The 57,671-nt window shown below is 36.2% G+C and carries 52 protein-coding genes (2 of these 52 cut by a window edge); 24 read left to right on the forward strand and 28 right to left on the reverse strand.

Features of this window, described 5'->3' with window-relative positions:
- The 4 genes from UABHE_RS11980 to UABHE_RS11995 form a co-directional block, all read right to left on the reverse strand.
- On the reverse strand, positions 1–155 hold the start of the coding sequence (locus UABHE_RS11980) for a protein kinase (RefSeq protein ID WP_372370530.1). 1,012 nt of this gene lie to the left of the window's left edge; the window shows 155 of its 1,167 coding nt (coding positions 1–155); the start codon lies at positions 153–155; its stop codon lies off the left edge, out of view.
- A gap of 31 nt (positions 156–186) precedes the next feature.
- On the reverse strand, positions 187–501 hold the full coding sequence (locus UABHE_RS11985) for an ATP-dependent Clp protease adaptor ClpS (protein ID WP_372370531.1): 315 nt from the start codon (positions 499–501) through the stop codon (positions 187–189).
- Between the two features lie 241 nt (positions 502–742).
- Positions 743–1,342, reverse strand: a complete 600-nt coding sequence (locus UABHE_RS11990) for a type II secretion system protein GspG (RefSeq protein WP_372370532.1) — start codon at positions 1,340–1,342, stop codon at positions 743–745.
- 9 nt (positions 1,343–1,351) lie between these two features.
- The gene (locus UABHE_RS11995; RefSeq protein WP_372370533.1) at positions 1,352–1,891 is read right to left on the reverse strand and encodes an RNA polymerase sigma factor; all 540 of its coding nucleotides are present in this window, start codon (positions 1,889–1,891) and stop codon (positions 1,352–1,354) included.
- 489 nt (positions 1,892–2,380) lie between these two features.
- Between UABHE_RS11995 and ftcD the strand changes: the two genes are divergently transcribed.
- The gene (ftcD, locus tag UABHE_RS12000) at positions 2,381–3,856 is read left to right on the forward strand and encodes a glutamate formimidoyltransferase (RefSeq protein ID WP_372370534.1); all 1,476 of its coding nucleotides are present in this window, start codon (positions 2,381–2,383) and stop codon (positions 3,854–3,856) included.
- Between the two features lie 426 nt (positions 3,857–4,282).
- Here ftcD and UABHE_RS12005 read toward each other — a convergent pair whose 3' ends face one another.
- The 3 genes from UABHE_RS12005 to UABHE_RS12015 are packed head-to-tail and all read right to left on the reverse strand — an operon-like array spanning position 4,283 to position 8,076.
- The gene (locus UABHE_RS12005) at positions 4,283–4,849 is read right to left on the reverse strand and encodes a hypothetical protein (RefSeq protein ID WP_372370535.1); all 567 of its coding nucleotides are present in this window, start codon (positions 4,847–4,849) and stop codon (positions 4,283–4,285) included.
- 16 nt (positions 4,850–4,865) lie between these two features.
- Entirely contained in the window at positions 4,866–6,209 is a 1,344-nt protein-coding gene (locus UABHE_RS12010; protein ID WP_372370536.1) for a hypothetical protein, read from the reverse strand.
- A gap of 1 nt (position 6,210) precedes the next feature.
- The gene (locus tag UABHE_RS12015) at positions 6,211–8,076 is read right to left on the reverse strand and encodes a protein kinase (protein WP_372370537.1); all 1,866 of its coding nucleotides are present in this window, start codon (positions 8,074–8,076) and stop codon (positions 6,211–6,213) included.
- A 601-nt stretch (positions 8,077–8,677) separates the two neighbouring features.
- Between UABHE_RS12015 and UABHE_RS12020 the strand changes: the two genes are divergently transcribed.
- Positions 8,678–9,217, forward strand: coding sequence for an HD domain-containing protein (locus UABHE_RS12020; RefSeq protein WP_372370538.1), 540 nt, complete (start codon positions 8,678–8,680; stop codon positions 9,215–9,217).
- Positions 9,218–9,227: 10 nt separating this feature from the next.
- On the opposite strand, the gene UABHE_RS12025 is transcribed toward UABHE_RS12020, so the two are convergent.
- Positions 9,228–10,598, reverse strand: a complete 1,371-nt coding sequence (locus tag UABHE_RS12025; protein ID WP_372370539.1) for a serine/threonine protein kinase — start codon at positions 10,596–10,598, stop codon at positions 9,228–9,230.
- Positions 10,599–11,004: 406 nt separating this feature from the next.
- Between UABHE_RS12025 and UABHE_RS12030 the strand changes: the two genes are divergently transcribed.
- The 9 genes from UABHE_RS12030 to UABHE_RS12070 all read left to right on the forward strand — a co-directional run bounded on the left by UABHE_RS12030 (position 11,005) and on the right by UABHE_RS12070 (position 18,714).
- Entirely contained in the window at positions 11,005–12,690 is a 1,686-nt protein-coding gene (locus UABHE_RS12030; RefSeq protein ID WP_372370540.1) for a hypothetical protein, read from the forward strand.
- A complete protein-coding gene (locus UABHE_RS12035) occupies positions 12,687–13,433 on the forward strand; it encodes a YqjF family protein (RefSeq protein WP_372370541.1) in 747 nt (248 codons plus the stop codon). The genes UABHE_RS12030 and UABHE_RS12035 overlap by 4 nt, the downstream gene beginning before the upstream one ends.
- Complete coding sequence (locus UABHE_RS12040) at positions 13,430–14,173, forward strand: hypothetical protein (RefSeq protein WP_372370542.1); 744 nt, start codon at positions 13,430–13,432, stop codon at positions 14,171–14,173. Before UABHE_RS12035 ends, UABHE_RS12040 begins: the two co-directional genes overlap by 4 nt.
- On the forward strand, positions 14,170–15,159 hold the full coding sequence (locus tag UABHE_RS12045; protein ID WP_372370543.1) for a sucrase ferredoxin: 990 nt from the start codon (positions 14,170–14,172) through the stop codon (positions 15,157–15,159). Before UABHE_RS12040 ends, UABHE_RS12045 begins: the two co-directional genes overlap by 4 nt.
- A gap of 2 nt (positions 15,160–15,161) precedes the next feature.
- A complete protein-coding gene (locus UABHE_RS12050; RefSeq protein ID WP_372370544.1) occupies positions 15,162–15,911 on the forward strand; it encodes a hypothetical protein in 750 nt (249 codons plus the stop codon).
- Positions 15,908–16,342 carry an NIF family HAD-type phosphatase gene (locus tag UABHE_RS12055; protein WP_372370546.1) on the forward strand — a complete coding sequence of 145 codons (435 nt, stop codon included), beginning with the start codon at positions 15,908–15,910 and terminating at the stop codon, positions 16,340–16,342. The genes UABHE_RS12050 and UABHE_RS12055 overlap by 4 nt, the downstream gene beginning before the upstream one ends.
- Before the next feature lie 19 nt (positions 16,343–16,361).
- Positions 16,362–17,027, forward strand: coding sequence for a hypothetical protein (locus UABHE_RS12060; RefSeq protein WP_372370548.1), 666 nt, complete (start codon positions 16,362–16,364; stop codon positions 17,025–17,027).
- A gap of 322 nt (positions 17,028–17,349) precedes the next feature.
- A complete protein-coding gene (locus UABHE_RS12065; RefSeq protein WP_372370549.1) occupies positions 17,350–17,883 on the forward strand; it encodes a hypothetical protein in 534 nt (177 codons plus the stop codon).
- 150 nt (positions 17,884–18,033) lie between these two features.
- Complete coding sequence (locus UABHE_RS12070; RefSeq protein WP_372370550.1) at positions 18,034–18,714, forward strand: lipopolysaccharide kinase InaA family protein; 681 nt, start codon at positions 18,034–18,036, stop codon at positions 18,712–18,714.
- 10 nt (positions 18,715–18,724) lie between these two features.
- On the opposite strand, the gene UABHE_RS12075 is transcribed toward UABHE_RS12070, so the two are convergent.
- The 14 genes from UABHE_RS12075 to hspQ form a co-directional block, all read right to left on the reverse strand.
- Complete coding sequence (locus UABHE_RS12075; RefSeq protein ID WP_372370551.1) at positions 18,725–19,192, reverse strand: dual specificity protein phosphatase family protein; 468 nt, start codon at positions 19,190–19,192, stop codon at positions 18,725–18,727.
- A 3-nt stretch (positions 19,193–19,195) separates the two neighbouring features.
- A complete protein-coding gene (locus UABHE_RS12080; RefSeq protein ID WP_372370553.1) occupies positions 19,196–19,882 on the reverse strand; it encodes an ATP-binding cassette domain-containing protein in 687 nt (228 codons plus the stop codon).
- A gap of 8 nt (positions 19,883–19,890) precedes the next feature.
- On the reverse strand, positions 19,891–21,396 hold the full coding sequence (locus tag UABHE_RS12085) for a serine/threonine-protein kinase (protein ID WP_372370555.1): 1,506 nt from the start codon (positions 21,394–21,396) through the stop codon (positions 19,891–19,893).
- 121 nt (positions 21,397–21,517) lie between these two features.
- The gene (locus tag UABHE_RS12090; RefSeq protein WP_372370557.1) at positions 21,518–21,913 is read right to left on the reverse strand and encodes a hypothetical protein; all 396 of its coding nucleotides are present in this window, start codon (positions 21,911–21,913) and stop codon (positions 21,518–21,520) included.
- Positions 21,914–22,218: 305 nt separating this feature from the next.
- Positions 22,219–23,616, reverse strand: coding sequence for a sigma 54-interacting transcriptional regulator (locus UABHE_RS12095; protein ID WP_372370559.1), 1,398 nt, complete (start codon positions 23,614–23,616; stop codon positions 22,219–22,221).
- A gap of 143 nt (positions 23,617–23,759) precedes the next feature.
- Positions 23,760–24,431, reverse strand: coding sequence for a hypothetical protein (locus UABHE_RS12100; protein WP_372370560.1), 672 nt, complete (start codon positions 24,429–24,431; stop codon positions 23,760–23,762).
- Positions 24,431–25,918 (reverse strand): tripartite tricarboxylate transporter permease, encoded by a 1,488-nt coding sequence (locus UABHE_RS12105; protein ID WP_372370561.1) that lies wholly within the window; start codon positions 25,916–25,918, stop codon positions 24,431–24,433. Before UABHE_RS12105 ends, UABHE_RS12100 begins: the two co-directional genes overlap by 1 nt.
- Positions 25,919–25,921: 3 nt before the next feature.
- On the reverse strand, positions 25,922–26,365 hold the full coding sequence (locus UABHE_RS12110; RefSeq protein WP_372370562.1) for a tripartite tricarboxylate transporter TctB family protein: 444 nt from the start codon (positions 26,363–26,365) through the stop codon (positions 25,922–25,924).
- Positions 26,366–27,863: 1,498 nt separating this feature from the next.
- Entirely contained in the window at positions 27,864–28,835 is a 972-nt protein-coding gene (locus tag UABHE_RS12115; RefSeq protein WP_372370563.1) for a tripartite tricarboxylate transporter substrate binding protein, read from the reverse strand.
- A 42-nt stretch (positions 28,836–28,877) separates the two neighbouring features.
- Positions 28,878–29,588, reverse strand: a complete 711-nt coding sequence (locus tag UABHE_RS12120) for a GDSL-type esterase/lipase family protein (RefSeq protein WP_372370564.1) — start codon at positions 29,586–29,588, stop codon at positions 28,878–28,880.
- 29 nt (positions 29,589–29,617) lie between these two features.
- Positions 29,618–30,304: a sulfotransferase family 2 domain-containing protein gene (locus tag UABHE_RS12125; protein ID WP_372370565.1), complete on the reverse strand. Its 687-nt coding sequence runs from the start codon at positions 30,302–30,304 to the stop codon at positions 29,618–29,620.
- Positions 30,294–31,811 (reverse strand): hypothetical protein, encoded by a 1,518-nt coding sequence (locus UABHE_RS12130; protein ID WP_372370566.1) that lies wholly within the window; start codon positions 31,809–31,811, stop codon positions 30,294–30,296. The genes UABHE_RS12125 and UABHE_RS12130 overlap by 11 nt, the downstream gene beginning before the upstream one ends.
- 158 nt (positions 31,812–31,969) lie before the next feature.
- Complete coding sequence (locus UABHE_RS12135) at positions 31,970–34,018, reverse strand: S9 family peptidase (protein WP_372370567.1); 2,049 nt, start codon at positions 34,016–34,018, stop codon at positions 31,970–31,972.
- A gap of 43 nt (positions 34,019–34,061) precedes the next feature.
- Complete coding sequence (gene hspQ, locus UABHE_RS12140) at positions 34,062–35,231, reverse strand: heat shock protein HspQ (RefSeq protein ID WP_372370568.1); 1,170 nt, start codon at positions 35,229–35,231, stop codon at positions 34,062–34,064.
- 73 nt (positions 35,232–35,304) lie between these two features.
- On the opposite strand from hspQ, the gene UABHE_RS12145 reads away from it, so the two are divergent.
- From UABHE_RS12145 to yghU, 4 genes are all read left to right on the forward strand, one after another.
- Positions 35,305–35,979, forward strand: coding sequence for a DUF3800 domain-containing protein (locus tag UABHE_RS12145; RefSeq protein WP_372370569.1), 675 nt, complete (start codon positions 35,305–35,307; stop codon positions 35,977–35,979).
- 68 nt (positions 35,980–36,047) lie between these two features.
- Positions 36,048–37,742 carry a CoA-transferase gene (locus UABHE_RS12150; protein WP_372370570.1) on the forward strand — a complete coding sequence of 565 codons (1,695 nt, stop codon included), beginning with the start codon at positions 36,048–36,050 and terminating at the stop codon, positions 37,740–37,742.
- A 2,720-nt stretch (positions 37,743–40,462) separates the two neighbouring features.
- Positions 40,463–41,731, forward strand: a complete 1,269-nt coding sequence (locus UABHE_RS12155; RefSeq protein ID WP_372370572.1) for a tetratricopeptide repeat protein — start codon at positions 40,463–40,465, stop codon at positions 41,729–41,731.
- A gap of 48 nt (positions 41,732–41,779) precedes the next feature.
- Positions 41,780–42,628, forward strand: coding sequence for a glutathione-dependent disulfide-bond oxidoreductase (gene yghU, locus UABHE_RS12160; protein WP_372370573.1), 849 nt, complete (start codon positions 41,780–41,782; stop codon positions 42,626–42,628).
- Positions 42,629–42,682: 54 nt separating this feature from the next.
- Here yghU and UABHE_RS12165 read toward each other — a convergent pair whose 3' ends face one another.
- The 4 genes from UABHE_RS12165 to UABHE_RS12180 all read right to left on the reverse strand — a co-directional run bounded on the left by UABHE_RS12165 (position 42,683) and on the right by UABHE_RS12180 (position 47,528).
- Complete coding sequence (locus UABHE_RS12165) at positions 42,683–44,173, reverse strand: NupC/NupG family nucleoside CNT transporter (protein ID WP_372370575.1); 1,491 nt, start codon at positions 44,171–44,173, stop codon at positions 42,683–42,685.
- An 83-nt stretch (positions 44,174–44,256) separates the two neighbouring features.
- A complete protein-coding gene (locus UABHE_RS12170; protein ID WP_372370576.1) occupies positions 44,257–44,916 on the reverse strand; it encodes a hypothetical protein in 660 nt (219 codons plus the stop codon).
- Between the two features lie 34 nt (positions 44,917–44,950).
- Complete coding sequence (locus tag UABHE_RS12175; RefSeq protein WP_372370578.1) at positions 44,951–45,943, reverse strand: NAD(P)H-dependent glycerol-3-phosphate dehydrogenase; 993 nt, start codon at positions 45,941–45,943, stop codon at positions 44,951–44,953.
- Positions 45,936–47,528, reverse strand: a complete 1,593-nt coding sequence (locus UABHE_RS12180; protein WP_372370579.1) for a 1-acyl-sn-glycerol-3-phosphate acyltransferase — start codon at positions 47,526–47,528, stop codon at positions 45,936–45,938. Before UABHE_RS12180 ends, UABHE_RS12175 begins: the two co-directional genes overlap by 8 nt.
- Before the next feature lie 362 nt (positions 47,529–47,890).
- Between UABHE_RS12180 and UABHE_RS12185 the strand changes: the two genes are divergently transcribed.
- From UABHE_RS12185 to UABHE_RS12200, 4 genes are all read left to right on the forward strand, one after another.
- A complete protein-coding gene (locus UABHE_RS12185; RefSeq protein ID WP_372370580.1) occupies positions 47,891–48,286 on the forward strand; it encodes a DUF6567 family protein in 396 nt (131 codons plus the stop codon).
- A gap of 32 nt (positions 48,287–48,318) precedes the next feature.
- On the forward strand, positions 48,319–48,678 hold the full coding sequence (locus UABHE_RS12190; protein ID WP_372370581.1) for a DUF6567 family protein: 360 nt from the start codon (positions 48,319–48,321) through the stop codon (positions 48,676–48,678).
- Positions 48,679–49,154: 476 nt separating this feature from the next.
- On the forward strand, positions 49,155–50,471 hold the full coding sequence (locus tag UABHE_RS12195) for a leucine-rich repeat domain-containing protein (RefSeq protein ID WP_372370582.1): 1,317 nt from the start codon (positions 49,155–49,157) through the stop codon (positions 50,469–50,471).
- A 94-nt stretch (positions 50,472–50,565) separates the two neighbouring features.
- Positions 50,566–50,727: a hypothetical protein gene (locus UABHE_RS12200; RefSeq protein ID WP_372370583.1), complete on the forward strand. Its 162-nt coding sequence runs from the start codon at positions 50,566–50,568 to the stop codon at positions 50,725–50,727.
- A 42-nt stretch (positions 50,728–50,769) separates the two neighbouring features.
- Here the strand turns inward: UABHE_RS12200 and UABHE_RS12205 are convergent, their stop codons facing one another.
- The gene (locus UABHE_RS12205; RefSeq protein WP_372370584.1) at positions 50,770–51,897 is read right to left on the reverse strand and encodes a hypothetical protein; all 1,128 of its coding nucleotides are present in this window, start codon (positions 51,895–51,897) and stop codon (positions 50,770–50,772) included.
- Between the two features lie 103 nt (positions 51,898–52,000).
- Between UABHE_RS12205 and UABHE_RS12210 the strand changes: the two genes are divergently transcribed.
- On the forward strand, positions 52,001–53,554 hold the full coding sequence (locus UABHE_RS12210) for a glycosyltransferase family 39 protein (RefSeq protein WP_372370585.1): 1,554 nt from the start codon (positions 52,001–52,003) through the stop codon (positions 53,552–53,554).
- 247 nt (positions 53,555–53,801) lie between these two features.
- Here UABHE_RS12210 and UABHE_RS12215 read toward each other — a convergent pair whose 3' ends face one another.
- Positions 53,802–54,557 (reverse strand): class I SAM-dependent methyltransferase, encoded by a 756-nt coding sequence (locus UABHE_RS12215; RefSeq protein ID WP_372370586.1) that lies wholly within the window; start codon positions 54,555–54,557, stop codon positions 53,802–53,804.
- A gap of 177 nt (positions 54,558–54,734) precedes the next feature.
- Here UABHE_RS12215 and typA point away from each other — a divergent pair, with 177 nt between their 5' ends.
- The 4 genes from typA to UABHE_RS12235 form a co-directional block, all read left to right on the forward strand.
- Positions 54,735–56,546: a translational GTPase TypA gene (typA, locus tag UABHE_RS12220; RefSeq protein ID WP_372370587.1), complete on the forward strand. Its 1,812-nt coding sequence runs from the start codon at positions 54,735–54,737 to the stop codon at positions 56,544–56,546.
- Positions 56,547–56,632: 86 nt separating this feature from the next.
- Positions 56,633–57,004, forward strand: a complete 372-nt coding sequence (locus UABHE_RS12225) for a hypothetical protein (RefSeq protein ID WP_372370588.1) — start codon at positions 56,633–56,635, stop codon at positions 57,002–57,004.
- Positions 57,005–57,049: 45 nt separating this feature from the next.
- The gene (locus UABHE_RS12230; RefSeq protein WP_372370589.1) at positions 57,050–57,202 is read left to right on the forward strand and encodes a hypothetical protein; all 153 of its coding nucleotides are present in this window, start codon (positions 57,050–57,052) and stop codon (positions 57,200–57,202) included.
- Between the two features lie 48 nt (positions 57,203–57,250).
- Positions 57,251–57,671 carry the 5' end (the start) of a M4 family metallopeptidase gene (locus UABHE_RS12235; RefSeq protein ID WP_372370590.1) on the forward strand. The gene runs 1,118 nt beyond the window's last position, so the window shows 421 of its 1,539 coding nt (coding positions 1–421); the start codon lies at positions 57,251–57,253; the stop codon falls past the right edge of the window.

Genomic DNA, 57,671 nt, shown 5'->3' on the forward strand with positions numbered 1-57,671 from the left:
TTGATATTAACAATGATTAACCGTGGTCTTTGTAGCAAAATGTTTTTTATAGCTCCCATCATATTAGAAACTACATAAAAACGATAGTTTTCAAAAAGTTCTTTCGGATAGTAATCTTGCCTATCATCTACGATCAAGATAGTTTTTTTGGTCATTTTAATATCTCTTTAATGAAGATCTAAAGATCTAAATATCTATTTCTTCCATCGTGCACAGCAGTGGATAACCTAGCTTTTCAGAATACAGTTCTACTTTCTGAATACCACCGTTTGCAATTTCGTAAGTATAGATGCCAATAACAGAGATTCCCTTCATATGAGCTGCTAGCATTATTTTACGTGCCTCTTCATATGATTTAAAAAATACTTGCTGTAAGACAAATTCTACGAATTCTTGCAGCGTATAATCGTCGTTATGTAGGTATACTCTGTACATGTTGGGGCGCTGTAATTTTTCTTTTTTCTGAGTAATTACAGAGTCATCAAGTTCGTGTTTGTCCATAACCTTTCCTCCTATCACTAGAGTATATTGGTACACCTAGATAAATGGATATCAATTTTTTGTGACTTGGGCCTGTCATCATTCAAAATATTTTTTCGAGTCCGAACCCATTTCCAAGTCCGATCCCGATTTTAAAGCTTTTAATCAAACAAAAAAGCATTTGTTACAACTCGCAAAAATTCCGTTTGTCTACCACTTTAGAAAGTTTTCGGAAACGGGCTCGATGCCTCACATGATGCCTTTATTTCCAATTTCGGATATCATCTTCATAACCCAAATTGTCCTCTTTGTTTTTTCCACTTGAATATAGATCAAAGAAATTTTTATTGTACTTTCCTGGATTTTTGTAGTTATAGGGAATCTCCCATATATCTAGTATTTCCTTATTTTTATCATGTTTAAATATTTTTTGAGGAAATAATTCGCGAGGTATATCTCTTAACTGCTTTGGGAATTTTTTATTTTGAGAATAGAAACGCCATATAACCTTTTCAAGATTAGCAATATGATGTTGTGGGTATTCTTTTTTGTAATCGAACAAAAAAAACAGAAAAAACAGCACAAATAGTAACAACACTACCATAATAAATATTGTTGATATTGACCATTGAACAATTCGTTTTCCACGGCGATGGCGATGTATAATACGATCTGCATACGAGACAGAAGGAGAAACAGTTGGCAAATCTTGTAATTTTTGCCATGAGCGTACACAAACTTCGTGATATTTTTTACACTCTTTGCAATTATGGATATGCTTTTTGACTTTTGTATTTTGCTCATCTTCTAATGCCCCAAGTATATATGCGTCTAAAATATCTTTTATTGTATTGCATTCCATAATATTATCCTACTCTTCTTGATGCGAAGATAAGACACCTTTTAGTTTTTGTAAGGTGTAGCAAATTCTCGATTTGACAGTACCAATCGGGCATTTCAATGTTTCAGCAATTTCTTCATATGTAAATTGTTGGTAAAAACGTAGTATAAAAATCGCTCTTTGCTTTTCTGGTAATGTTTTCAATGCTTTTTGTACAGCTACAGCGCGTTCTTGCTCAATGATCTTTTCCGATGGATCGAGTTGTATATCACTAGCCGTGCTTAGTACTTCATTATTATAAATAGGTGAATGTTTACGCAAATGATTTGAGGCATGATTTGTCGCTATTGCATATAGCCATGCCCGAAAAGAACTTTGTAATTTAAATGTACTTATCTTTTGAAAAACAACAAGAAAAGTATCTTGCACAATCTCTTCTGCAACTTCGTATTTCCCTGTAAAACGATATAAATAATTCAACAAAGGAGTCTGGTATTTTTCCACTAATGTACGAAAAGCTTCATGATCACCATCAACGAAGTTACGTATTAAATCTTGCTCAGACTGCACAGAATTTTCCTCATTTATTTACCATTTTCTTTAGAACGTGTTCTTTGGTGCGTCCTTACTTGTTTTGTATCTAAACAAAGCACATCGACATTTATTCTATTTATAACTTAGCTCTTTAAAAATTTACCTTCGCTTTAAATTAGCAAAGTACAAACTATGTCTTTTTAAAGTGCTTCACTACTCTCTAATAATAACTCACACCATATAAAAACCTAAATATTGACATACCTACAAAATAGCAATTATAATTTTTTTATTGTTATTTTGTCAAAAATTGTTTCATTATTTTATACCATCTTTTAATAGGGCGTGTCGACATTTATCTTCCTTATAATTTGGCTAAGGTGTATTATCCATTAGAAAAAAAATGCAGCTTCGTTTGCATTATATATGATATAAGCTTTAGCAATGATCGCCACAAGTGTTAGAGTAAGGATTTCCAGTAACAATGTTTTCATTCACATAAAAATTTTTCCAAAGTAGCTGATTATGAAATTAATAGAATGTGTTCCAAATTTTAGCGAAGGACGCAATAAAGAAATAATAGAGCAAATTTTATCGTGCATCGCAAGTGTTGACGGCGTGTACGTTTTACATTACGATATGGATTCAGACCATAATCGTACAGTGGTGACATTTTTAGGGACTCCTGAAAATATTGCAGAAGCGGCATTCAAAGGTATTGCAAAAGCCAAAGACTTAATCAATCTGAACCACCATTGTGGAGAGCATCCACGTTTAGGAGTAACTGACGTATGCCCATTCATTCCTTATTGCAACGTCAGTATGGATGAATGTATTGCAGTAGCACACACATTAGCAAAAAAAGTACACCAAGAGCTAGATATACCAATCTTTCTTTACGAAGAAGCCGCAATTACAGCGCAACATAAAAATTTAGCTGATATTCGTTTGCAAAAACAGATTTTAACCCCAGATTTTGGAAAAAAGCCACATCCTACTGCTGGATATACATGTATTTCTGCGCGTTTTTTCTTAATTGCTTACAACATTAACCTCAAAACACAAGACATAGGAATTGCTAAAAAAATTGCAAAGACAATTCGCGAAAAAAACGATGGCTTAAAAGCAGTAAAAGCTTTAGCTTTTTTCCTACAAGAGCGCAACTGTGTTCAAGTATCGATGAATCTTGTTGATTATCGTGAAACATCGTTAATCAAAATATTCAAAGAAGTGCAACGACAAGCCAAAGAATCTGAAATTAATATTATTGATAGCGAAGTAGTTGGATTAATCCCTCAAGATGCACTACGCCGTAGTATTGTCGAAGAATTAAAACTAGATTCTTTTGTAAATGATAAAATCATCGAGCATAAATTACAGTCTCTAGAAAGTTATCACCTCAACGTTTTTCTCGATAAATTATCCGAAGCAACCCCTACTCCTGGAGGTGGAAGTTGTGCAGCATTAACAGGGGCCACTGCAGCAGCACTTGCGGTAATGATTATTGGAATTAGCATGCGTAAAAAGAAGAATCGTACTCATCTAGAATCTTTGTTTAATACAAGAGCAGAACTCAAAAAAATACAGAGCCACTTAGCAAAGCTTATAGAAGAAGACGGGGCGGCGTACAAAGGGTATCTTGGCATAAAAAAAATGCCTCGCGAAACGGATTACCAAGAAAAAAAATACCAAGAAGCATTAGATTCTGCACTAATAAAATGCGTATTAGTACCTTTAGACATTGCAATCACTAGCTTAAAAGTACTAAAACTACTTCCCACAAATAGATTGTCAAAAACAACAATGTCGGACGCAGGGATTATCAGCGTCCAAATTTCAGCAGCCATACAAGGAAGCATTTTGACAATACGCGGAAATTTAGCTTTTTTAAACGACGAAACATTTTTACAACAAGTGCGCAAGGAAATGAGTGATATACACACACAACAACAAAATTTATCGCAAAATATTATGGCTGAAGTCGAAAAATACATTTGTTAAGTGAGGCGCAAAAAGTTTTTGAGCACGTTTCAAGTCAGCGTAGAACTTGAGTGTCAGAGCAAAGACAGCCTGAGAGGCACATAACTGTAACCGCTCAACGCCGCTATGATACTCAAAGGCAAGCTGCGTGCTCTTAAAAACTTTTTGCGACTTGCTTAAAGAGATTTTTGTTATGGTTATGTATTTATAAAAGCATATTTCTAGTGGAAGACATTTCGAAATAGAATAAGACATTTTAAGTGTTATTAGAGATAAATCTACGTAAAAAACAATATCCGTCACTATTTAATTTACCATAAATATGAAAAAGTATAATTCAAAAGAAATAAGAACTAGGAGAGTGAAAGTCGACGACTATTAACTTAAGAAAATCCTAGTTTAATAGGAGCGTCGTATTCCAAAATATTTTTGCTGTCCACTTAACAGTTACTTATCGATATAAGGATTTATTATGTCAATGTTTTGTAATGACAGTTGTAGACAAGCATCGTAAATAGCATCACAGGTATAAATTTTTTTTTCTAGAGAAAGAATACTTGGTAATTGTTCGAGTTTGTTAGTAATCAACTGTTGTTGCTTTGTAATTACGCACTCTTGAGTACTTTCTTGCCATTGATTACGTAAATCTGCGATTACAGCAGCACTATACAAAAACTTTTCCCTTAAATCAATTACGTCTTTCCATACTTCCGTTATTTGCTGCTGCTTATCATCATCCAATTTTATATTGGTAAAATCTTTGTTCCGTATTATTTCGAGATTGTTTGTATCTTCTTGCTTAACACCTACAATGCTCAATATGATTTGTTGTGCTTGTGGGTATTTTTTATCTTTTACAAGTTGGGTAGTTCGTTCGACATAGTATAACCAGTTCTTATTACTTTTGTAAAAATGTGACGGAGTTGTCGTAGGCTTTTGTTTTGGCTTACAGGTATTTGAACAGCCTCCACAAAATAATATATATAACAATAAAACAAAAAATATTTTTACCATAATTGAATTTCTAAAATTAGCGAATATATGTTTTTTTATTACGTACGGTCTTTTCATATGTAAAAATAGGCATCACCGTACCTTTATCCATATGAATTGCTGGATCTGGTGAGCAACGGCACAAAAGGGTTTGAAATTTTTGATTTAGAACAAAAGCAGAGAAACAGAAATAGCGCTTTTCTTTTGAAACCTTGCCTTTTATGAGATTCGGTTGAAAAACAAAAGGCAAATCAACATACTTTTGAACAATCCAATCGCTACGCCCATGATAATTATTTACCATTCCTTCCCAACGAGGCTGCTCCATCGCAATACCCATTTGCACCATATGAGTACTATCTCCATTTGCAGGCTTTAAAACTAAACCTTCGCGATACTCTTTTGTAAACTCTTTTAATTCAATAGCATTTTTACCATAAAAAGTTTGTTGTTCCGAGAAACGTCTTGTCCAAGGGATGTATTTTTGAATGAATTGTTTTTGTTGTTTATCGTATATATCTGAAAAATCATCGTTTGTCATCAAGGAAAACAAAGATTTATCGCTGCCGTAAGCTCCAAACAGTGAATTTATAGCGACAAATGATTTATTGTTGTAGGCTTCGATAAAATTTGATATTTGATCAGCGTTTTGAATCAGATTTTTTGTACTACAACCGCGAATCACAATATCAACACAAGCATCATTAACATATGCCTTGCCATTTTTAAATTGAAAATCGCGAGGATCTGCTATAAATGCTTTTATTCCATTGTGAGTGAGAAACCGACTTGCTATTTGTAAATCTGTAATAGAAGACGACTCACGAAAATCAACAAGAGCTACAGTAGGTGCCGTATTTATTTTTTGCAGTTCAGATATAAGTGACTCAAGTAAATACAGTTTGTTTTCTAATTCTGGAAATTCAATGAATTTTTTATAGTAAGAGTGATTAGCAAAAGAAATGCGAACATAATCAGTCCACGATTGCCCTCGCGGCGCATCGCACTCAACCCCGATAACCTTATAGTCATTTCCATTGTACACAATGTCAATTCTCTGCAACAAGGAGCCTTCACGGCGTTGAACCCACTGTTCAGGTAATATCTCAGTGGACAAGTAATCTTTCATTCGCGGCGAAGCAAAGCAGGCTTCCACAGTTTTGTTAACCAATTTGCCTGTTTCTTGCGCAATACTCGCAATATTATTTTTTTCTTGTTGCGTCAATAGAACTGGCATCATTGATATAGGAATTGCCTTATTGTTAATAATACAATTCTTTTCTTGTAAACTTTGGGAAATCTCTTTCTTCATTTCCCAAGTTCTTCTATGGTTATAACAAAAATAACGTAGAGTCGATAAGTATTTAGCTTTGATTTTCAATTTACTCTCCCTTTGATTCTTGTTGAATTTGTTTTACGGATAACTTGCAAAATTCAAACAAGTAATTTTCTTCTGAATTTAGCTCTGTACTGCGCCTTAGTAATTTTAAAGCCTCATCAAAATCGCCATGAGCAGCAGAATAATTTTTCAGTAACAGTAAGAGGTATCCCCTATTACTGTAGTAGTATGCACTGTCGTTTTTGTTTGTAATATTTTTAATCAAATCATTATAAAACCCCACCCATTTTTTTATAACAGTAACATTATCAAATTCAATATGGTGAAGTGCCCACAAATGTAGTAGTAACATTTTTCTTGGTTCATTTTCAATAACTGATTTAATTTGCCTGTAGGTATACAATTCTGAAAAAGCTAGATATAATTGCTTGAAAAACACAGGGTTTGTCCGTAATGATTTTTCTACTGTTTGTAATTCATAAAGAGAAGAGACTAAAAGTTTTTGTTTACGGTGAATCAGATATACATATCCCACAACACTTACAACAAGAAAACCAAAAATAAGGGCAGAGATAAAAAGACCTACACGGTGCCTTTTTGTATACTTAGAAAGCTTTTGCCAAATTGAAATGGGCCTTGCATTTACAGATTTATGCTCTATGAAATTCTTGAGATCTTTAGCAAAATTTCGTGCATTATCATAGCGATTTTGCGGTTTTTTCTGCAAAGCTTTTAAACAAATTGCCTGCAAATCTTTAGGAATATCAGGTTGTAATTCGCGAGGTGGAATTGGATCTTCATGGAATACTTTGTTTAGAATATCGTAATAAGACTCCCCTTCAAAGACTTGTTTACCAGTTAGCATTTCGTATAAGGTGGCTCCTAAAGAGTAAATATCGCTTCTCTGTTCGGTGTCATTTCCATTAGCTTGTTCTGGAGACATATACGCTGGCGTACCTAGAGCTTCTCCTGACTTTGACAAATTGTCATCAACGTCAATCATTTTAGATAAACCAAAATCCATAAGTTTTGGTTCTTTATTTGCTGTAAACATAATATTTGAAGGTTTAATGTCGCGGTGGATTATCCCATTTTTGTGAGCATAGTACAAGGCTTCGGCAATTTTCTGAACAATGATAGTTGCTTGCACTGGTTTAAGAGATCTTGTTTCAATTAAAGGTGACAGGGTACCACCTTCGAGACATTCCATTGTAAAATAATTTTGAGGATTTTCGCCTGCTTCTAAAACGCGTACTATATTTGGATGATTCAATTGCGCTGTGGCCTTGATTTCTTGGAGGAAACGTTTTTTTCTTTTTTCTTTTATGTTATGTTCGGTAGCAATGACCTTAAGAGCCACTATCCGTTGCAATTTTGTATCGTAAACTCTGTAAACGGACCCCATTCCACCGTGTCCAATTTCTTTTTCAATGCGATAATAACCAAACATCTCATTTTTTTGGATTTTTTGAGAGTACAGAGTATTTGTTTTTGTTATTTGGTTACCTGGCTCAATATGTTGCAAATTAGATTTTTGGTAACGTCTTGTCTCTGAAATTTTGCTTTCGACATGTATCTTGTTAAGTTTTCTGGTGTTAGTTAATCCTTCTAAATATTGATTCGCGCGAGTTTTTTGTGAAATAGGGTTTGGAGGAGTAACAGTTCGAGAGGAAGAGTTTTGCAGTGTCGAATTATTTTGATATTCCCATTTTATTTCTTCTGCTTGTTGAGCTGTTATTATTTTCTTAGCTAACAAATAATTTACTAAAAAAATTTGCTGGCCCTTTTCAGCAAATTGTTTTTGATAAAGAAGAGCATGGTTTGCCTCATCTTTACTCATATATCCTTTATTAATAGCTATTCTTAAGAATAATATTTCAGGAGGCGTTGCCATATAAACCTTTTGCATAAAATCTACAAAGTGATAAGAAATTTTGGGTTTATTATAGTCGTTTGTAGAAACTAATGTCTAATAAAAAATCCCCAAAAACCAAATGTTTGGTTCTTGGGGATTTTTTTTATTGCGATTTTCATAATTAAAACAATCTTTTAAATATAGAGTAAATTATTAAGCCCTTACTATTCTTCTTCTTTTTTACTATGTAGTGGTTGTTCTTGCGGCTTAATATCTCCACGCATTGCAATAACTGCTTCGCGAATCGCATCGGCTAAAAGGTCTTGGTATATCATAGTTTGTCTCCTTGGTTGTATTTTAAGGTTTATACAAAATCTTATTAACTCATTATTATTATACAATAACAAATGTCACAGTCGTGTCATCACTTGGTAATTTTTGTGTCATTTTTGTGTAAAGGTTTTGTTAACACTTGTGCTCTTGTACATATACATTATACAATACAAAATGTCACAGTTGTGTCACAACTTAGTAATTTTTGCGTCATATCCAATTACCAAATAATATTAATACCATACAGTATTTTTATCTTAGAATAGCTCAAGAGGCGTCAAACTGCACGAATTGCATGAATCTTTTATTAAGAATAAAGCTTATGAACCCAAATAACATTATAGAGAAGTACTACACTCCGGGAAGTGAAGTGTATAACGTTCTGTTTACTCATAGTAAAATGGTCATGAAAAAAGCCGTTGCTGTTGCTTCAAAGTTTCCGGAGATAGATCGAGACTTTATTCGCGAAGCAGCTTTGCTACATGATATTGGAATCATTTTTACTAAAGCTTCTGGGATCTACTGCTATGGTAAACACAATTATCTATGCCATGGGTATTTGGGGCGAGAAATATTAGATAGAGAGGGATTGACAGCACACGCCCTTGTTTGCGAAAGACATACTGGAGTAGGTTTGACAAAAAAAGAAATTGTCGAACAAAACCTTCCGCTACCACATCGAGATATGCGCCCTATTTCGCTCGAGGAACAAATAATTTGTTACTCAGATAACTTTTATTCAAAAAATATCAATTTTTTAGAACAAGAAAAATCTATAGAGCAAATAACAAAACAACTTGAAAAGTTCGGAAAAGATAAAGTTTCTACTTTTTTAAAATGGCATGAACAATTCAAATGTTAAACTGGAACACCTATAACTCTTCAAAATCTTCTATATCTTCGATGTCTTCTTCATAACTCACTGTTTTTTTCTTTAAAATTTGTAAGTCAATTTCGCGCGTAGGTCTTTGGGCTAAAGAAAACAACGCTTTTTTTTGATAAAGATAATCTTCTTCGCTAAGATATTTTTTTTGGGTTTCGAGTTTGGCGATTTCCTTAGTGGCTTGATCAGCGATCCATGGCAAGATATAAGTTAGAAGTTTTTTCCCTACAGTGTTTGTCGTAAGAAAAAATTGATATACTTCTTCAGCGACATCGTATTTACGTATGGTAAGTAGAGCAAATATTTTACGCAAAGCTAAAAACTGTAAATGAACCAGTTTCCACCAATTTTTAGAATTATATTTGTAAAAATCGCGAGATGCATCGTGTAAATACATTTGAGTATCACGATGGTTTGCTTGAGAACCTAAATAATAAGAACACTCGGAATAGCTTAGATCCGCTAACAATCTTTCATAGCTTTGGTATCTTTTTTCACGTTTTGGATGTAAATTTTTTTCAATAATTGCGATAAGAGAATTGGGTACTTTCTTTAAAGTTTTACGCAACGCCAACCTTGCTTTTAAAGGCACTCCTTTAGCCCCAGTTTCTTTTTTACCTATAATAACCATAAGCTCAGACTCATCAAAAGGCGAAGCGTAAGTCAAAAGCTCGTAGCCACTAACCGCAAGAGAATACATATCTGTGCGAAAATCTATTTTTATACCGCGATCACATGCCTGGACAGCTTCATAAGAAATATAGTGTACTGTGCCGCGAAAAGAAGATTTTGTAGGGTCAGTAATGTCCATATTCTTATCGTCATTCTGTTCTGCGAATTTACCAATCCCAAAATCAATAAGAACTGCGCGTTGCGTTTCTTTATTAAAAATCATATTTGCTGGTTTTATATCGCGATGAATAATCCCTTTTGTATAAGCATGGTGTAAAGCACTTGTTATTTGTTTTAGTATGCGAAATACAAAAGGAATAGACGGTGAGGTTTTAGTGTGTCTTTTTTCTTTGATGACTTCGTGAAGTGTAGGCCCTTCAATATACTCAGACAAAAATGCAAATGACGCATCTTCCTCAATCACTATAGCGTGCAAACTTTGAATATTGGGATGTTGACCTAGTTCTTTGAGTATACCCATTTCTCTCATGAATAGTTTTTCATTTTGTTCCCTTTTTTTGGGATCTTCATGAGGTAAAACAGATTTCTTCACATAAAGAGAATTATCATCGCGTTTACGTACAAGCACAACTTCGCCCATACCTCCAGCAAAATATTCTGAAGATTCTTCATATGCTGCTACAAAAGTAGGATAGGGAAGTGTGAGAATTGTATTTTGTTGATGCATATTTGTACTTTGCGATTGAATTTTTTTTGAGGGATATTTTATTTTAGTCACAGGTTTTAGTAGAAAATACGATCATTTGAATATACTTCCACAATAACAAAATAGCGAAAATAAGTCAACATCTTGATTAACAGTGTGGACATTTAAAATTTGTTTAATGCGTAAGCCGTTGTAAAACGTAGCTAAGCGTATCAAACGTGACACGACCAAGTCCTGTAAGTTTGAGAGAATGACACTAGGTATTACAACGGTTATGTAACGAAAAAGCGAAATGCCCACACACCTTAGGTAAAATGAAAACGCTTTTCAAACTAGCAATTAAAGCAAAATTTGTTATATTTGCGTTAGGAGTTTCAAAACCTCTCAACAGATATTGCACGATAACTTCAATCGAAAGGAGTTGGTAATGAAAGTATTTATATTTTTTGCCATTTGTTGTTCTAGCATCATATGTGAACAACCCCGCTACGCAGTTACTCTTATTTCCTTAATGCCAAAAAGCCAAACTAAATCTGATTACGAAATACTACAACAAGATCGACGTTCAGCCTACAGTATTGTAATGAAACACCTCAAACCACATTGCCGTTTTTTCGATGAAGATTTATATCGCAAACGCATTGATGATATGTACCGAAAAAATCCAGACCTAGACCCTACAGATTTACAAAATAAACTTGCTGCTTTGAGTTTACCAACGAAACTTATCGTTGTAATAAAAACTGAGGTAAGTACAATTCAAGACGCTCCCTTCGAACGCGTATATCGCCACCAAGCGGAAACAACAATAAAGGTTGTCGATCAATCAGGATGGAGCGAAATATATGCACAAGTAAAAGGAAAAACATCAAAGCTCATTCTAGTACCACCGCTTGATGGAAAAACACCGCAACATTGGCAAACAAATCGCTCATCGCGCCATCGCGCTATCGAAGAGAGTGTAAGTCCTCTTATACCCGAATTAGTGAATCAACTTGATGTAAATAAGGAAATTCTAAATGCTTTTGACTTTCTTGCCGTACGCTTGTTTGCAGAGAAAAAAAATGCAATGTGGCAATTGTTAGACGCTCTTGACGCTACAGAGAATATCAAAGTTCGCGATAAGAGATACACTACCGACCAAGGAATTGCCTCTAAAATCATATGTGAAAACGGAATCACCGCATTTGTTAGCGAGTTACAAAAACGATTTTTGCAATACCCCGCCTTAGAAAATATGGTTTGCGATTTCGATGGACTCAATGTAAAAGTCTACCCTAAAGAAGTAGATGAATCTCCATTGACACCACAACAAAAATTTACCGGTACGGTTGTTTTAGCTTCCGATATTAAACACATAAAAGAGAAAAAATTAACACAGTTACTCAACTACGAAACAAATCAACAAATACTTAAGGATGCTGTGTGGGAACAAATGCAAAGCAATTATCGAATGTTTGATGCCAGTGATTTATGGAAAAAACTCAAAGATGAAAGTATGCGCATGCAAGTATTTGCTGCATCAAATCCCACAGACTATATAGCCAAAAAAAATCACTTAGCAACACACACTATGTATTATTGGGCAACCACAGAGTTCAAAGTTCAACAGCAAAAATATTGTTTCGCCAAAATAGGAATTCGCATTGTGCGTATGGTAACAGCAGAAACCGTAGCCTATTACCAGCTCAATTCTGCTGACGAATTTCAACGTGGAGTTATGGTCACAAGAGACGAAGAACATGCGAGGCGCAAAGCGATCACCGCACTCGCTAAAAGAGCTGTACACAAAGTAACTACCCTCTTGGCACAAGAAAAGAATTTTGCTGTTTATCAACCGCGAATAGCCATTGCTGCTGATAATTTTTCTAACGAACAAATAGAAAAACTAAAGAGTATTTTTACAGACATAGAACAGGAAGGCTTTATTGAAATAGCGAACAATTTTGCTAGTGGAGAAGCTTTTTTACGTTGCGAAATAACCCCAAAAGAAACAACAACTCAACCACGGCTAAGGCAAATTTTGCTTGAATACGCCGAAGATGCAGGGATATTAATTAAAATGCAAACAGAAATAGGAAAAATTTATATAACTCCGGCAGATCGAGAATGAGAGTCCCACAACTTGAAGAGCGTTTAAATCTACGTGAACGCCCAAAACGCAGTAACATTATGTACCAGCGTTGGGAAAACTTGCTGTTTCTGCACTGGCAATACGACCCACAAAAAATACAGAAAACTTTGCCCAAAGGGCTATACGTTGACACCTTTGAAGGCAAAGCATTTCTCGGTGTAGTTCCTTTTTACATGAGAAATATTCGTCCGCGATTATTGCCTGCTATTCCAGGAATTTCAAACTTTTTGGAAATGAATTTACGCACGTATGTTCATGATGGAAATGGAAATGCCGGAGTTTGGTTTTACTCATTAGATGCCAATCAGTGGTTAGCAGTAAAACTTGCAAGAGGTTTATTTCATTTACCATATTTTCGCGCGCAAATAACCGCCAAAAAAGTCAAACAACAAATTCATTACCAATGGCAACGCGATAAAAATAACAGCTCTTTTGTTTATGAGATACAACAACCTCTTACATTTGCAGAGCCAGGAACACTTGATTTTTTTTTAGTCGAGCGTTATATTTTATTTTGCTTACGAAACAATTATTTATATACAGGGCATGTCCATCATACGCCTTACCCTATATGCCAGCCAAAAGTCAGTGAATGGAATAGCGAATTCTTAGATATTAATGGCTTTTCTTGTCACGAGCCACCTTGTCATCAATTGATGTCTCCAAGAGTAGATGTTGAAGTATTCTATTTACAGCGTAGTAAACATGGAGTTCAATCATGAAAATTGCTATTTTCGGACTCGGCTATGTTGGCAAACGTTTAGTCACGGCTTTAAAGAGTCACTTTAAAGTAACAAGTTATTCTACTAAAACCCAAATAGACAATTCGTTTATTTTTGACGCAACAAAGAAAAGTGAAGTGCAAAAAATTTCAGCCTCTAAATATGATTTGACCATCACCACTTTTCCCATCAACAATGCCTGTATAGAATATATAGACTTTTTATTTGCTACTTGCTCAAAAAACATACTTCTTGGATCAACGGGTATATATAAACGCAGTTCTCTAGGAGAAATTGTTACTGAGAAAACGCCACTATTAACGGAACATAAACGCTATCAAAGTGAAATAAATTTTATAAAACGCGGCGGTGTGATTTTACGTCTTGCAGGAATATATGGTAAAAAACGTGTACCACTAAACTGGCTAAAATCTCCAAGAGTAGGGTATTGCGACAAGCAGCTCAATCTTATTCATGTCAATGACATAGTTGAGGCTTTACAACTCATGATCACCCAATATCCAGTAGATCACGTTTACAACTTAAGCGATGGAGAAAAACACACCTGGAAAACAATAATCGACTTTGCCTATCATAAAAAAATACTAGATCACAAAATAGATTCTGTAGAGATAAATGAAAATTCATTTGTCGCTAACGATAAATTTGCACAAGAGTATCCACAATTAAAATTTAATAACCTCTTCGAATTTCTACAAAATAAAGGTAACAACGCATGACTTGCTCACAAATAGCACGAGAAGTAAACGAACCTCTTATTGGTACAGCACCTAATTATGAGCACTATATTTGCATAGAAGACAAACAATCTCTGTGGAAACGAGGTATTGGAAAGTCAGCATCACAACAACATTACTATGAACGCTACGAACACTTAGATATATTTTTTTCAATACTAAATGGACTACAAACAAAGTTTGTACGCCCCCTTCTCATAGACCAAGACCGTGAACAAGACAACCATTGTATTTTTATATATAGCCTACAAGATAATCACTACACCTGTCACAAATATACTATAGATTCTCTTAATTCGATTTTAGCGTTGTTTTCTCATCACCTACTACAAAATGCAAATAATATTCCCGATGTTATTCGCCAAGTACTAAAACCCGCAGCCAAAAAAATAGACGCCGCGCAATTTCCTTGTAATAAAGACAATAATCCGCGAATGTTTGTGTGTAATCACAATTACTATGATAGATGCTGTAGCCGTGGAAAAGCAATTCACGAAGCGATCATTGCCCGTGGAATCGATAGTTGGCGCTGTAGTCATATCGGTGGACATCGTTTTGCTGCAACAATGATGTCAATGCCCGATGCACGCTATTACGGAAAAATAGAAAACGAAGACATAGACGCTCTTGTCGAATGTATGCATGCACATAAACCATTCCTCTCTGACAACAAGTATCGCGGTTTAGCCACCGTCCCCCAAGAACTCCAAGTGGCAGAGTATCTAGCTTGGACTCACCAAAAGAAGTCGCAATGTGTAATAGACAAAGTGTGGGTTAAAAACGACTCCGTAAGAATCTATGTTAAACGCATGTATTCCTCAGGCGAGATAGAATACTGCACTTTGACACTCAAAGAGCAAACTTCTACACAAGTGCGCTTTTCTTCTTGTAGCGATGCAGACAACAACAAGAAACAAAAACCGTGGAAGTATCTAACTATTCAAACTTTCCAAAAAATTACGAGCTAAAAATGTATAACTTCATCCACTGCGAACAACAACTTAAGCAATTTTGCCAGCAAATATTGCCACCTTTGGAAAAAGACGAAGTAATAGTCTTATTTCTCAAAGCGAGAAAAAAATATGCCTCTGAACTTTCGAGTGACAAACTATTACAGCGTAGAGTTATCAAAAACTACAAGTTATTCATGCCTAAATTAAAGCAATTTAACTGCCAAATAGGTAGTTACCAAGATAATGACGAAAAAAATATACCGCAAAATGCCTGCGTTATATACTGTACAGTAAACCCTTGTAGTACATTAACTGCCACAAAGAACTTAATATCACTGTATAGTGAATATCTCTTCAACTTGGTCAAAAAACCCGACCAGTGGAGCAACATTTTACGTATATACAGTACCACTGCTAACAAAATACAAAGCTCTCGCGCACGCAAATATTATATAGATATCGATTTTGATGTTGTAGATAAAACACTTGGCAAAAAATACGTGCAACGTTTTTTAGATGTAATAAGTGAAGTTCATCATCATATTATAGAAACGCGCGGTGGATACCATATTTTGTTACTAAGGAGTTCCCTAACTCCAGAGATCGGACGTAAAATGCACCAAAAAACCCACATTTTAGATAGCGAAGGAAAAAAAGAATTGGGAGATAAATTCGAGGTGATCATCAATCCTGAAACAACCATTCCCGTTCCTGGCACTAAACAAGGGGGATTTGCTGTTCGTATTATTGATAGTTTAGATAAATGAAAAAAAGAATTGCTTTTGATCTCGATGAAACATTAGGCACAGCGATTAGTGATGGTTACAATATTGTTGGTTTTAATATCCGCCAAGGATGTTTAGAACTCCTCAATTTTATATCATCGCAACATGAGCTCGTATTGTGGACAGTGAGTAATCGCAGTTATTTAAACAAAGTTCTTAATTACCACAATCTAGCTAATTATTTTAGCGAGACATATGCTTGGGAAGATGTAAAAGAAAAATGGAAAGACGTACGCAGATTTCACTTAGATCTACTGATAGACGACAGCAACTATCATAAACAACAAGCCAAACAATATGCCATAGAACATCGTTATATTATTATTCCTGAATATGGTAGTCCACAAGATAATAGTGACTCGTTATTGTGGACAAAATTAGTGCGACAAGCTATCAAACACATCTCAAAATAAAGACACAACGAGGAAAGTAATGGAAAATTCAGAATCGCAGGCATTTTTATGGTACCAAATAGGCAAATATTTAGACGAAGCGAAAGCGCAAAACGCCATTATTGATAACGAAAAAAAATGCTTTACCAAAACAAATGAATTGGGAGAAATAGTATATCGCTTATCTCCTCCTGTACTATATAACATTCGCGATGAACATAGTATCGAAGAGTATCGTCGCAATATTCAAGTAAATGAAGAACTAACCTTCGCTGTTTTTTTAATCCAAGCAGGCGCTGCATCTTTAGGCGTTTGGGTAGATGGCGAATGCATTCATCACAAAGTGATCACTGCGTATATGGTGCGAAAAAAACAAGGAAAAAGCCAACTGACACATCTAAACCAAAAAGGCAAGTCGCGACAAGGCTCGCGCATTCGTTTAAACAATAGCATACGTTTCTTCGAAAATATAAATGTAAAACTAGAAGAATGGTTAGATGACATAGAGAACTGTGATCATTTATTTTTTAGCTGCACACCTCGTTTGTGGGGAGAGCTATTTCGCAGTAAAGTTTCTTGCCCTATTGATAAAGAAGATATAAGGTGGCGTAGAATCCCTATGGATATTAAAGTTCCTAATTTTAAAGAACTACAACGCGTCGCACGTCGAATTATGCACGGTCGTGTTACTTGTAAATCTAGTTAGAATCTGTCATCAATTTAAACATTATACTAAAAATTCGCGACTGTGACCCTAGTCTTAATCATGGTTGTAGCCATAATCATAAACGAACAACTGCGATTTCTTTTTCAAGAAATACTAAAAATATTCGGTGACAGTCACAGCCAGGGCCACGACTACCGCTACGATTACGATAGTTATTAATATCTAATTGATAACGCTCCCTTCATCATCCGAAATTCAAAAGAACTTTATTTTTATATAAAATTTCGCTATTATATGACAAATTAAAAAGTTATAGGAAATATTTGTCAACTATTCTTGTGTTTTTTTAGATGGGAATGATATGTATTCAATTGCATTATCTCTTTCTGACAACCTTATGAACGTCATGAGTTTATCTGGTTCTATTGTCGCAGCAATACTTAGTATGTTTATCTTTTTTCGCACATCTAACAAAGAGCGACCACGCGTTCTTATTCGCCAAACTTCGAAAGTAGTACCTGCACAGGATGTTTGGAAAACTGGAGATGTTTTTCGTAATTATTTTGAAACATCGTTTATTATTGCCAATCAAAGTTCTTTACCAAACGCACTCTTAGGCGTTAAATCTTTTTTTCATATTGATGGAAAATGGGTAGAAGATGATATCATGACATCAGAAAAAACATCTCTACCGCAAAACATTCAACCACTATGCACTATTCCTTTTGAAATAAGCGCTGTAAAGTGGATAAAGGGAGAGCCTGGCAAAGATAATGCTGAACGCGCACAAGCTCATCCATCATTACCAGATACCGTAAAAATCAAATTACAATTTGAAATGCTTTCTGGTAAACCTGTAGATATTATGATGGAATATAAGCGCAAAAAAGATTAATTTGCGTTCGTTAGCAGAACTTCCCTGTAGAAATCTACAGGGAAGCATGATCTAAATTCAACTCAAGGAGATACGAGGTTTAAACAGGGTATTGTATATCTAGGTCTATGCCTTATTGCAAAATATCCCTTATAAATGCCTCGTTACAGCATGGCAGACCTACCAAATAATTATAAAAAATTTCAAAATAGTAAAATAAAAGCTGTAATGCATAAAGATCTTCTATCTCAAAATAATTGGTTAGAAGAAGTAGAACAGTTATTTAATAGTGGAATTTTTTTGAAAAAAGGAAATACCGCACAAGTTGTTAAAGCACAAAACAACAACCATAATATTCTTATCAAAAAATACAAATACAAAAATACCTTACACTCACTACGGCAAGCGCCGCGAAAAAAACGCGCAGAGAGATGTTGGTCTGCTGGTTTAAAATTACAAGAAATAGGTATTTGTACACCTACCCCTCTTGGTTATATCAGTAAGTACCGTTATGGTTTGTTTGCGGGAGCGTATTTACTTACCGAATTTGTAGAGAATGAGTATTTACATAAATATTTTGAAAATAGCACCAGAACAAAAGAACAATTGCAACAAACAGCAAAACTAGTGACTGATATATTTACCATTCTTGAACAAAATTATATTGTTCATGGAGACTTAAAATGCTCAAATATTTTAATCCACAACCATAAACCAGTGATTATTGATCTAGATTCCATTAAGTTATACAACAAATTAAGTTACCAACGCCGAAAGACAAAAGACCGCAATCGCTTTCACCGCGAACTACAAAAATTTCCTCACCTTCAAATTTTTTTCGCAGTATCGTAGCTAAGCTATATTAACACAATGATTTACTTTTATGGTAAAGTTCGTATTCGACTAAGAAATCTTCTTGTTCTAATGTTTGAATATAACCTCTGTTGCGAATACGAATGTAATCAAGAGCTTCTATAGCAGTTTTTCCTTTCGAAATCAAGCAACAAGCCAATACCGTTCCTGTTCTTCCAAGACCGGCCTTACAGTGGAGTAGTGCTATTTCACCTTCAGCAATAGCATTTAAAATTCTCTGACATAAAAAAAAAGTTTCTTCGAGTTTAGGTGTCGACATATCGCGTATTGGAAAATGCTCTTCTCGGAATCCATACTCGTCAGGAGAAGGTGAAACTCTCCTTTCAGTTAAATTCACGATAAAAGAAATACCTAAATTCTTATAATAATTGTAATCATCCATAATGTCGTGTGTAAGCCCTGGCCTACCAGCACCAGCTAGTTTTTTTTCCAAAATCCAACAAAATCCAATTGGCATGTTCTAACTCCCGTATATCAAATATTGTTTAGTTCTTGCATGCTGAGGATGAGAAAAAAAGTCATTTTTCATTCCACTTTCAATAAGTTCACCATAAACGAATAACATCACATAATCTGCTACTTTACGACTAAAGAGTAGATTGTGTGATGCTATTATAATTGTTTTTTCATTCTTAAACTCTAATATTTTGCTAATAAGCCACTCGCGTTCGTTTGATTCCAAGTAACGCTCTGGTTCGTCGAGTATTACATAAGAATACTTGTTAGCAAATGCAATAGATAGATAAGCGATTTTTGCCGTAGCTACTGGTAATTCACAAAGAGGTACACTTAAGGAGTTTATTAAATTTGTCGCTAGCGTTGGAAAAGAAGAGTACATTGAATTTAAAAATGTTACGGCGGTAGTACTTGGATAATGCTCATTCAAAAGTAATTGTAAAGATTTTTGTGTTTGAAATTCTTTGTTTTGTGGGCAAAAAAATGGGGTAAGTTTTGGAAAATTTAAATCACCTGTGTACCATAAGTTATCTTTGTTGGGTGCACCAACAAGAATTTTGAGAATTGTTGTTTTCCCGCTCGCTCCTGGCCCCATAATTACCGTTGTTTTATCCAAGGGAATCTTAAATGATATTTTTTCCAATACTTTTTTTTCAGCGTAGCCAATACTCACATTTTCTGCTAAAACCATTCTCTTTCCTATACAGGTATTTTGTTTTCTATGTTTTTATAAATCCCAAAAATATTGGTGTGGCACAAAGACATTTTACTGATATTACTAAAAACATCTGCGTAAATAAAAGCAACAGATTGCGAATTACTCCATAATAGTGCTTGGTAATAATTGTCATTAAATGTTTCATGCATAAAAATATCTTTACTGAAAATAGCTTCTAAACTTTTGCCTAATTCATGCGCATTTTGTAATATTTTACGAATGCATTTTACTTCACTATCGCCTTCTAAAATTTGATAAATAGAAGGACTCTCCATATTAAATGCAATTAAAATACCTGTAGTTGATGGCTTTAGTAATGTAGATTTAACGTCTTGGTAAAAATCTAATATATAGCTAGAGAATTCTTGCGAGCTTACACCATTTTGTTGTTCGGTTTTTATTTTTAAAGTAGAATTTTTCGCTTCTGAAGATATTTCTATTTTTTCCGATTCAGTTCCTTCTTTTTTAGCGTTTTTTGGTTTTTCTTTCATCGAAAGAATAATACGCGATGTGATAGTTCCTTTGATAATACGCGATGTTGTTGATGAATCAATTTCTGATTGTTTTGAGGACATTAACCAGGTTTTTAATCGTTCCGTTGTTGTTTTTTTCTTTTCGGGGTTATAAGCATAGATAGATAATATTTTTGTCTCTTTTGCTATAATAAGAGGTTTATTCTGAAGTAGTGCTTCAACATCAATAATAATATCTTCATATCTTTGATAACGGTCTTCAGGTAACTTTGCAAGCATCTTGCCAAGAATACGGCTTGTGGCCATTTTCAAATGAGTAGCGTATTCTTGCGGAGGAATTACAGGTTCGCTTTTATGTTTGAGTAGTACATCAACAAAATGTTTGCCTGCAAAAACTTTGCGGTTTGTCAATAAATGATAGATAGTTGCACCCAAAGAATATATATCTGAACGGAAATCAATATCATTATGTGTTGCTTGCTCTGGGCTCATGTACTCAGGCGTTCCGAGAACAGTCCCTTCTGAAGTAATGCCGTTGCCATCGGCAATTATTTTTGATAAACCAAAGTCTGTAAGCTTTACATGACCATTAATGTTAAAAAGTAGGTTTGCTGGCTTTATATCTCGATGGATAATATTTTTATTCGCAGCAACTAACAACGCAGAACAAACAGGTAAAACAATTTCTCTCCACACTTCTGCTTCAGGTAATGCACCATCTTTGAGTATCTGCTGCATATCCTGTCCTTCAACATATTCCATTGCAATATAAAAAAAATCATTCTCTTCACCAATATTATAAATGTTTACAATATGCGGGTGTTGTAAAGCAGCGGCAATTTTAGCTTCGCGTTTAAATCTCTGGATAAAATCAATTTGCATTGTTTTATATATAATCTTTAGCGCTACTAAACGCTCTAGATCATTTTGTTTCGCAAGATAAACCTCACCCATTCCTCCACGACCAAGAAGTCGAATGATATTGTAATTATGGATAATTTTTTCTTCCAACATACTTAAAACCTTTACTCTTAAGTTATAATTTTTGTTATGTTTTTTTGTAGTTGTGCTGGAATATAAGAGATATTTTTAAAATTGAGTCTTAAATAGGGCGCACGTTAACACGCCCTAGTATTTAAAGTGTTTCGCTTGAAACTATCGCTCTCGCTCTCGACATAACCATTCCAATATTTGCATCCACACGACATACTATAACGATTGCAACACGCGCATTTGATTTTAAACGACCAAAGTAGTGAAGTAAGTTAGCAGAGGTAATTAACATTTCTTGAAAGTAACGCTCATCACTTTCTACTCCTCGCATTTTTTTAAATGTATTTTCTATAGCTGTAACATTATCCCCTTCGAAAAGATCTTTAGTTGCTGCAGCTACAAGATCTAAAACTTCGGAAGGATGACTATCAACAGTTTTTACATTAAGTAACATACCCATATCAAGATCAATGACACCAGCAGCTAGCGCCTTTGGTACATCAGTCATACATTTTGTAATAATTGATTCGACACTCATGTTAATTCCTTTCATTTGATATTAAGATGTGCGGTTGTTTTAAAAGAAAATAACCGCACACACTAATAAAATAATTTTCAATTTGTTTTCTCATCTGTATACAAGAAATATGCCAATGATAAATTATGTCTCTAAATGAAAAGAAAATGTTGCCTTGCAATAAAGCCATCCTAAGTAAGATAGTTACTTGATTAAAAATATTATTTTTTTAAAAAAAATCAAAAAGCAAATACGATATGTTTTTTTTCTCTTATTCCACACGGATTAAACTATATTTTTTTTGTATAAAGTGCGCTTTCCGCACATTATGAATTTTGACTACATTCTTTTTTTACTTGTTTCCAAGTGTAACCAATCGCCTTCAGTCTTCGGCGAAAAGCTTCACGAGAAAGAGAAAAAGATTGGGCAATATCGTCCATCGAAAATCGATTATTTTTTACCGTAAAAATAGCTATTCTTTTACAAATGATATTTAACGTATATTGATCAATCGCTATGTCTAACGGTACTAAATCGGTGTGAATGTTTTTTGTTAATGTCAAATAGTCAGGTATTCTTTTTAAAGAACACTGTCGCAAACAATTACTCAACTGCCTTATGTTGCCAGGCCAATGATACAAAAGCATCAGTTGCTTTATTTCAGGTGTGATATTTCTAGCTCGGTGCATAGAAAGCTTATTACAGAAATATTCAATTAGAAGAGGAATATCTTGTTTTCGTTTTATTAAGGAAGGAATATTGATGCGTATCGTGTCCAATCTTTCTGCAAGTTCTGGCATAAAATTGTTTTTATCTATTTTTTTTATGTCGCGACTGCTTGCTGAAATAATACGTACATCTACTTTAATGTTTCTACTACCACATACGCGCCGAAAAGTAGCACCTTCAGCGACTCGCAATAATGCCGCTTGCATCGGTAAAGAAAGCTCTGAAACTTCATCTAAAAACAAAAAGCCTCCGTGAGCCAACTCAAAAAGTCCTAAACGACCTTTTGTTGGGGCACCAGAAATACCAGAATTTGGTGCAATTCCAAAAAATTCTGTTTCGCACAATGTTTCAACTAATGCTCCGCAGTTAATTTCTATAAATGGCTGATTACACCGCGTACTATACTTGTGTATATTACTAGCAAGAATAGATTTACCTGTACCAGTTTGTCCATGTATATAAATCAAATCTTGGACATCTGTGTACTCTATTACTTGATCAACATAGTTTAGCATTTGCATCACTACGTCGCTTTCACCAATAATATTAGAATAAGGATACTTTAAAAAAGAACGCTTGCTATTTATTTGTTGTTTTGGTGTCGAAGACAGATTAGTTACAAAAGTAAAAATACTATTATAGGTATTTTTAAATTTTTTGGGAAATTCTAAATCGTCTGTTTGGCATACAAGCAAAGTACTATCGAAAAAAATCCAATACCAATTTTCTTTTCTTTGCCAAGTACAGTCAAAGTGGATATATTCATGAATTGGTACAAGCTCTTTTGCACTATACTTATACCAATTTTCGTTTTTAACAATATGCTGATTACCGTTGTAGGTAATACCCAATAAAATAGTATTTTGCGATGCGTTCGTGTGATACATTCCTAAAAATGCACATTCAAACTCTTTTGCAAGTGATTCGATAACTGTAGAGTAGATTGCGTTACTGTATTTTGTAGATTGCTGAAAAATCGATGGGGAATCATTCATACTACGTCCTCCGTATAATACAAAAACCTTTTATAAAGGTTATACGGTAAAAAAAATTAAACCGGCAAACTTTTGTTTAAAAAAATTAAATTTTTTAAACAAAATATTTTTTGCGATTCGTATCCAGCAATTATCCATTTCTATTATTTTATCACTACACCTGTACCAGCATAGTAACTCCATCTATCTTGTTCTTTTGTGAAAATATACTGAAACCATCCATTGTTTTTATCTACAGCTAGCATCGCGAGATTTTTTTTATTGTTAAACACAAGACTATCCAAATCGATAAGGAAGTAACTACTAGTACTATTTTGTAGCTTATACCAATCGCCTTGGACAAAAATATAAAGCTCTTTCTTTCTAATGATCAGACTTTTAGTAGCGTAAGCTCTTCTCTTAAAACTATGTTCCACAATAGAATGTACGAAACTCTTTTCTTGCGACGAAAGAATAGAGGGATAGCCTTTTATTTCTCCGTGAAAGTCCTCAGGTGAATATCCCTTTATATACAATCTTTTTGTTAGAGCTACAGGCATCTCATTTTTAGACAATTCGGGATATTTTTGTTGTAAATTCTTGGGCAGATCGCGATATATTTGCGGAAAACAACCAAGAACTTGCAAAATACCAGAGATTTGTCTTTTTGATAGATTACTATTTAATTTGGAAATTAGTATACTTTTGCAGCACTCACTTTGTTCGATGCAAATTTTCGGTATTTTCTCGGCTCTTTTCGGTAAAAAATGTTCTAATTTATACTCAGAGCAGCATCCATAGATAAGGAACCACGAACAGAAAACAACCGTTCGCATCAATTGTTTCCTTTACGCAAACGCAAAATAGGAGTTACAACAACCGCTATTGTCAGTAAAAAAATAGTCAATGTAATCGGACGTTCCCATAAAAAGCTTACAGATCCTTCGTTGGCGAGAAGCGCGCGATACAAATTGTCTTCTATTGGTTTTCCTAATATAAAACCCAAAAGCATAGGAGCAATAGGGAAATCAAGTAGTCGTAGAATGAGCGCAAATAAGGCGATAAATACCATAATATATAAATCGATATTGTTAAAAGAAACTAAGTACACACCAATGAGTGAGAAAAATAAAATTAAGGGAATCAGAATAGGACGCGGAACGGTAAGTAGCTTAGCGATATAGGGAATTAAAGGCAGATTCATAATCAGTAGCACCATGTTACCAATATACATAGATATAATTACTGACCAAAATACTTGCGGATGATCAACAAATAAGCGAGGTCCTGGCTGTACGCCGTAAGAAATGAGAGCACCAAGCATAATTGCCGTCGTTCCCGACCCTGGAATCCCCAATGTTAAGAGAGGGACAAATGATCCAGAGCAAGCAGCATTATTTGCTGATTCTGGAGCGGCTAAACCACGTAAACTACCTTTACCAAATTTTTCCTTCTCTTCATCACTTGCTAAATTGCGCTCGACACCATACGATAAAAACGAAGCAATCGTAGCACCTGCTCCAGGTAATATTCCAACAAAAAAACCCAAAAGAGAAGAGCGGCCAATAGTAGGAGCCACTTCCTTAAATTCCTCCTTAGTGATTTTCAAATCGCAAACAGTGGTCGAGGAGTCATTTGTTTCTTTTACAGGAATGAGAATGTTATGTAGCGCCTCCGCTAGAGCAAAAGAAGCCATTGCCAGTAGAAGAAAACTAATTCCATCAAGTAAGTCAATACTGCCAAAAGTATAGCGCTCAACGCCTGTCGAAAGGTCTGTTCCTACAGTAGATAACATTAAACCAAAAATAGTCATCATTGCCGCTTTCAAATAATTTCCTTTACCTGAAAATGCCGCAATTGTTGTGAGGCCTAACACCATTAACATGAAGTAATCACTAGATTGAAAACTCAGTGAAACCTTTGCCAGAATAGGAGCAAAAAGTAACAACAGAAAAGTAGCCACTGTTCCGCCAATAAAAGACGCATATGCCGCAAGTGCAAGCGCTTTTCCCGCATAACCAGATTTAGCCAAAGGATAGCCATCGAAAGAAGAGGCCACTGTTCCCGCAACACCTGGTGCATTAATAAGTATAGAAGATGTCGAACCTCCAAAAATAGCCCCATAGTAGACACCTGCCATTAATATCATTCCCGTTGCAGGATCTAATCCATAGGTGATGGGAATCATCAGCGCAATAGCTGAAATGGGCCCCAACCCTGGTAATAACCCAATAAAAGTCCCAGCAAAACATCCCAAAAATACCGCCAGTAAATTAATAGGCGAAAATGCCGTACTAATCCCAATAATAATTCCATCCCACATAATTTATCCCATCCACCAACTTCCAGGAGAAAGATATATATCAAGCATTTGTGTTAATAGTAACCAAAAAACACAAGTCAACGAAAACGAAGTATAAAACATATGCCGCCACTTTTTTTCCCCCATAATAACAAAGGCGGTATTGAGAAATAAAATAGTGGCGATAATAAAGCCAAGACGCGGCAATAAAAACGCGTATAGTAACATCGCAACGCTAACAGAAAAAACCGCCGTCCATTTTAATTTCAACAAAAACGAAATAGACTTCTTGGATGGCGATGGCATGATCAGTAAAAAAGATATAACAGTTCCACAGATACCCAAGATATATGGAAAAGTGCGCGCGCTAAAAACGCTGTTCTCTGAAACATTGATATCTTTAGCAAAAAATAAGTAAGCGATACTAAAAATAGCAAAGATAACACCACCAGCTTGTTGTTGGTTCATGAGTTTTCCTTATTAAACAGTAGTCAACTTATAAGATACACGTATATAAAGCGCGGTGTAGGGGCGGTCTCGTGCCGCCCGGCCTTCGCAAACAATCGTAAAAACTTATCGAAAGTCATATTGACAAGCGCAAAAAATCGCAAACATTATGCATCATAATTTTACAAAAATAAAAACCACCACTCTAAATCTGGCGATTCATCAACTTATAAGATACACGTATATAAAGCGCGGTGTAGGGGCGGTCTCGTGCCGCCCGGCCTTCGCAAACAATTGTAAAAACTTATCGAAAATCGTATTGACAAGCGCAAAAAATCGCAAACGTTATTCATTTGTATTTGCAAAAATAAAAACCACCACTCTAAATCTGGCGATTCATCAACTTATAAGATACACGTATATAAAGCGTGGTATAGGGGCGGTCTCGTGCCGCCCGGCCTTCGCAAACAATTGTAAAAACTTATCGAAAATCGTATTGACAAGCGCAAAAAATCGCAAACGTTATTCATTTGTATTTGCAAAATAAAAACCACCACTCTAAATTTAACGATTCATCAACTTATAATATACACGTATATGAAGCGCGGTGTAGGGGCGGTCTCGTGCCGCCCGGCCTTCGCAAACAATTGTAAAAACTTATCGAAAATCGTATTGACAAGCGCAAAAAATCGCAAACGTTATTCATTTGTATTTGCAAAATAAAAACCACCACTCTAAATTTAACGATTCATCAACTTATAATATACACGTATATAAAGCGCGGTGTAGGGGCGGTCTCGTGCCGCCCGGCCTTCGCAAACAATTGTAAAAACTTATCGAAAATCGTATTGACAAGCGCAAAAAATCGCAAACGTTATTCATTTGTATTTGCAAAATAAAAACCACCACTCTAAATCTGGCGATTCATCAACTTATAAGATACACGTATATAAAGCGCGGTGTAGGGGCGGTCTCGTGCCGCCCGGCCTTCGCAAACAATTGTAAAAACTTATCGAAAATCGTATTGACAAGCGCAAAAAATCGCAAACGTTATTCATTTGTATTTGCAAAAATAAAAACCACCACTCTAAATCTGGCGATTCATCAACTTATAAGATACACGTATATAAAGCGCGGTGTAGGGGCGGTCTCGTGCCGCCCGGCCTTCGCAAACAATTGTAAAAACTTATCGAAAATCGTATTGACAAGCGCAAAAAATCGCAAACATTATGCATCATAATTTTACAAAAATAAAAACCACCACTCTAAATCTGGCGATTCATCAACTTATAAGATACACGTATATGAAGCGCGGTGTAGGGGCGGTCTCGTGCCGCCCGGCCTTCGCAAACAATTGTAAAAACTTATCAAAAATCGTATTGACAAGCGCAAAAAATCGCAAACGTTATTCATTTGTATTTGCAATACGGGCGGCACAAGACCGCCCCTACATCGCACTGTTATAAAGAAAATTCTAACTCTTTAAATTACCAAAACTAACACCTAACAGTAATACCCCCTACTTAACAAAACCCAATTTCAGCATCAAACCGGCAAGTTTTTCTTCTTGGTCTTGCAAAAAAGTCGTAAAATCATTATTAGCGTGGTAGATTTCCGTCCATCCGTTTTTCACACAAGTGTCTTTCCACGAAGTCTCACCGTGCATTTTTCTAAACAACTCATCGTACAACTCACCGTGCCTCGCGACCAACCCAGGCGGCGCAAAAAAACCACGCCAGTTGGCAAAAACTACGTCATAGCCCAATTCGCGAAACGTCGGAACCTTGGGAATCGCTTCTATTCTTTTCGGAGCTGTCACTACCACAATGTGTAATTTACCAGCCTTCGCAAGCTCCATAGCTTCGCCCAAACCAGTGGATAAAAACTGGGTTTCGCCTGAAAGAAGACCAGCAAGCGCTTTCCCACCAGCGTCGTAAGGAATATACACTAAGTCTTTGAGATTTATACCGCATGCTTCACAGATCATCGCCGCCACAAGATGGTCCATTCCACCTTTGACAGAGCCACCGGCAATAGTGATCGCAAAACGTTTCTTTTTGTACGCCGTTACTACTTGTTCCCAGTCCTTGTATTTACTCTCTGCTGTTACTGCTAAACACGAATAGTCACCTATAATACTCGCAACGGGCGTTAGGTCGCGAAATGATTGTGGGAAAACTTTTTGTAGGGAGCGGATGACGATGGGAGTTGAGTTTACCATGAGTGTTTGTTGTTGGTGCTTTGCGGTTTCGATTAGATGAGCGATGGCTTTGCCGCCTCCGCCGCCTGACATATTTTCGTAGGACACTTCTTCTACTAACTTGGTTTTGCGCAAAACCTCCCCTACTGATCTTGCGGTTGCGTCCCAACCACCTCCTACTCCTCCGGGGACGAGAAAATGTATTTGGGTGATTTTATTGGTGGTGTTTTGCGGTGATTTGCGTATGGAGATTGAGAAACATAGTACTACAAGTATTGCCAAGAACGGCATGGCAAAATAGTCATAGGTTTTCATATAAAGCTCTTTCGTTAGTTATTTCTCCCACACTTTTGTAATTTGTGGTTTAATAATAGATGTCCATAACTTGTAGCCTTTTTGATTGATATGAATGCGGTCCCAGGTAAAGAGGTCGGTGTTTACGCTACCTGTGTCATTTAACATCACCGATGTAATATCAATAAAAGACACTTGTGGATGCTTTTCTGCAAATGTTTTGATTTTTTGGTTTGTTTCATTGAATTTATCACGCCACATCGAGCGCAGTACTGGTGGCTTTATCGATACATAGAAAATTTTTGCTTGTTGTAGTTCGGCGTGGATTATTTTCACTAGTGTTTCAAATTCTTGGAGTACTTCGTTAGGAGAAAATGAATCGGCGATATCATTTTCTCCGCAGTAAACCACCACTATTTTTGGTTTATAAGGCAAGATGATACGCGTAGCATAGTAAGTTAGATGATGCATATAAGAACCACCGAAACCGCGATTTATTACTGGAAGTGGGTGCATGTCCTCTTTAAGAGTATTCCAGTAATTAAAGCTCGAACTCCCTACAAAAACAATTTTTTGTAACGGTGGTGGTGAAAGTTTATCTTGTTTTTCGAAAGCAGTGATCGAGGATTCCCAAAAAGAGGCTCTTCTCATTAAAGATTTTGCCATAATGTAACCTCCTACTGCGATAATGATTGTGATGATAATGCTCCACAGTACTCTTTTTTTCCATTTAGATTTTTTTTCGGTCATTATTTTCTCCTGTGCTTACCATCTATCTTTCAATAGTGGTAATCAAATAAGCGAATGTCATCCTCGTATAGTAATTGTACAATTTTAATATTGCCATCATTTTTGTAATAACTACGATAGTCTTTACAACGAGGTGAAGCGTTCATATGCGGTAAAGGGTTTGTTATTTTTAGATGATCACACAGCTTCTTATAGTCCTGCTGTATATTCTCAAATTTACCGATAAAATCTACTTTTATATTGCCGTTTTTATCGCAAACCCAATGTGTTTGAGGGAGAAAATGTACCATATCACGGGGATGACTTTGTACGAAGAGTAAAAAATCGCTAAATGAATGCAGATGACGTCCATTGGCTTGCAACCAAATTTGATCCAATCCTCCCCAACCACCTTTGCGCAGAAAATTGTAAGTTGAAACCATACGATCCCAAGGATTGCGAACAAAGGCAAATGTGTAGAATTTGTCTAAATCGAGTTGCTTCGCTACTTGCCGATAACTAAAATGATTAGTATCTTTACCAAAAACAGCTGTAGCGAGACTTTTTCCGGCTGCTTTTGGTATATGAAAAAACACTATTTTTTTTTGTTCGAATTCTACAGGTAAAATAACTTTACCTCTTCTTTTTATTACATGCCCTAATTTACGTCTTATCCGCCAATAATACAAAAGAACCATTGCTTGGTATCTCTGGATGTATTCATTATTAACGAACATTTCTTAAACGCACTGCAAAGATTTTATTACTTGCTGTTGTTTTACCAAAATTTTGTTTTAGGGCGTGAATGCCGCCGTATATATAACCGATGGTTATTGAGTCTTGTGCTTTTTTCTGCAAAATTTCTAGATCTAATACTTCGTGGCAAGATCCATAAAGAGCTTGTTTTCCTTCTTTGCTCAACACAAATTTTGAATTGGTGCCAAAAAATCCTTTTTGACCGAATGTTTGTGCCCTGTTGTTTTTTTCAATCACTGTTTCTTTACACTGCCAAGAACTTGGTGACTTGCTACCACTTATCGTCTCGATAGAAATATTGTTCACATACGGAAGCATGCGATCGCGTACAGTTTCTCGAGCAACTTCATCGTAGGCAAAGGCACTGATTCCACCAAAGAGCACTGTTCTCATTTTTCGTTTTACTGGATCAAAAATAAGCATATGTGCACAAGTGTATAAACTCATCGTTTGCTCAAAACCCATATCAATCATAGCATTACAACCAGAGAATTGCTTTTGTGGTGAAAAGAAAATAGGATTTTGATGCATAGTAAAGAGTGGAAAAAGAAATTTAAAACCACCACCGTACAATACAAAACCATGTGTGCCGTCTGGAAAAACAGCCTCGGTGACATTGAGATCACGACGACGCAAGTGACTTTCGCCATCTCCGCCTTCTGCAATGTAACTATCAAGAGATTTGCCATGCGCTTTTATTGTGCGCAAAATTTGAGACCGAAGAACTTTGTTTAAGTCATGAGTGTAACGTTTGGGATTCGCGAGCGTGGTAACGGTTTTACTTTCTCGGATATGTAAACTCTCTTCGCCAATAGCTTGGTAAGAAGTGATCTTTTTTTGCTCAACATCTACTTCAAAGCGACGAATTTGCAATGTGTAGTGCTGCTTTTCATCTTCCATATATTTACCTGAGAACTTTTGCCCTGCGACAAGAAAAAACTCTCCATCAATATACTTTAATTCTCCGCCAGTAACACATAAGCGTTCATCAAATAATTGCCATAAATGCTTTTCTACAGGCTCATTATTTTTTATCGCGGTAATGGTTTTTGGAACATCAATCCAGGTCATAACGCCCATTGTATCATGGCGATTTTTCCGATTTATTCCGTAACCACCGACAATACACAAAGTATTATCGTCAATTTTATAGTACTGTGGATTGGCGACATTGAGGGTGGCAGCTAGATTTTTGGGAATAGCCTGCGACCAGACTTCACCTGTTTGCGGAGAGATTACCCACATACGTTCATTGAAATTTTTTTGTGGAAATTGGCCTGTGGCAAAGATTTGTTTACCATCACCGTGAGTTCCATCACTTAGCCCACCGATAATCAGCCAGTTGTTATCGTGCTCTGCAAGAGAAAAAGATTGCAGTGCTGGAATTTGCGATGCGAAATTAAGTTCTTCAACCTCTATGGAAAAAGGAAGAGAATTTTCGCATAACATGCTAATGATGAATATAAAAACAAGAATTATTTTTTGCACTTTTTTCTCCTGGGTAAATCGTATAGTTATTAAATTAAAATTGAATTTAGAGCTAGGAGACGAAACTTCTATATTGACTTAAGAAAACTCAAATGTCATTAAAAGTATTGTTTCTTTCTCTCCTTGTCATTCCTGCTTTCGCAGGAATCTACAAGCTATTATTCTTTAATATCTAACAAATGAAACATAAATGAGTATTCTAAGGCTGTCAATTTATGGCGCTTGAAACGTCCAGAAGCCCCACCATGCCCGGAATCCATATCTGTCTTTAACAACAACAAATTGTCATCGGTCTTAAACTCGCGCAATTTTGCTACCCATTTGGCTGGTTCCCAGTACTGGACTTGTGAGTCATGCAAACCGGTAGTGACAAGCAAATTGGGATAATCTTTTGCTATGACATTGTCGTAAGGAGAATATGAGAGCATATAGTCATAGTATTCTTTGACATTGGCATTTCCCCATTCGTCGTACTCTCCAGTTGTCAGTGGAATCGAATCGTCTAACATTGTCGTGACAACGTCAACAAAAGGTACAGCTGCAATCACACCGCGAAACAAATCACTTGACATATTAATCACTGCACCCATCAAAAGCCCACCAGCACTCCCACCTTCGGCAAATAGTAGATCTTTTTTGGTGTAACCTTCAGAAATAACATGTTTTGCGCAGCTAATAAAATCGGTGAACGTGTTTTTCTTTTTAAATAGCTTACCATCTTCATACCACTGTCGACCCATTTCTTGCCCACCGCGAATATGAGCAATCGCAAAAACAAAACCGCGGTCAAGGAGACTCAGACGTGCAGAGCTAAAGCTCGGATCAATGCTGTATCCGTAGGAACCGTAAGCATAGAGTAGAAAAGGATTACCATCGCTATTTTTTTTATCTTTGCGATACACCAATGAAATGGGAACTTTTACACCATCTTCAGCGATAGCTTCTATTCTCTCACTTTGGTAGTTCTCTATTTTAAAATCACCTAGTACTGGTTGCTGCTTGAGAAGTTTCTTTTCTTTGCTTTCCATATTGTAATCAAAAGTACTATTTGGCGTAGTCAAAGAACTATAACCATAGCGCAACTGCGAAGTATCAAACTCTCTATTAATGGAAATATAAGCTGTGTATGCTGGTTCGCCAAAATCCAAATAATGTTCACTTTGATCAGACCACTTAATAATACGTAACTGCGGCAGGCCACCTTTTCTTTCTTCCACGACCAAGTAATCTTTGAAAATTTCAATAGACTCTAACAAGGTATCTTGGCGATGAGCTATAACATCTTTCCAGTTTTCACTCGTGGTGTTGTTCACAGATGTTTCTACCAATTTAAAGTTTTTTGCTTTGCCGTCGTTCGTGACAATGTAGAATTTATCACCATAATGATCAACGGAGTATTCCAAGTCGCGCTTTCGCGGTTCGATAATGCGAAAATCTTGCTCGCAGTTATCTGCTTCAACAAATCTGTATTCAGTAGACACAGTACTAAACGAGCCTATCATTATGTATTTTTTAGATTTTGTCTTATACACAAAAGTGATAAAAGTATTGTCATCCTCAGTATAAATCAGTTGTTTTTCTTTGGTTTTAAGCGAGTAACGAATGATGCGATTAGGGCGCAAACTTTCAGGGTCTTTTTCGGCAAAGAAAAACACTTCATTGTTATTTGTCCACGCAACGCTACCAACGGTATTATCTATCTCACAATCAAAGATTTCACCGTTTAGCAAATTCTTTACATATAACTTGTATTGTCGGCGTCCGTTTGTGTCTACTCCGAAAGCTACTAATGTATTGTCACTACTAACATTGAGCCCTTTTACTTGGTAATAATTATGTCCTTCTGCCATTTCATTGACATTGAGAATTATTTGTTCTTCACCATCTAAACTGTGGTGTTTACGACAATAAACAGGGTACTCTTTACCTTCAAAAAACTTTACGTAATAGTAATATTCATTTGAGTAGTAAGGTACAGATTCGTCTTGTTGTTTGATGCGAGCAATAATTTCATCATATAATTTTTGCTGTAAGTCTTCCGTGTGCTTTAAATGAGTATCAGCGTAGGTGTTTTCTTTGGTCAAATATTCAATAACTTCAGGGTTTTCTCGATCATTAAGCCAGTAGTAATCATCAATTCGGGTATGATTGTGGATCGTCAATTCTTTTGGTATTTTTTTTGCTTTTGCAGTAATATTTTCTGACATGCAAACCTCTTGTATCTAGATGCGTTATTAGGGTGTCAAACACCTAATATTGATTGGGCCAATTATTGTTATTACGTAAATACTCACCATCTTTAAATTCACTGAAAAAATGGTAGACAAGTGGATGGATAATTTTTTGTTTCGACGTATCTGCAATTAAACTATTTTGTGCAACGTAAGTATTATGGCTAGAAGTATGAACTAAAACATGGTACCACGGCTGGTTGCGTGGTGGTTGTGTTTGATTCGAGTAGTACCAATTATCATCGGCTTTGCAACTTAAATCGTAGTCAACCACAACTCCTCTGTACCCATATTTGGTATGTTTTATAACTTGTCCTATATAGAATATCGCCTCTGTAGGCATTTGAATTTCGTCCGGCTTTTCTGTTGTCTCTTTGCGAAGTTCTTCAAAGTCTTTTAAAAGTTGCAAAATACATTGTGCATTTTCAGGATCATTTTGGTAACTGCGAATTAGATTGCGAAGTGCTCTTGACAAAATGACATCAGTGTCAGAATATAAATCTTCTTCTGTTAGATTTGCAGAAAACAAATTACTTGTAAATAACAAATGTTTCTCGTCTATGAGCAGACCGCGATTATAACAATCAACAAGTACATTTCTCCCGCTGTAATCAATCTTAGCTAGAAAGTGTCCGGGAAAATTATAGCCCTCGATATAAAACCCCAAACGTTTACCTACTAGAATATAAATACTTACAAGACTAAGAGGAATCCCTTCTTTTTCGCGCATTACGTAAGCAAGATTACTGTTTAAAGGTGAGTGATAATCTTGGTGGTTACCTTTGATACCATCTTTTCCAAATAGAAACTGCGCTAGAGTTATTTCGTTTTTCTCTTGATGCGTCATTAGATATTCTTCTGTTACTTGGTCAAGTAAATATTTGACCGTAAAAGGATACAAACGTCCATTTTGAAAAGTAGCAAGCCATTCCCATCCTTGTTCTAATCTAGCAGCATCATCGTAAATATCAAATAATTTTGGCCAAGTGAATCGCAACCATTGACGATTGTGCTCTTGGAATATAGTATGTAATATTTCTCGTTGTTTTGCATTAGGCCGCAAAGATTGCCGTGCTAACTCCAATTCTAAACTAGGACCGAAGCGGAGTAATTCCTGCAATACCGCTTGAGAAACTTCAGGATTCTCATCCTCAAGAAGTTGCATTAGATATTTTAATTGAGAAGCCATCTTTCCACCATATTGAATAAATACAAGCGTGGCCTCATAAACTGACCACTTGACTGCTAGTAAGAGACAAACAATGAATATATTTTTATACTTAGATGCTTCGGGACAATCCACGGATACACGTTTGTGGGGAGTCCTTACTGTTCTAGGACAGTGCAATAATAGTACAATGGAGTCTATTATAAAAAACTTTTCGCACAATTGCGAAAACTTTCATGAATTAAAAAGTAAATCACTTTCAACTGATAAGATGAAAGAAATTATAATAGATATTCAACAACAAACGCATGCGCATTTTTACTGCCAACGTTTCGCGAAAGAAAATTATCGCAAGAAACGCGAAGCATTTTTGATTAAATTAAAGTCTCTTCATTTTTCACAAGGACAAAACGCGGTAATTCAGTTTTACAGTCGTTTGAAAAAAACCAACCAAGTAAAATTTATGTGTCTGCTAGAAACAATCGAAAATGCCCTACAAAAACTATCCAAAAATGTAGATGTTGATGACATTCACATATTTATCGACGATGAAAATTTTCCTCCCGGAAAAGATCTTGTCTACACTATTAGTGATTATGTATACGCAACATGGAAACACCCTACAAAGAAAAACACCAAGAACAAAACAGTCTATACTCTTCCCGCATGCGATTCACAAAAAGTAGCAGGGATTCAAGCCATAGACTTGTTCTTGGGCTATGTTTGTTCCGCCTTCGACTACGGCAGCAATGTTTTTATTGATTTGTAAGTGCGATCGTTTATAATTTATTGTAAATAACAAGCGTATCTCTAGTGAAATAAGGCAAGGGCTCAAGGATGAATATTTTTTCAAAATTAAACATTTTATATCGCGTATTAAAATGGCGTTTTACTTGGAATAAACGCGACATCGACTACAAACAGGTTGTTGAAGGAAACGACAAGTTTATCAGTGCGCGGCAAGCAGTAAAGTTTATCAAAGATAACGATGTGTGCATGGTCGCCGGCTTAGCTGGAAATCAGCGAATTTCTGTGCTATCGTGGGCACTAGCTGAAAGATTCCAAAAAGAAAATCATCCGCAAAATCTTACCCTAATCACTCCTGGAGGACAAGGAGGAAGAGGTAGAGTTCCAGGGACTTTAGAGGAGTGGGCTCTAAAAGGTTTAGTTTCTACCCTGGTTTCTGCTCACCACGAAACTTACCGTGCTTTTTTAGAATTGGCAGATGAAAACGGTGTTGAACTGCAATGCATACCTCAAGGTCTTATTGCCGTTCTTGTCGAAGCGCAAAGTAAAGGCGAAAAATATTTATCTAGCGAAACCGGTATTGGAACTTTTTGTGACCCAAGAGTGTCTGGATCATGTGTTGTAGACCCTACAGGAAAAAACGCTCAATTAATCGAAGTAGACGGCGACAAACTCAAATACCACCTTCCACAAATCGATGTCGCTCTCTTTAATGCCCCATCAGCTGATAAAGAGGGAAATATCTATGTGGAAAACAGCGCGACAATTTGCGAATCAAAATACGCCGCTCTCGCCGCGCACAAAAATGGTGGAAAAGTAATCGCCAACGTCGGTCAAATCATCGAAAAAAACGAAGACAACATTTACATTCCTGCAGATCTAGTTGATGCAGTTGTCGTAAATCCCATTACTGAACAAACAGGCGTTTATCCACACTTAAAATACAGTAAACACCTAACCGTCCACCCCGAGTCTGACTTAGATTATGGTATCGAAATGATTCGTTTAGTAAACAGAATTGCCGGTATTACTCCCAAACGCGGCAAAAAAGATTTTGTTCTAGCAAGGCTTGGAGCGAAAGTACTTACCGAAGCGATTAGTAAGGGAGCCTATATAAATATTGGTACCGGACTCCCCGAAGAAGTGTGCTACAATTTATATAAAAACAACTGCCTTGATGATATCCAATTTTTTACCGAAGCAGGAGCAATCGGTGGTATTCCTGCTCCCGGAGTTTTCTTCGGAGCCGCAGCCGCTCCCGAACAAATTATCTCTTCGCCTGAAATATTTCACCAAGCCTACTCTCAACTAGACGCCACTATTCTCGGTTTTTTGCAAGTAGACAGCAAAGGCGACGTCAATTCGTCGAGAAAACGCGCAGGTGCACAAGGATTCGTCGGCCCCGGCGGATTCATGGATTTCACCAGCGCCGCAAAAAACGTTGTATTCACCGGATCATGGATGAAGGGTGGCAAAATCAAGATAACCAAAGACAAAGTGACTATTGTCAAAAAAGGCACACCAAAATTTATCGAAAAAGTGCAAGAAATAACTTTTAACGGTGATGAAGGACTACGCAAGAATCAACAAGTATTTTTCGCAACCCACGTTGGTGTATTTGTTCTTGCTAAAGAAGGCATAACCCTAAAACAAGTGATGCCAGGAATTGACATTCAAAAAGACATACTCGACTTTTCGCCAATGAAAATATTGGTGGCCGATGATTGCACTGAAGTAGATCGATCGATTATTAGCGGCGAGCGTTTTAGTTTAGAGGTGAAGTAGCGTTTATATACACATAGATGAACTATCTAGAAGCGCGATGTAGAGCGGTCTTGTGCCGCCCGTAGCACAAGTGTAAACGAATAAATCATCCAAACATTACTATCCGTACAGAGTCAGACATAAAGATAAGTGTTTACAATTATTTGCGAAATCTTGGTGGCGAATGTTTATCGCGAAGTAGCGTTATATACAATTCCATACAGATGAACTCTCCAGAAGTGCGATGTAGGGGCGGTCTTGTGCCGCCCGTAGCACAAATAAAAACGAATAAATTATCCAAACATTACTGCCTGTACAGAGTCAGACATAAAGATAAGTGCTTACAATTATTTGCGAAGGCCGGGCGGCACAAGACCGCCCCTACATCGCGCTTCTAGAAAGTTCATCTTATGAGGACATTATGGAAAGTCTTTTTTACCAAGCATTACGCTAACATTATGAACGCCGCCTTAAATCGAATTTGGGTGTAAACGAATAAACTATCCAAACATTACTGCCCGTACGGAGTCAGACATAAAGATAAGTGTTTGCAATAGTTTGCAAAATCCTGGTGGCAAATGTTTATCGCGAAGTAGCGTTATAAACAATTCCATACAGATGAACTTTCCAGAAGTGCGATGTAGGGGCGATCTTGTGCCGCCCATAGCACAAATAAAAACGAATAAATTATCCAAACATTACTGCCTGTACAGAGTCAGACATAAAGATAAGTGTTTACAATAGTTTGCAAAATCCTGGTGGCAAATGTTTATCGCGAAGTAGCGTTATAAACAATTCCATACAGATGAACTTTCCAGAAGTGCGATGTAGGGACGGTCTTGTGCCGCCCGTAGCACAAATAAAAACGAATAAATTATCCAAACATTACTGCCTGCACAGAATAAGACATAAAGATAAGTGTTTACAATTATTTGCGAAATCTTGGTGGCGAATGTTTATCACGAAGTAGTGTTATATACAATTCCATACAGATGAACTATCAGAAGTGCGATGTAGGGGCGGTCTTGTGCCGCCCGTAGCACAAATAAAAATGAATAAATTATCCAAACATTACTGCACAGAATAAGACATAAAGATAAGTGTTTACAATTATTTGCGAAATCTTGGTGGCGAATGTTTATCACGAAGTAGTGTTATATACAATTCCATACAGATGAACTTTCCAGAAGTGCGATGTAGGGGCGGTCTTGTGCCGCCCGTAACACAAATAAAAATGAATAAATTATCCAAACATTACTGCACAAAATAAGACATAAAGATAAGTGTTTACAATTATTTGCGAAATCTTGGTGGCGAATGTTTATCACGAAGTAGTGTTATATACAATTCCATACAGATGAACTCTCCAGAAGTGCGATGTAGGGGCGGTCTTGTGCCGCCCGTAGCACAAAAATGAATAAATTGTCCAAACATTACTGCACAGAATAAGACATAAAGATAAGTGTTTACAATAGTTTGCAAAATCCTGGTGGCAAATGTTTATCGCGAAGTAGCGTTATAAACAATTCCATACAGATGAACTTTCCAGAAGTGCGATGTAGGGACGGTCTTGTGCCGCCCGTAGCACAAATAAAAACGAATAAATTATCCAAACATTACTGCCTGTACAGAGTCAGACATAAAGATAAGTGCTTACAATTATTTGCGAAGGCCGGGCGGCACAAGACCGCCCCTACATCGCGCTTCTAGAAAGTTCATCTTATGAGGACATTATGGAAAGTCTTTTTTACCAAGCATTACGCTAACATTATGAACGCCGCCTTAAATCGAATTTGGGTGTAAACGAATAAATTATCCAAACATTACTGCACAGAATAAGACATAAAGATAAGTGTTTACAATTATTTGCGAAATCTTGGTGGCGAATGTTTATCACGAAGTAGTGTTATATACAATTCCATACAGATGAACTTTCCAGAAGTGCGATGTAGGGGCGGTCTTGTGCCGCCCGTAACACAAATAAAAATGAATAAATTATCCAAACATTACTGCACAAAATAAGACATAAAGATAAGTGTTTACAATTATTTGCGAAATCTTGGTGGCGAATGTTTATCACGAAGTAGTGTTATATACAATTCCATACAGATGAACTCTCTAGAAGCGCGATGTAGGGGCGGTCTTGTGCCGCCCGTAGCACAAATAAAAACGAATAAATTATCCAAACATTACTGCACAGAATAAGACATAAAGATAAGTGTTTACAATTATTTGCGAAATCTTGGTGGCGAATGTTTATCACGAAGTAGTGTTATATACAATTCCATACAGATGAACTATCCAGAAGTGCGATGTAGGGGCGGTCTTGTGCCGCCCGTAGCACAAATAAAAACGAATAAATTATCCAAACATTACTGCACAAAATAAGACATAAAGATAAGTGTTTACAATTATTTGCGAAGGCCGGGCGGCACAAGACCGCCCCTACATCGCGCTTCTAGATAGTTCATCTTACGAGGACATAATGGAAAGTCTTTTTTACCAAGCATTACGAACATCGCATTGGCGAAAACGAAATAGACGGGGAAATATTACACGTCGATCGAATTTGGGCTCTTGAAGTAAGTCCAAGTTTTTCTTAGAGAAAAAATATCAAAAACTATTTAGTGGTTTTGCTCAAGTGATAGATGTAATTGTAAAAAAAAGCGGCGCAGAAGAAATAACAAAACGTACAGCGCCATGGACAGAACAAATTCAGGAACGAGAATAAGGAGTTTCACTTGGAAAACGAGCAGGTTGTTCACGAACTTATTGGTTATGTTGTTTCGCGACTCTTTGAAGGCGAAGAGGTCGGTGCGATAGAAAAATTCCTTGTCGAACAGGGTATACCGAAAGATGTCAGCGAAAAAATTGTTCAGTCAGGGCTTGACCATTTTGGCGATATCAAAGAACAGCTTAAACATTTCGAGGAAGTTGATGAGCTTTATAAAGCAGAGAAATGGCAAGAAGTTGTTCTAACAATGCATAAATTAACCTCGCCGTCATTTATGAGGCAACTATCTGATCTTCGCGAACTACTCAAACGTCTTGATATGGCTCTTGATGCTGCTCATAAAACAGGCGACCCTAAATTGCTTGCAATGACTCAGGGGAATTTGGGAAATGTATACAACCAAGCCGGAGAAAATCAGCGCGCACTCGAATGTTTTCAAAATGCTTACGATTACGGAAAAGCGAGTGGCGATTTACAGTGGCAAGCACAAGGACTAAACTTCTTAGCAACAACTTATATGCGTATGGAAAAATATGATGAAGCGATTAAGAGCCAAGAAGAAAGCGTTGAAATATCACGCAAACTAGAAAACCCTGAAATGCTTGCGTATTCCATATCTGTTTTGGGTGATGTTCATTTGATGTATTGTCAGGAAAATACTGAAAATGTTGCGAAAACTATCGAGGTCTACGAAGAAGCGATTACTTTGTTTCTCAAACTCGAACTTGAAGATCATTTAGCACAACCTTATACCAATGTTGGTTCAGCATATGCAATGGTTGGCGAATATCAAAAAGCCGTGGATTACATAGAGAAAAGTATTGCTATTAAAATCAAGCAAAACGACTTATACGGACTGGTTGTTTCTTTGCGCAATGTCACTGACATTTATCACACTCTTAAAGACCATAAAAATGCACTTGCTTCTTTGGAAAAATTAGTGGGACTAAAAGAGAAGATAAACATCACCAGCTTACTACCAGAAGTTCTTACTCGACGTGCTTATTATTATTTAGAAAAAGGTTTACATGATAAGTCGATTGAAGATTATAAAGTGGTTATAGAATCCAATCCAAAAGATGTAGCAGTTGTTTACTACGGATTAGCGCGCTCATATGCTGCCAAAAAAGAAAACAAGCAAGCTCTAGATACTTTACAAAAAGCTTTAGAAAAAGGATTCAATGACTTTAAACTTCTTGAAGAAGATGAGTATATAAGTATCATTAAAGATGATCCACAGTACCAAGATTTAATCAGCAAGTATGTGAAAAAATAAGTAATAGAGATATTGTTTTCATACAACAAACAAAGAAAGGCAATAATAATGTCAGATGACAATAATACATATGAGCCACCGAAAATTTGGGAGTGGGACGAGGACGGTGGCGGGCGGTGGGCAAAAATTAATCGCCCTATTTCAGGTGCAACACATGAAAAAGAACTTCCTGTAGGAAAACACCCTCTACAGCTTTATTCTTTAGCCACACCAAATGGTGTAAAAGTTACTGTTTTACTCGAAGAGTTACTTGCTGCTGGTGAAAAAGGCGCGGAATACGATGCGTATTTAATCAACATTAGCGAAGGTGACCAGTTTTCTAGCGGTTTTGTCGCTGCAAATCCCAACTCAAAAATTCCAGCATTATGGGATCGATCAACCTCTACACCAACGCGCGTATTTGAGTCTGGAGCAATTTTACTTTATCTCGCCGAAAAATTTGGAAAATTTATTCCGCAAGAACACAAAGCGCGAACAGAGTGCATGAACTGGTTATTTTGGCAAATGGGTTCAGCACCATATTTAGGTGGAGGCTTTGGGCATTTTTATAGTTACGCTCCGTTTAAGATAAAATATTGCATCGATCGCTTTACTATGGAAACAAAGCGCCAGCTCGATGTACTTGACAAACATTTAGCTAACAATGCTTATATGGCAGGCGACGAATACACTATCGCTGATATGGCTATTTGGCCGTGGTATGGTGGAGTTATGCTCAATAAAGTTTATGAAGCGGGCGAATTTTTGAGCGTCGATTCGTACGAACACTTGATGAAATGGGTACTTAAAATCAATGAGCGATCTGCTGTACAAAGAGGAAGTCGCGTAAATCGCAAATGGGGTCCAGAAGAAGAACAACTTATTGAACGCCATGATGCTAGTGATTTTGATAAATAACTAACTTTAAAATTCTCTCGCTTTAAAAGCGAGAGAATTAATAAAAATACTAACTTAAATCAAGATACCAGCAACTGTTCCGGTCATACAAGCAGCAATAGCACCACCGATCATTGCTCTCATACCTAATTTGGATAAATCACCGCGCCTTGAAGGGGCGATCGCTCCAATTCCACCAATTTGAATTCCAACAGAAGCAAAGTTTGCAAAACCACACAAAGCATAAGAACAAATAATAACAGAACGCTCAGAAAGAAGTTCTGGTGTGGTGCGAATAATATCTCCTAAGTGCATGTAAGCGATAATTTCAGTTAATACTAATTTTTCGCCTAATAACATTCCGACAGTCATACATTCGTCCCATGGAATCCCCATGAAAAAGGATATTGGCGCAAAGAACCATGCGAGTATTAGTTGTAGACTCAGTCTGTCTACTCCCGCAGGAAGTATTGCATCTGGTACTGGAATGACTCCGATAACTGCATTTACCATAAACATAAGACCAACAAATGCAACTAGCATTGCACCTACATTCAGCATAAGCATCATTCCTTCTGATGCACCGCGAGATGCAGCTTCGATTAAGTTATCATCTGGTCTTTCGAGGTCTGATTTCAAAGAACCTGCTGTTGCTGATTCTTCTGTTTCAGGATACATTATTTTTGAAACAGCAAGCGCGGCAGGAGCGCTCATGATACTTGCCATAACTAAGTGACCCGCAATATTTGGTATACCAACAATCGCAACATAGACAGCCATAACGCCTCCAGCTACGGTTGCAAATCCCCCAACCATGATTGCGTGCAGCTCCGACTTAGTCATATCCTCAATAAACGGTTTCACCACTAACGGAGCCTCCGTTTGCCCAACAAAGATATTCGCCGCCGCAGAGAGTGACTCTGAACCACTTGTCCCCATCGTCATCTGCATTAATCGCGCTACTATATTTACCAAAAATTGCATTAATCCTATATGGTATAATATAGTCATTAGAGAGGAGAAAAATATAATAGTGGGGAGAATCCAGAACATGAAGTTTTTAAGGACAGGGCTAGTGTAAGGAACAAATGAAAATGGTTGAACTTTAGGACGAGCAAGAGGTGGGTTCACAGTGTCTTCAAACTTGCCTTCTCCGTAGTTGAATGATTCGACTTTGTTTGGTACAGTTCCTTGGAGAACAAATGCTGTTCCTTCGGCGCTAAAACTAAGAAGCTTATTCACTGCTGTGTCTATACTGGTAAAGAAAAAACCGCTCACTGCAGGGGAAAGAATTACAATTCCAAAAGCCATCTGAAGAACAATTCCCCAAATAACAGGTTTCCAGTTAATGGCTTTGCGATTTACTGAAAATAAACACGCGACGAGAATTAGAACAAAAATTCCAGCAATGCTGGCTAAGCGTGCCAAGAGAGACGTGCCTTCTTTGGTATCAACAGCTTCTTTCACTGCTTTTACGTCTTCGGCGTTTTGTGCTACAGCTGAAGGCCCCATGATTGCGACGAAGCATAGAAGCAGGCACAACAAAAAAAAAGTTTTTTTGAACATTATAGTATCCTTATACTGTTGCGAATAGCAAAGCTTCAAGACATATGAAAATTGCTGTTATGCCTTGCATGTTTTCTATACAATTATTTGCTAAAGACTTGTACTCTTACAATATAGTGCGGTTTTTGCTGATAGCCTAGTTTAATAGAAGCTGTAAGCGGAACATCTGAATCGGCGTCAACTAAATCTTGGAGCATATCTGCTGACATCAGAACACCTATTTCTTCTTGCTCCAAAATAGTGTACTCTTTTTCTCTAGGACCACGTACTTTACTTTTGTTGCTTCCGAAATTTTCGTAGAGCAGATTATTGTCTTCGTCTGTATATAATTTTCCGTGTAAAGCAGAAATAATAGAACAATTTTTTAATATCTGCCTATCTTGCATTTCACCTTGAGAACGACCATATAGTACAGGTGTTGACATATCCAAAACTTTATCCATATATTCTTCGTAGTCTTGTCCTATTTTTTGACGTTTAATAATGGATTGTTTGAAGATAAGTTGCGACACAAGACTCATAGGCGTTTCGACGACATCATCAACAATAATGCCTAAGCTTTCAGGTTCATTAAGAACATCTTCTCCCAAAATGCGATTAATATCACTTTTGGGAAAATAAATCATTTCGCCCTTGGTAATACTACGTGGTTTACCTTTGGCAATTAGTTCAGTAACACCTTCTTTTCCTAATTTGTCTAAAAGTTCTAATAGAGAATAACAATTATCTAAAGGTACTGACATATATTCACTTCCTTAAATTTTAGATAAATGTGGGTTACTCCCACAGTGATTTTCTCTGCATGAGGCTGGTAATCACTTCCATAATATCTTTATTTTCATGAACGATTTCATAGACTCCACGGATAATAGGAAGCTCAACACCTACTTCGAGCGCAAATTCGTGGATTACTTTACAAGTGTTTATTCCCTCGGCAACAGATACGATATTTTCACAAATGTAGTTAAGGCTTTTTCCTTTTGCCAAGTGGTAGCCAACACGGTAATTACGCGACAAGTTGCAGGCACATGTGACCATTGTGTCGCCCACTCCTGTTAACCCAGTAAAAGTTGAGTTATTAGTTCCTAATCTATCACCAATGCGACACATCTCGCTTATTCCGCGCGTAACAAGCAAAGATTTGCTGTTATTTCCAAAATCAAGACCATCTATCATTCCCGCAGCAATGGCAACAATATTTTTCATTGCTCCTCCAAGTTCAGAGCCTAAAACATCGTTGTTGCCATACACTCGAAAATTCTTACTGGCAAAAGCTTTGACTGTTTTCACAATCACTTCGTTAAAGCGACTAGAAACAACTGTCGCCGAAGGGTGCCCTTTTAGAATTTCCTCAAATAAGTTTGGTCCAGCAATCACACCAATTTTTTTGCAGCATGTTTCTTCGACAAGAATTGTTGTCATACGACTTCGAGTTTTTTGTTCTAAGCCCTTACTGGCAGATAAAAGTATTTGATCTGCTTTTACATAATTTCCTAACTTATAAGCAATTTGCCGGAAACTGTGTGAAGGAATAGCAACAATAATAATTTCGCAATTTTCGGCAACCTCTTCAAGACTATTTGTTGCTTTTACTTGTTCAGAAATTACGTAGTCTTTTGTATATTTCGAATTGCGATGATGTGTATTGATTTCATCAATTCCATTTCTCATCCACAACAATGTTTTATTGTTGTTAATGCCTGAAAGGTGAGCAAGAGTTGTTCCCCAACTTCCTCCTCCAATTACACCTACACTATGGTAATTAGTCATCGTTTTTTTCCTGTATTTCGATACCATAATCCATCAAACGTGTGTTGTAGTAATAAATAAGATTGCAATTATTAATATAAATTTTTTCGTTTTTCTTGATAATTGATGGCTTGTTGTGATAAACACGAAATCTTTTCAGAGCGTGGTTTAGTATGACTTCTGCATCTGCATCTTTCAAACGCTCGTCAATAAAAATTTCATTTTTTTCCTCTAACTTTCGTAATTCAACCATGAAAACTTTGAGTGGCTCAAGAACTTCATCAACGGTGTAATATTCTTTTTCTCCGCCAGTGAACAATAAACGATAAAAATCCATTTGCGGATTATCACGCAATAAAATTTTATAAATCACAGAAGCCAAAATATTAGTGCTTAACGCCATGTTGTATTGTTTATAAAGTTGTACAATTTCTGTACCTAACTGGCGTACGTATTCTTCGTCACGTTGTTTTAAATGATCGACTTGTCCATCAACAAAAACGTAGCGCTCTATATCAACCTTACGCCCACGTTTATCATAAGAAACACCGTCTTTATCTACACGGTTTCCAAAGAAATCCATTGCAGGACAAATATTGACATAAATTCGCGAATCCAAACTAAGAGTACTACTTACAAAATTAATCATTCTTCCCAAACGCGAGAATTCATCATCTTGAATAATAAACTTTGATCCACCAGTTTGTCGAAGAAAATCTTTACTAAGTCCCTCTGCTTCAAGAACAAGTTCATACGAAATCGTACATGGAATAATAAAAATTTTTGGCTGCTCTTTGTTGTTCTTTAAGTTATTGATATACGCCTTTAGTCCAGAACCGAGAAGTCCAAGTTTAAGACGGTCTTCTATTGCTCCCGAACGACTTCGCGTACCACCAGGAAAAAATAAATTATTGTAACCATATTCTATAGTAACAGTGGCATACTCTTTTAATATGTCTTTGTACAGAGCCGCTTTCTTCTTACGATCCACTTTATATGCACCAAGATTATTCATGAAGTAGCTAACAATCCAGTTGGTAAATAAATTAATTCCAGCGCCATAAGTAAAAGGTTGCAAACCTATCTTGTACAAAGCAAAACCTATAATAATGGAGTCCATATTACTGGAATGAGTGGGGAGTAAGATTACCGTTCCTTTTTTTTCTAATTCACGAAGGAGCTCTATCTCACCATGGATAAGAAGACTATCTCTTAAATCAGGAAGGCGTGGAAATTTTGAAAGTAAAACTCTTGGAGATATCGTATTAAGTAGTATACCAAGACCTACAGGGAGTATATTGGTAGAGAAGCGATATACTTTCTCATCAAAGTGCCCCACAATTTCATCAATAAATATTTTAATGAGCTCTTTTAAAATGCTTTCCTGCTCTTTACGATCTGCAAGAAGAAATCGTTTATTGACACTTTTCCAGTATTTAAGGGCTTTTTTATCAGGGTCTGCGTGTAGCCTCTTTTTTTCGTGGTAAATTGTATCATTGATGATTGTTTCTAGTAAAACTTCTCCTCGTTGAACCCTTTGCATTTGAGCTTCAAAAACGCGTTCGACCACATCGTGGCAAACGTCTTCTTTGTGCTCAGGCTTCATGCTTGCCTCCTCAAATATGAAAAAAAAATGTGCTTGTGCATTAGCATGTATTTAATTTTGCAAGGTCTAAGCACAGCGTGCGCTAGAGCATCTTCATCTTTGTTTATTGTTATGTACTATTGAAAGAATTTTATTATTGCCCAAAATAACAAAAATTCCATAAAAAACCGAAAGCAGATGTGCCCTATAATTTTTAATACTAACTTATTTTTAATCAAGTGTCAACAAAGTAAGTGACGACCCAATTTTCAGAGTTTATAAGCTTGACTTTTGTAAATTTTCACTTATGATAACAACCTACTAATATCTACTGTAGGTATTGGTTGTACTTTAAGTTTTGCACATTTCTAAGGAGTTGTTTTATGAAAAAGATCTTAGTTACTCTTTTAATAACAACTATGATCTTCGGCTTCACTGGATGTGGAACCTTTGCTGGTTATGGTCCAGGAAGTCACTCTTCACAAGTAACTTTAGAAGATGGAAACTTCACCGTTGTTCAATCTGGTGTAGAAGGTTCTGCTACAGTTACTGTCCTTTTTCCTGCCCTAGGTGCCCTCGGTATACCTGGTGGTCCAGCAGGTCTTCCTCTTGGAGATGCCGCTCTTTATCAAAGAGCAATGGATCAGTTGCGCGGTCAAGTTAAAGATAATAGTAATATTGGTTTAGTAAATATTACTGTTGACGAAAGACTAAAGCATTTTGCAATCATCGGATGGAAAACCGTTACAATTACCGCTGATGTTGTGAAATTCAAGTAATCAGGTATACAAATTATTTCAGGAGAACCAATATGAAGAAAGTTGTGTTCCTAGTTGCAATGATAGCTATAATCTTCACTGGATGTGTCGCAGCTGGTGGGATGAGCAATGGTGGTTTTAGTTCAAACACAAACCTAAAAAGTTCTGGCTATAAAGTAGTCAAGACTGTTTCAGCTAAAGCCTCTACAATGTATATTCTTGGATCTATCCTTTTTGATGCTCCACAAGCTGATTTACACAAAAGAGCTTTCCAAGATTTACGTAGTCAAGCAGGATTGCAAGGAAACTCTCAAGCTTTAGCAAATATAACAACAGATGTAGTTGAAAGAAACTACCTTGTTGTTCGTTTTGTTGAACTAACAGTAACTGCTGATGTAGTGTCTTTTGAGTAATATATCTTAAGATACAATATTAAAAGCAAAAAGACCGACGCTTGCCGCGTGGGTCTTTTTTTATGTAAAAATATAAATATTTTGCTAGGGCGTGTCATCATTCAATACAGATAAAAATATAACGGATTCATTTAATGATACGCCAGTAGTATTGAGCCCGAGCCCGTTTGCGAGCCCGCGCCCGAAAACTTTTTGAGAGCGACAGAAAGTGATTTATTGGTTCAATACTAGTTTTTTGCGATGGAAAAAGAAACTTTGCTTCTTTGATAAATTGTTAGTGAAAGTTTCGGAAACGGGCTCGGGCTCGAAAAAACACACAATATTTTGAATGATGACACGCCCTATTTTAGAGCTACGAATTTTTTAATTTCGCGTATCGAAATCTCAAGAATTTTCATATATTCGCTTTCGCAAGTTCTTTCCTATAAAACCTTTATTTATAGTCGCTTTAGAAATTAAAATACAGGAGTTTCTAATTGCAAAAAACAGTTAAATCAAAAACACTGCGAGAAATACAGCCGAACACCGCTTATAATGCTTGTTGCTTCTACCTTGAGAAGATAGAACCAAAAAAATTCCAAGGTTGTACTTTTGATAATTGTTCTTTTAGAGGCAGTTTACATGCAGATCTTTCCTTCCAAAAATTGGAAAAAATTCCTAAATGGATTTTTAGTATATCTTCTTTAAAATCTCTAAACATAAGCAACAATCAAGTTTCTAAAATTCCAAAAGAACTTACACAACTCTCTTCTTTACAAGAATTAAATCTAAGTAATAACCAAATTTCAAATATTCCAAAAGAATTGGGTCAATTACCATCTTTACGAACCTTGAATTTAAGTAACAATCAAATTTCAAATGTTACAAAGGAACTTGGACAACTTTCATTCTTGAAGTCTCTAGATTTAAGTAACAACCAAATTTCTAAAACCCCAAAAGAACTTACACAACTCTCTTCTTTACAAGAATTAAACCTAAGCAACAACCAAATTTCAAATATTCCAAAAGAGCTTACACAACTTTCATCTTTACAAGAATTAAATCTAAGTAACAATCAAATTTCAAATATCCCAAAGGGGCTTGGGCAACTCTCATCCTTGAGGTTTCTAAACATGAGTCACAATCAAATCTCAGGTATTCCAAACGAACTAGGACAACTTTCATCGCTGGAATTTTTGGTGCTATCAATGAATCAAATTTCAAATATTCCAAAGGAATTGGGGCAACTCTCATCTTTGCAATATCTAGACTTATTAATGAATAGAATTTCGAAAATTCCAAAAGAATTGTCTCAACTCTCCTCTTTGCGATATCTGAATCTACATAATAACAAGATTTCGGAAATTCCAAACGAACTAGGACAGCTCTCATCTTTGCAACATCTCATATTAATTGGAAATAAGATTTCGAAAATTCCAAAAGAATTGTCTCAACTCTCATCTTTGCAATATCTGGAGCTAAGTAATAACAAGATTTCAAATATTCCAAAGGAATTAGCTCAATTATCATCTTTGGATTCTCTCGATTTATATATAAATCAAATTTCAAATATTCCGAAAGAGTTGGCACAGCTCTCATCTCTACAATACTTAGAGCTAAGTAGTAATCAAATTTCAAGTATTCCAAAAGAGTTGGCTCAATTATCCTCCTTAAAATATTTACTTTTAAATAATAACAATATTTCTGTGGTCCCAAAAGAATTGACAAAACTCTCATCTTTGCAGGCCTTACAGTTATCTGGAAATCAAATTTCAAAGATCCCAAAAGAGCTATCAAAACTAACGCTTATCTAAAAATCAAGCTTCAAAGATCCTAAAGAAGCTAACAAAATTATCCTCTTTGAGTTTTGTAAATAAGCTTGGAATTCAAACGAAAAAGGAGTTCTAATTGCAAAAAACAGTGAAATCAAAAACACTGCGAGAAATACATCCAAATACATCATATGCCGGTTGTTGTTTCGACCTCAAACGCTTGAAAGAATTGTGTATAAAAGAAAATCAAATCACAGACATTCCAAAAGAACTAGAGCAACTCAATATCGACATTTAGAAATAACTAATTTTAGTGCTAATAGTTCTAAAGAGGCAAATGTTATCTTGGCGGTAAAAGAATATGAGGGGATACTTGGAGTTTCTCTATTTGACTAAAGTAATCGGAGTGAAAAAAGAATTTTTCTATTACAAAAATAGCATCCAGAATGTTTTCAGGTTGGATTTTTTGCTCACTATTTCCCAATTGTGCTACAGCACAAAAAGTAGCTAACGATACAGCTAAACTAAGATAAGTAAGTGCCTGAATTATATGGTGGGTAAAATAAAAATCACTGCTAAACAGTAATATAAAAAAATAATTATCTATTATTTGGATAATCTCATTGTCTGTAAAATTTTCCTTATACAGTGCGAAGTATTTTTGCAAAGCGCTTTCGGGAATTTTTTCAAAATCAGGTATTCCAAGATAGTCTATGAAATATGAAATAACAGGACTCACTTCTCCGTCTTCGGTATTTTGGCTATACCATAATTGCCAGGCTAAAAGCGTGTTTTTTAAATGATCGTGCTCTGAAAAAGTTTGTGGTGGTGGCGATTGATCACAAATGCTTTTTATCTCTTCAACAGTGAAATATTCTTGTTTTGTGTTTGTAAAAAAATTCCAAATATAAGCAAGAAAATTTACATCAGAGTGTTTACGTAGCAGTTTTTTGTGGATATGATAAAAACCTTGCCAATTTGTTGACGATTTATTGGTAATTTTCACCATCTTGAAATTTTGAACATCTGCTTTGAGGGAAAATTTATTTCCTATAGAACGCGCGGGATTTACTAAAGTAAATTCATTTTTTTCTAAAAGCATTTGCAATGTACACGGGCAAGCCATCGAAGCATTGATATAAGTGAGCTCTGGAGTCTTAAGTGCATAAAAAGGGTATGATTGACAAACAATTGGTTTGCCTTCTAAACCAAAATTAGCATGAAGAAAACACTTCTTATCGACAAGAAAAGAACAACGGTTTTCGCATTTTTTTGTATAAACATCTACGATTTTTCCGTTATCATCTTGTACTGTTTCAAAACCACAGCCACTAGGCCACTCTTTTTGTGGTATAGTTTTTAAGTTTGCAAGAATAGCTTCTAGCTCTTTAGGATTAACACTGATGTTCCAACGATGGCAACAATAGCCTTCCTCAAGGCAGCGAAATTTTCGCAAAAAAGTAGGCATTACATATTTCATTGTTTGGTAAGAGGGATGTCCTAGAATCCTCTAAGGACGAGTGTGTAAACCTCAATCTCCTAGTAGAAAATTTTACAGAAAGTTTGGCGCTATGATAGCAGATACGAAAACGCTTTACAAAAAATTTTTACAATATAGCCCATGTTTTTTTATTGTTTTTATCGCTTTATTTTTACGGTTTTGCGATATAGAACAATCATTGTGGTTAGATGAAGTTTATAGTTTGGAGCGATCAGGCATTACAGGTAAATTAGACTCTACTTGGGACATGATCGTTTATATTGCGCATTCCGATGCACATCCCCCAGGCTATTATTTGCTACTCCGTTTTTGGGCCAGTATATCACAAAATCACTTATGGCTTAAATTGTTATCAATATTTTTAGATATAGCGGGTATTTTGTTTGTATACCTTATTGTTTTGAAAATAACAGACATGAGAAAAGCTTTTCTATGTAGTTTAACACTAGCATGTTCCTATTTCATGATTCATTATAGCCAAGAATTGCGGCATTATAGTTTATCTAATTTTATATCTATTTTTTCCACATGGTGCGTACTTCAAGCAGTGATAACAAAAAAAATACGTTATTTTTATATGTACCTTATTGCGACTACTTTGGGTTTTTACACCTACTACTACTTAGCATTCTTATTTGCGACACATGGAACTATGCTGTTGTTTTATGGTGGGAATGACCAAAACTTATTACATAATCTTCGCAGCTCACCAAGAAAAGCAACAAATATTTATCAACAGATTACTTATCAAGTAAATTTTGCGCGTTGGGTAAAAAGCCAACTTGTTGCAACACTATTGTTTTTTCCATGGCTATACTATGTTCTTCCTATACGTTTGTCATTATTCGGAAGTGCCTCTGTAGAAAAGCGCGGAAGCATATCTTTAGATAATTTGTACGAACTACTGCAAAACTTTTTTGTCGGAGAAAGTCACTTAGGCCATTATGCGTTTGCTGTAATTTTATTGTTATTTATTACAAACATACTGTTGTTTAGCAACAAAAAATTATTATGGCTATACACATTAGTTTTATTGCCGGTATGCATTGTTTTTGTATTTCCGTTCAAAGGGCATATATTTCAAAGTAAACATCTTCTTTATACATTTCCTTTGTTAGTAAGCATAATCGCTATATCTACAAAAAGCATAAAGGCTTTAATTCTTTTTTTATGTACAATTATTGTTTGTAATCTCTATATTTTCTCTTGCGAACATCACCAACAAAAACAACTTTGGCATTCAGCTATAAGTGAGATGTACCAAGATGTAAAACGCGGCGATGTTTTATGCTTTAATCCCTATTACTTAGAAGTTCCAGGCATGTATTATTATAAAAAATCTGGGCCAATACGAGGAAAAGAGATTGTGCCTGCTTTTGTATACCTTTCTGAGCAAACAACAATACCGCGTAGTTTAAAACCTTACATCTATTTTGAAAAGCAACATTTACAAAGGGTCAAAAATCGTAATTTATGGCTTGTTGAAGTTGTCAATTGCTACTCTACTCCACGAAGTTACGCATTTTTTACTTGGTGTGAACAGCTTTTTGAACGCGTTGAGCAAAGATCATACCCTGGAAGTTTTGGAACCATTGTTATTCGAAAATATAAGCCTCGAAAATAAAAAGTAAACGGAGTTTAGTTTAAGAGACTCCTAAAACCTTCTAAAGACAAGGAAACGGATGCAAAGCATTTGGCAGGAAAGGGAGTATGGGAATATCCAAAACATTCTCAAAAAATTCGGATAATGAGATGCGATAATTGATTCAACTGTAATCAAAACACATCAGCATAATACAAGAGCAGTAAAAAGATCAAAACCAAGGAGTAGGAAAAAGTAGCGGAGGGCCTAGCTTGAATAACGACATCCCCTAATCTTTAGTAGCAACAATTTGAATTTCAATACACATACACGGAATTATTTTTCCTAAAGATCGATTAAAACGCCACCACCAACGATAAGACTCTAATTTTCGTAAAATACCACCTGACACAATGCGAAAACCTCTTTTTTGATGTATGCGCCATTTTCCTGTTTTGTTGAGCAATTTAGTAAAAGTAAAAAGGGAAAAAGCCTGTACATGCGAACGTTGTTTTTTTTGGCAAAATATTTTATCAAAAACAGGAACAGCATATTTTCGTAAGAAGTGTACTCCATAAGGAAAACTGGGAACACCAATAATTGCCATTCCACTTTTTTTCAAAATGCGATTGATTTCTGTGGCAAGAAGTTCTGGGTTATGCAGATGTTCCATAACTTGTTCACAAATAACTATATCATAACTATTTTCAGGAATGATTTCTAAACCTTCGGTTTCGAAGTTTGCGGTGTATAATAAACGCTTTTCTTTTTTATATACACGTTCTTGCCCTTTGGGAAAAAGATCGATAAGATCACAACGAACATTTTTAGCACTAGGATAGGCTTCTATATGTCGTAAAATGCGTCCTTCATCACCGCCAACATCAAGAATCTTTATTTGTGGACTATTGTCATGATTTTGTTTAATGAAAAAATTGACCGTTTCTCCTATTGCTTGATAGCGCGCTAATCTTAATCTATAAGGGACCCCTTTGGTCTCTTCTCTAGAAAAAGTAAGGATTTCCTGCTTCTTAGAGGTTTTCATTTTTTTTTCCAAGTGTTATTCAAAATGATTTGCAATATTATCGTAAAATTTTACTTGTGCTTGGATATAAATCAAATAAAAAAGTTGCTTTTTAAAATAAAAAATGTATTCTTCTAGGCATACCAGGTGTGCCTGGAAACACAGAAATTTAGAAATTAGAACGATTAGGAAATACTTATGGATCAGACGAAAATTCGCAATATTGCTATTATTGCTCATGTCGATCACGGAAAAACAACGCTTGTTGATGAGCTATTTAAACAAAGTGGAATGTTTAGACAAAATCAAGTAGTGGCAGAACGTCTTATGGACTCTATGGATTTAGAGAAAGAAAGAGGAATTACAATTTCCTCTAAAAACGGTTCTTTTCACTATCGTGATCATCTTGTAAATATTATAGATACTCCTGGACACGCTGATTTTGGTGGACAAGTTGAGCGGGTATTGCAAATGGCTGACGGGGCACTTTTGCTAGTAGACGCAGCAGAAGGACCAATGCCGCAAACGTATTTCGTCTTAAAAAAAGCTTTAGCAGCAAAACTTCCAATAATTGTTGTTGTGAATAAAATCGATAAACCTGCAGCACGTCCAGACTGGGCGATAGATGAAGTTTTTGATTTGTTTGTCAAATTAGAAGCCCCTGATGATGTACTAGACTTTCCTATTTGCTATGCTTCGGCAAAAAATGGTTTTGCAACTCTTGACTACAATGAGCCAAGTGAGAATATGACTCCTTTGATGGATTTCGTTATAGATAAGGTTCCACCTCCCAAAGGAGATCCAAAAGCATCACTTCAACTACTGGTTAGTTCTATCAGTTACTCTTCTTATCTTGGACGCTTAGGTATCGGTAAAATAACATCGGGAACACTCAATATCAACGACCAAATTGTCGTTATGCGCGACGGTGAAACTCCAAAGCCAGCAAGGATAACAAATTTATATAATTTTGTTGGCAACAAAAAAGAAGATGTTCAAAGTGCAAGTGTCGGAGAAATAGTTGCTGTCGCTGGAATGGACACCATTACTGTAGGCATGACGTATACAGATGCTCAAAATCCAATGCCACTTCGCGCTGTAGATTTAGATCCTCCTACAATTTCAATGACATTTATGGCCAACGATTCTCCTTTTCACGCACAAGAAGGAAAATTTGTCACTTCGCGACAACTGCGTGAAAGGCTTCATCGCGAAATTCTTTCTGACGTGGCTTTAGTTGTACAAGACTTAGAACAATCAACAGGCTATAAAGTATCAGGAAGAGGGGAACTACACTTATCTATTCTCATTGAGAAAATGCGTCGCGAAGGATATGAATTTCAAGTGACACGTCCTCAGGTAATTTTTAAAACGATTGATGGCAAGAGAAAAGAACCATACGAAGAGCTTACTATTGATGTAGATGAAGAGTTTTCTGGAAATGTAATTGCCAATCTTGGAAACCGTAAAGGAATGTTACTCGAAATGAGTACCAATAATGGTTTAACTCGATTAAAATATAAAATTCCTACACGTGGTTTACTTGGTTTTCGCGGTGAATTAATGACCGAAACTAAGGGAACAGGAGTAATGAATTACATTTTTGCAGAATATGGCGATTATGTTGGAGAGATGAAAAATCGCAAACGTGGAACTCTTCTTTCTGCAGAGCAGTGCAGAGCCACATCTTACGCTATTTCATCATTACAAGATCGCGGCCGATTCTTTATTAAACCAGGGGATAATGTGTACGAAGGACAAATTGTTGGTGAACACTCTCGCGACAATGATCTAGTTGTTAACCCTGGCAAAGGAAAAAAATTAACAAACGTCCGTGCTTCTGGTACAGATGATGCATCGGTTGTCGAACCTCCTGTAAAAATGGAGTTGGAACGCTGTATATCTTTTATAAATGACGATGAAATGATAGAAATTACTCCTGAAAGCATTCGTCTGCGCAAAATCTTACTCAAAGAAAATGAACGACGCAGATCAAAAAAGATGGCTTAACAAATAAAATATTTGTATAATTTATTAGGCACGTCCCTAAAAGTGCAAGTTTGTCACTTAGAAACGGAACTATAAGGAGTACAAAAATGGCAAAATATGTATATATATTGATTGCTGCTCTTGCTTTTGTTGGATGCCATCAACGTTATCAATTTGAAAATGTTGGCACAACTGCAGCTGTTCCTGTTGTAAATACACAGAAAAAAGCTGCACAAACTGCTCCTTCTAAGAAAGAAGTAGAAAAACAAGTCGCTTTAGCCGAAAAGAAAATGACTAAGGTTGTCAAAGCAAAAGCTTCTTCAATAGATGATATGGGAACACAAGATAGTGATTGGGTAGACGTTGTTACTACTGAGACAAAACAACCGCAGGTTCAAGAACCAAAAACAACGCGAAAAATGCCTTACTATTTAACACCTGAATATCAAAATAGTATAAAGAGCTATCGTTCAAAGTAAAGTGTTACATTTTGAAACACATTGTAACGCATAGGTGCGAAAGTATTGCACAATACTTTACTTGCAATAAAAAAACAAAAAGCTGTAAGCCCTGCCAACAATGGACTTACAGCTTTTTTATTAGAAGTTCCTATAAAGAATGGCACGCATTTTGTACTAAAGAAACTAAGAAAAGAGGTTTTAAAGCGTTTACTTTAGAACTTCCGCGTATTTCGAAATCACGTGTAAGAAAGGGTACACATACTCATGAGTAACAAATTAATTGTACTATTTACAATCTTAACAGTTGCAATGTCTTGGACAATGGCAGCTGATATAGTTGACTTAACTCAGGCTGAAGCTCAACTAGAACAAATGAAACAAATGAGAGCTTCTTCTCATGAAGCAATGCTACAAAGCGCTTTCGGCATGAGCCCAGAGATGTCTTTAGAGCTTGTACGTAAAACATCTGATCGTTCTGGTCAAACTCACCACCGTTACAAAATGCTTCACAATGGAGTTCCTGTATGGGGACAACAAGTTGTGATCACAGAAGCTGGCCGCGGAGTTGTAAGACTTCATGGTAATCTTGTAACTGGTATCGAAACTGACATGAACACACGCGTTAAGCCTTCTTTCGATGCTGCTACAGCTCTTGAAATGATGAAAAACGCTCAAAGAAGTAGCT

The sequence above is a fragment of the Candidatus Uabimicrobium helgolandensis genome, assembly GCF_041508025.1.
In the GTDB taxonomy this organism is placed as follows: domain Bacteria; phylum Planctomycetota; class Uabimicrobiia; order Uabimicrobiales; family Uabimicrobiaceae; genus Uabimicrobium; species Uabimicrobium helgolandensis.

Coding starts and splice junctions, on each gene's coding strand:
- UABHE_RS11985 (WP_372370531.1), bottom strand. CDS start 501: ATGGACAAACACGAACTTGATGACTCTGTAATTACTCAGAAAAAAGAA.
- UABHE_RS11990 (WP_372370532.1), bottom strand. CDS start 1,342: ATGGAATGCAATACAATAAAAGATATTTTAGACGCATATATACTTGGG.
- ftcD (WP_372370534.1), top strand. CDS start 2,381: ATGAAATTAATAGAATGTGTTCCAAATTTTAGCGAAGGACGCAATAAA.
- UABHE_RS12005 (WP_372370535.1), bottom strand. CDS start 4,849: ATGGTAAAAATATTTTTTGTTTTATTGTTATATATATTATTTTGTGGA.
- UABHE_RS12015 (WP_372370537.1), bottom strand. CDS start 8,076: ATGCAAAAGGTTTATATGGCAACGCCTCCTGAAATATTATTCTTAAGA.
- UABHE_RS12020 (WP_372370538.1), top strand. CDS start 8,678: ATGAACCCAAATAACATTATAGAGAAGTACTACACTCCGGGAAGTGAA.
- UABHE_RS12025 (WP_372370539.1), bottom strand. CDS start 10,598: ATGCATCAACAAAATACAATTCTCACACTTCCCTATCCTACTTTTGTA.
- UABHE_RS12030 (WP_372370540.1), top strand. CDS start 11,005: ATGAAAGTATTTATATTTTTTGCCATTTGTTGTTCTAGCATCATATGT.
- UABHE_RS12035 (WP_372370541.1), top strand. CDS start 12,687: ATGAGAGTCCCACAACTTGAAGAGCGTTTAAATCTACGTGAACGCCCA.
- UABHE_RS12040 (WP_372370542.1), top strand. CDS start 13,430: ATGAAAATTGCTATTTTCGGACTCGGCTATGTTGGCAAACGTTTAGTC.
- UABHE_RS12045 (WP_372370543.1), top strand. CDS start 14,170: ATGACTTGCTCACAAATAGCACGAGAAGTAAACGAACCTCTTATTGGT.
- UABHE_RS12050 (WP_372370544.1), top strand. CDS start 15,162: ATGTATAACTTCATCCACTGCGAACAACAACTTAAGCAATTTTGCCAG.
- UABHE_RS12055 (WP_372370546.1), top strand. CDS start 15,908: ATGAAAAAAAGAATTGCTTTTGATCTCGATGAAACATTAGGCACAGCG.
- UABHE_RS12060 (WP_372370548.1), top strand. CDS start 16,362: ATGGAAAATTCAGAATCGCAGGCATTTTTATGGTACCAAATAGGCAAA.
- UABHE_RS12065 (WP_372370549.1), top strand. CDS start 17,350: ATGTATTCAATTGCATTATCTCTTTCTGACAACCTTATGAACGTCATG.
- UABHE_RS12070 (WP_372370550.1), top strand. CDS start 18,034: ATGGCAGACCTACCAAATAATTATAAAAAATTTCAAAATAGTAAAATA.
- UABHE_RS12075 (WP_372370551.1), bottom strand. CDS start 19,192: ATGCCAATTGGATTTTGTTGGATTTTGGAAAAAAAACTAGCTGGTGCT.
- UABHE_RS12080 (WP_372370553.1), bottom strand. CDS start 19,882: ATGGTTTTAGCAGAAAATGTGAGTATTGGCTACGCTGAAAAAAAAGTA.
- UABHE_RS12085 (WP_372370555.1), bottom strand. CDS start 21,396: ATGTTGGAAGAAAAAATTATCCATAATTACAATATCATTCGACTTCTT.
- UABHE_RS12090 (WP_372370557.1), bottom strand. CDS start 21,913: ATGAGTGTCGAATCAATTATTACAAAATGTATGACTGATGTACCAAAG.
- UABHE_RS12095 (WP_372370559.1), bottom strand. CDS start 23,616: ATGAATGATTCCCCATCGATTTTTCAGCAATCTACAAAATACAGTAAC.
- UABHE_RS12100 (WP_372370560.1), bottom strand. CDS start 24,431: ATGCGAACGGTTGTTTTCTGTTCGTGGTTCCTTATCTATGGATGCTGC.
- UABHE_RS12105 (WP_372370561.1), bottom strand. CDS start 25,918: ATGTGGGATGGAATTATTATTGGGATTAGTACGGCATTTTCGCCTATT.
- UABHE_RS12110 (WP_372370562.1), bottom strand. CDS start 26,365: ATGAACCAACAACAAGCTGGTGGTGTTATCTTTGCTATTTTTAGTATC.
- UABHE_RS12115 (WP_372370563.1), bottom strand. CDS start 28,835: ATGCCGTTCTTGGCAATACTTGTAGTACTATGTTTCTCAATCTCCATA.
- UABHE_RS12120 (WP_372370564.1), bottom strand. CDS start 29,588: ATGACCGAAAAAAAATCTAAATGGAAAAAAAGAGTACTGTGGAGCATT.
- UABHE_RS12125 (WP_372370565.1), bottom strand. CDS start 30,304: ATGTTCGTTAATAATGAATACATCCAGAGATACCAAGCAATGGTTCTT.
- UABHE_RS12135 (WP_372370567.1), bottom strand. CDS start 34,018: ATGTCAGAAAATATTACTGCAAAAGCAAAAAAAATACCAAAAGAATTG.
- hspQ (WP_372370568.1), bottom strand. CDS start 35,231: ATGGCTTCTCAATTAAAATATCTAATGCAACTTCTTGAGGATGAGAAT.
- UABHE_RS12145 (WP_372370569.1), top strand. CDS start 35,305: ATGAATATATTTTTATACTTAGATGCTTCGGGACAATCCACGGATACA.
- UABHE_RS12150 (WP_372370570.1), top strand. CDS start 36,048: ATGAATATTTTTTCAAAATTAAACATTTTATATCGCGTATTAAAATGG.
- yghU (WP_372370573.1), top strand. CDS start 41,780: ATGTCAGATGACAATAATACATATGAGCCACCGAAAATTTGGGAGTGG.
- UABHE_RS12165 (WP_372370575.1), bottom strand. CDS start 44,173: ATGTTCAAAAAAACTTTTTTTTTGTTGTGCCTGCTTCTATGCTTCGTC.
- UABHE_RS12170 (WP_372370576.1), bottom strand. CDS start 44,916: ATGTCAGTACCTTTAGATAATTGTTATTCTCTATTAGAACTTTTAGAC.
- UABHE_RS12175 (WP_372370578.1), bottom strand. CDS start 45,943: ATGACTAATTACCATAGTGTAGGTGTAATTGGAGGAGGAAGTTGGGGA.
- UABHE_RS12180 (WP_372370579.1), bottom strand. CDS start 47,528: ATGAAGCCTGAGCACAAAGAAGACGTTTGCCACGATGTGGTCGAACGC.
- UABHE_RS12185 (WP_372370580.1), top strand. CDS start 47,891: ATGAAAAAGATCTTAGTTACTCTTTTAATAACAACTATGATCTTCGGC.
- UABHE_RS12190 (WP_372370581.1), top strand. CDS start 48,319: ATGAAGAAAGTTGTGTTCCTAGTTGCAATGATAGCTATAATCTTCACT.
- UABHE_RS12205 (WP_372370584.1), bottom strand. CDS start 51,897: ATGCCTACTTTTTTGCGAAAATTTCGCTGCCTTGAGGAAGGCTATTGT.
- UABHE_RS12210 (WP_372370585.1), top strand. CDS start 52,001: ATGATAGCAGATACGAAAACGCTTTACAAAAAATTTTTACAATATAGC.
- UABHE_RS12215 (WP_372370586.1), bottom strand. CDS start 54,557: ATGAAAACCTCTAAGAAGCAGGAAATCCTTACTTTTTCTAGAGAAGAG.
- typA (WP_372370587.1), top strand. CDS start 54,735: ATGGATCAGACGAAAATTCGCAATATTGCTATTATTGCTCATGTCGAT.
- UABHE_RS12225 (WP_372370588.1), top strand. CDS start 56,633: ATGGCAAAATATGTATATATATTGATTGCTGCTCTTGCTTTTGTTGGA.